At 60.1% G+C, this 47,319-nt stretch carries 48 protein-coding genes; 32 read left to right on the forward strand and 16 right to left on the reverse strand.

Annotated elements, in window-relative coordinates; all coding sequences use genetic code 11:
- Window positions 1-248: 248 nt before the first annotated feature.
- The 9 genes from ACK4OE_RS13230 to motA form a co-directional block, all read right to left on the reverse strand.
- Window positions 249-965, reverse strand: coding sequence for an RNA polymerase sigma factor FliA (locus ACK4OE_RS13230; protein WP_409885274.1), 717 nt, complete (start codon window positions 963-965; stop codon window positions 249-251).
- Between the two features lie 28 nt (window positions 966-993).
- Entirely contained in the window at window positions 994-1,791 is a 798-nt protein-coding gene (locus ACK4OE_RS13235; RefSeq protein WP_409885275.1) for a hypothetical protein, read from the reverse strand.
- Window positions 1,784-3,307 carry a flagellar biosynthesis protein FlhF gene (flhF, locus tag ACK4OE_RS13240; RefSeq protein WP_409885276.1) on the reverse strand — a complete coding sequence of 508 codons (1,524 nt, stop codon included), beginning with the start codon at window positions 3,305-3,307 and terminating at the stop codon, window positions 1,784-1,786. Before flhF ends, ACK4OE_RS13235 begins: the two co-directional genes overlap by 8 nt.
- Window positions 3,304-5,385, reverse strand: coding sequence for a flagellar biosynthesis protein FlhA (flhA, locus tag ACK4OE_RS13245; RefSeq protein WP_409885277.1), 2,082 nt, complete (start codon window positions 5,383-5,385; stop codon window positions 3,304-3,306). Before flhA ends, flhF begins: the two co-directional genes overlap by 4 nt.
- A complete protein-coding gene (locus ACK4OE_RS13250; RefSeq protein WP_409885278.1) occupies window positions 5,382-6,536 on the reverse strand; it encodes a flagellar biosynthesis protein FlhB in 1,155 nt (384 codons plus the stop codon). Before ACK4OE_RS13250 ends, flhA begins: the two co-directional genes overlap by 4 nt.
- 225 nt (window positions 6,537-6,761) lie before the next feature.
- On the reverse strand, window positions 6,762-7,382 hold the full coding sequence (locus ACK4OE_RS13255) for a protein phosphatase CheZ (protein WP_409885279.1): 621 nt from the start codon (window positions 7,380-7,382) through the stop codon (window positions 6,762-6,764).
- A gap of 4 nt (window positions 7,383-7,386) precedes the next feature.
- Window positions 7,387-7,773, reverse strand: coding sequence for a chemotaxis response regulator CheY (gene cheY, locus ACK4OE_RS13260; RefSeq protein WP_409885280.1), 387 nt, complete (start codon window positions 7,771-7,773; stop codon window positions 7,387-7,389).
- Between the two features lie 71 nt (window positions 7,774-7,844).
- The gene (gene motB / locus ACK4OE_RS13265; RefSeq protein WP_409885281.1) at window positions 7,845-8,777 is read right to left on the reverse strand and encodes a flagellar motor protein MotB; all 933 of its coding nucleotides are present in this window, start codon (window positions 8,775-8,777) and stop codon (window positions 7,845-7,847) included.
- A gap of 27 nt (window positions 8,778-8,804) precedes the next feature.
- Window positions 8,805-9,665: a flagellar motor stator protein MotA gene (gene motA / locus ACK4OE_RS13270; protein ID WP_409885282.1), complete on the reverse strand. Its 861-nt coding sequence runs from the start codon at window positions 9,663-9,665 to the stop codon at window positions 8,805-8,807.
- Between the two features lie 490 nt (window positions 9,666-10,155).
- Here motA and rfbF point away from each other — a divergent pair, with 490 nt between their 5' ends.
- Genes rfbF through ACK4OE_RS13310 form a run of 8 tightly spaced genes read left to right on the forward strand, consistent with a single transcriptional unit; the run spans window position 10,156 to window position 16,668 of the window.
- Window positions 10,156-10,926: a glucose-1-phosphate cytidylyltransferase gene (gene rfbF / locus ACK4OE_RS13275; protein ID WP_409885283.1), complete on the forward strand. Its 771-nt coding sequence runs from the start codon at window positions 10,156-10,158 to the stop codon at window positions 10,924-10,926.
- A 6-nt stretch (window positions 10,927-10,932) separates the two neighbouring features.
- Window positions 10,933-12,000, forward strand: coding sequence for a CDP-glucose 4,6-dehydratase (rfbG, locus tag ACK4OE_RS13280; RefSeq protein ID WP_409885284.1), 1,068 nt, complete (start codon window positions 10,933-10,935; stop codon window positions 11,998-12,000).
- Window positions 11,997-12,557 (forward strand): dTDP-4-dehydrorhamnose 3,5-epimerase family protein, encoded by a 561-nt coding sequence (locus tag ACK4OE_RS13285; RefSeq protein ID WP_409885285.1) that lies wholly within the window; start codon window positions 11,997-11,999, stop codon window positions 12,555-12,557. The genes rfbG and ACK4OE_RS13285 overlap by 4 nt, the downstream gene beginning before the upstream one ends.
- Window positions 12,554-13,795, forward strand: a complete 1,242-nt coding sequence (locus ACK4OE_RS13290; protein ID WP_409885286.1) for a methyltransferase domain-containing protein — start codon at window positions 12,554-12,556, stop codon at window positions 13,793-13,795. Before ACK4OE_RS13285 ends, ACK4OE_RS13290 begins: the two co-directional genes overlap by 4 nt.
- A gap of 2 nt (window positions 13,796-13,797) precedes the next feature.
- Entirely contained in the window at window positions 13,798-14,286 is a 489-nt protein-coding gene (locus tag ACK4OE_RS13295) for an acyltransferase (RefSeq protein ID WP_409885287.1), read from the forward strand.
- Complete coding sequence (locus tag ACK4OE_RS13300) at window positions 14,283-15,089, forward strand: NAD-dependent epimerase/dehydratase family protein (protein WP_409885288.1); 807 nt, start codon at window positions 14,283-14,285, stop codon at window positions 15,087-15,089. The genes ACK4OE_RS13295 and ACK4OE_RS13300 overlap by 4 nt, the downstream gene beginning before the upstream one ends.
- Window positions 15,090-15,130: 41 nt before the next feature.
- Window positions 15,131-15,877, forward strand: a complete 747-nt coding sequence (locus tag ACK4OE_RS13305; protein WP_409885289.1) for a class I SAM-dependent methyltransferase — start codon at window positions 15,131-15,133, stop codon at window positions 15,875-15,877.
- Between the two features lie 11 nt (window positions 15,878-15,888).
- The gene (locus ACK4OE_RS13310; RefSeq protein ID WP_409885290.1) at window positions 15,889-16,668 is read left to right on the forward strand and encodes a cephalosporin hydroxylase family protein; all 780 of its coding nucleotides are present in this window, start codon (window positions 15,889-15,891) and stop codon (window positions 16,666-16,668) included.
- A gap of 109 nt (window positions 16,669-16,777) precedes the next feature.
- Here ACK4OE_RS13310 and ACK4OE_RS13315 read toward each other — a convergent pair whose 3' ends face one another.
- Entirely contained in the window at window positions 16,778-18,988 is a 2,211-nt protein-coding gene (locus ACK4OE_RS13315; RefSeq protein WP_409885291.1) for an acetylglucosamine transferase, read from the reverse strand.
- A 91-nt stretch (window positions 18,989-19,079) separates the two neighbouring features.
- The gene (locus ACK4OE_RS13320) at window positions 19,080-20,591 is read right to left on the reverse strand and encodes a flagellin (protein ID WP_409885292.1); all 1,512 of its coding nucleotides are present in this window, start codon (window positions 20,589-20,591) and stop codon (window positions 19,080-19,082) included.
- A gap of 327 nt (window positions 20,592-20,918) precedes the next feature.
- Here ACK4OE_RS13320 and ACK4OE_RS13325 point away from each other — a divergent pair, with 327 nt between their 5' ends.
- The 4 genes from ACK4OE_RS13325 to ACK4OE_RS13340 all read left to right on the forward strand — a co-directional run bounded on the left by ACK4OE_RS13325 (window position 20,919) and on the right by ACK4OE_RS13340 (window position 24,878).
- A complete protein-coding gene (locus ACK4OE_RS13325) occupies window positions 20,919-22,427 on the forward strand; it encodes a flagellin (protein ID WP_409885293.1) in 1,509 nt (502 codons plus the stop codon).
- 197 nt (window positions 22,428-22,624) lie between these two features.
- A complete protein-coding gene (gene fliD, locus ACK4OE_RS13330) occupies window positions 22,625-24,058 on the forward strand; it encodes a flagellar filament capping protein FliD (RefSeq protein WP_409885294.1) in 1,434 nt (477 codons plus the stop codon).
- 64 nt (window positions 24,059-24,122) lie between these two features.
- Complete coding sequence (gene fliS, locus ACK4OE_RS13335) at window positions 24,123-24,575, forward strand: flagellar export chaperone FliS (RefSeq protein ID WP_409885295.1); 453 nt, start codon at window positions 24,123-24,125, stop codon at window positions 24,573-24,575.
- A gap of 3 nt (window positions 24,576-24,578) precedes the next feature.
- Window positions 24,579-24,878, forward strand: a complete 300-nt coding sequence (locus ACK4OE_RS13340; protein WP_409885296.1) for a flagellar protein FliT — start codon at window positions 24,579-24,581, stop codon at window positions 24,876-24,878.
- Between the two features lie 175 nt (window positions 24,879-25,053).
- Here ACK4OE_RS13340 and fliE read toward each other — a convergent pair whose 3' ends face one another.
- Window positions 25,054-25,365: a flagellar hook-basal body complex protein FliE gene (fliE, locus tag ACK4OE_RS13345; protein ID WP_409885297.1), complete on the reverse strand. Its 312-nt coding sequence runs from the start codon at window positions 25,363-25,365 to the stop codon at window positions 25,054-25,056.
- A 174-nt stretch (window positions 25,366-25,539) separates the two neighbouring features.
- Here fliE and fliF point away from each other — a divergent pair, with 174 nt between their 5' ends.
- The 13 genes from fliF to fliR all read left to right on the forward strand — a co-directional run bounded on the left by fliF (window position 25,540) and on the right by fliR (window position 36,636).
- A complete protein-coding gene (gene fliF, locus ACK4OE_RS13350) occupies window positions 25,540-27,225 on the forward strand; it encodes a flagellar basal-body MS-ring/collar protein FliF (RefSeq protein WP_409885298.1) in 1,686 nt (561 codons plus the stop codon).
- A gap of 24 nt (window positions 27,226-27,249) precedes the next feature.
- On the forward strand, window positions 27,250-28,245 hold the full coding sequence (fliG, locus tag ACK4OE_RS13355; protein WP_409885299.1) for a flagellar motor switch protein FliG: 996 nt from the start codon (window positions 27,250-27,252) through the stop codon (window positions 28,243-28,245).
- The gene (locus ACK4OE_RS13360; protein WP_409885300.1) at window positions 28,229-28,957 is read left to right on the forward strand and encodes a FliH/SctL family protein; all 729 of its coding nucleotides are present in this window, start codon (window positions 28,229-28,231) and stop codon (window positions 28,955-28,957) included. The genes fliG and ACK4OE_RS13360 overlap by 17 nt, the downstream gene beginning before the upstream one ends.
- Entirely contained in the window at window positions 28,947-30,341 is a 1,395-nt protein-coding gene (fliI, locus tag ACK4OE_RS13365; RefSeq protein WP_409885301.1) for a flagellar protein export ATPase FliI, read from the forward strand. Before ACK4OE_RS13360 ends, fliI begins: the two co-directional genes overlap by 11 nt.
- A gap of 16 nt (window positions 30,342-30,357) precedes the next feature.
- Window positions 30,358-30,822 (forward strand): flagellar export protein FliJ, encoded by a 465-nt coding sequence (gene fliJ, locus ACK4OE_RS13370; RefSeq protein ID WP_409885302.1) that lies wholly within the window; start codon window positions 30,358-30,360, stop codon window positions 30,820-30,822.
- 2 nt (window positions 30,823-30,824) lie between these two features.
- Window positions 30,825-32,117: a flagellar hook-length control protein FliK gene (locus ACK4OE_RS13375; RefSeq protein WP_409885303.1), complete on the forward strand. Its 1,293-nt coding sequence runs from the start codon at window positions 30,825-30,827 to the stop codon at window positions 32,115-32,117.
- A 204-nt stretch (window positions 32,118-32,321) separates the two neighbouring features.
- Window positions 32,322-32,909 carry a flagellar basal body-associated protein FliL gene (gene fliL, locus ACK4OE_RS13380; protein ID WP_409885304.1) on the forward strand — a complete coding sequence of 196 codons (588 nt, stop codon included), beginning with the start codon at window positions 32,322-32,324 and terminating at the stop codon, window positions 32,907-32,909.
- An 18-nt stretch (window positions 32,910-32,927) separates the two neighbouring features.
- On the forward strand, window positions 32,928-33,932 hold the full coding sequence (gene fliM / locus ACK4OE_RS13385; protein WP_409885305.1) for a flagellar motor switch protein FliM: 1,005 nt from the start codon (window positions 32,928-32,930) through the stop codon (window positions 33,930-33,932).
- A complete protein-coding gene (fliN, locus tag ACK4OE_RS13390) occupies window positions 33,922-34,359 on the forward strand; it encodes a flagellar motor switch protein FliN (protein ID WP_409885306.1) in 438 nt (145 codons plus the stop codon). The genes fliM and fliN overlap by 11 nt, the downstream gene beginning before the upstream one ends.
- A gap of 7 nt (window positions 34,360-34,366) precedes the next feature.
- Window positions 34,367-34,723: a FliO/MopB family protein gene (locus ACK4OE_RS13395; RefSeq protein ID WP_409885307.1), complete on the forward strand. Its 357-nt coding sequence runs from the start codon at window positions 34,367-34,369 to the stop codon at window positions 34,721-34,723.
- Window positions 34,724-34,811: 88 nt separating this feature from the next.
- The gene (gene fliP, locus ACK4OE_RS13400; protein ID WP_409885320.1) at window positions 34,812-35,507 is read left to right on the forward strand and encodes a flagellar type III secretion system pore protein FliP; all 696 of its coding nucleotides are present in this window, start codon (window positions 34,812-34,814) and stop codon (window positions 35,505-35,507) included.
- 10 nt (window positions 35,508-35,517) lie between these two features.
- Entirely contained in the window at window positions 35,518-35,787 is a 270-nt protein-coding gene (gene fliQ / locus ACK4OE_RS13405) for a flagellar biosynthesis protein FliQ (protein WP_409885308.1), read from the forward strand.
- Between the two features lie 78 nt (window positions 35,788-35,865).
- Complete coding sequence (gene fliR, locus ACK4OE_RS13410; protein WP_409885309.1) at window positions 35,866-36,636, forward strand: flagellar biosynthetic protein FliR; 771 nt, start codon at window positions 35,866-35,868, stop codon at window positions 36,634-36,636.
- A 14-nt stretch (window positions 36,637-36,650) separates the two neighbouring features.
- Here the strand turns inward: fliR and ACK4OE_RS13415 are convergent, their stop codons facing one another.
- Window positions 36,651-37,280, reverse strand: coding sequence for a response regulator (locus ACK4OE_RS13415; RefSeq protein WP_409885310.1), 630 nt, complete (start codon window positions 37,278-37,280; stop codon window positions 36,651-36,653).
- On the reverse strand, window positions 37,277-38,389 hold the full coding sequence (locus tag ACK4OE_RS13420; RefSeq protein ID WP_409885311.1) for a response regulator: 1,113 nt from the start codon (window positions 38,387-38,389) through the stop codon (window positions 37,277-37,279). The genes ACK4OE_RS13415 and ACK4OE_RS13420 overlap by 4 nt, the downstream gene beginning before the upstream one ends.
- Window positions 38,390-38,574: 185 nt before the next feature.
- On the opposite strand from ACK4OE_RS13420, the gene ACK4OE_RS13425 reads away from it, so the two are divergent.
- The 7 genes from ACK4OE_RS13425 (at window position 38,575) to ACK4OE_RS13455 (ending at window position 45,063) form a co-directional block, all read left to right on the forward strand.
- Window positions 38,575-39,021, forward strand: a complete 447-nt coding sequence (locus ACK4OE_RS13425) for a hypothetical protein (protein WP_409885312.1) — start codon at window positions 38,575-38,577, stop codon at window positions 39,019-39,021.
- A 49-nt stretch (window positions 39,022-39,070) separates the two neighbouring features.
- Window positions 39,071-39,433, forward strand: coding sequence for a response regulator (locus ACK4OE_RS13430; protein WP_409885313.1), 363 nt, complete (start codon window positions 39,071-39,073; stop codon window positions 39,431-39,433).
- Window positions 39,434-39,472: 39 nt separating this feature from the next.
- Entirely contained in the window at window positions 39,473-41,614 is a 2,142-nt protein-coding gene (locus ACK4OE_RS13435) for a chemotaxis protein CheW (RefSeq protein WP_409885314.1), read from the forward strand.
- A gap of 54 nt (window positions 41,615-41,668) precedes the next feature.
- Window positions 41,669-42,157 carry a chemotaxis protein CheW gene (locus ACK4OE_RS13440; protein WP_409783900.1) on the forward strand — a complete coding sequence of 163 codons (489 nt, stop codon included), beginning with the start codon at window positions 41,669-41,671 and terminating at the stop codon, window positions 42,155-42,157.
- A 107-nt stretch (window positions 42,158-42,264) separates the two neighbouring features.
- Complete coding sequence (locus tag ACK4OE_RS13445; protein ID WP_409885315.1) at window positions 42,265-43,170, forward strand: CheR family methyltransferase; 906 nt, start codon at window positions 42,265-42,267, stop codon at window positions 43,168-43,170.
- Between the two features lie 30 nt (window positions 43,171-43,200).
- Window positions 43,201-43,950, forward strand: a complete 750-nt coding sequence (gene cheD, locus ACK4OE_RS13450; protein ID WP_409885316.1) for a chemoreceptor glutamine deamidase CheD — start codon at window positions 43,201-43,203, stop codon at window positions 43,948-43,950.
- Between the two features lie 15 nt (window positions 43,951-43,965).
- The gene (locus ACK4OE_RS13455) at window positions 43,966-45,063 is read left to right on the forward strand and encodes a chemotaxis response regulator protein-glutamate methylesterase (RefSeq protein ID WP_409885317.1); all 1,098 of its coding nucleotides are present in this window, start codon (window positions 43,966-43,968) and stop codon (window positions 45,061-45,063) included.
- A 92-nt stretch (window positions 45,064-45,155) separates the two neighbouring features.
- Here the strand turns inward: ACK4OE_RS13455 and ACK4OE_RS13460 are convergent, their stop codons facing one another.
- Window positions 45,156-47,054: an ATP-binding cassette domain-containing protein gene (locus tag ACK4OE_RS13460; protein ID WP_409885318.1), complete on the reverse strand. Its 1,899-nt coding sequence runs from the start codon at window positions 47,052-47,054 to the stop codon at window positions 45,156-45,158.
- Window positions 47,055-47,100: 46 nt separating this feature from the next.
- On the reverse strand, window positions 47,101-47,319 hold a 219-nt coding region (locus ACK4OE_RS13465), incomplete at its 5' end, for a hypothetical protein (RefSeq protein ID WP_409885319.1).

Here is a 47,319-nt window from a genome sequence, read left to right on the forward strand (position 1 = left end):
GCCAGGCGCGGGTCGGGGATGACTTGCAGGTGCTGCAGCAGGGTCACAGGGGCTGGTTGGGTGATCAAACGCTGCAGTTTCGCCGCAAATAGCGGCCCTATTTAGATGCGATTGCCCTGGCTCGCGAAGTACCTTTAGCCGGTGATACGGGCACGATCCAAGTCAGGGCCACCGTGAAACTGGCTCCGCCAGGCCACCGGTGGCGTCCCCCTCAGGGGGAAGGCGCCGAAGGCGACTCAGGGGGAGTCTCAATGCGCGCGCATCTTCGCGCGCAGCCGCGCGATGGACTGGCTGTGCAGCTGGCATACCCGCGACTCGGTGACGCCCAGCACGGCCGCAATTTCCTTCAGGTTCATGTCATGTTCGTAGTACATGCCCATGATGTGCTGCTCGCGCTCGGGCAAGGTCTTGATGGCATTGACCAGCGACGTCTTGAGCCGGTGGTCGCGCAGCATTTCCAGCGGGTCGGCATCGGCGTCTGCCACATGCCGGTCCAGAAAGCCGTCGTCGTCCTCGTTGCCATGCGTCATGTCCTCCAGGTACACCAGCTGGGTGCCCCGGACTTTGCCGAGCAGGCTTTGATACTCGACCAGACTCATGCCCATCTCGTCCGCAATTTCTGATTCGAGCGGGCTGCGGCCCAGTTTCTGCTCCAGCCGGTGCACGGCGTGCTCGATGTCTTTCTGGCTCTTGCGAGAGCTGCGCGACATCCAGTCGCCCTCGCGCAGTTCGTCGAGCATGGCACCGCGAATGCGTTGGGTGGCAAAGGTTTCGAACTGCACTCCCTGGGCGACTTCGTAGCGCGACAAGGCCTCCGCCAGGCCCATCATGCCGACCTGGATCAGATCGTCCAGCTCCACATTCGGAGGGAGCTTGGCGATCATGTGGTGCGCGATCCTGCGGACCAGCGGAACATGCTGGCGAATCATCGCGTCACGATCGAGCTGGCCTTTGGCGGTGTACATAGAGAGCGTGTGATGCACTGTTAGGACGTCAATGGCTCCGGACGATATGTGCGGGAGTGCTCTTGGGGTCGTAAGGGGGCAGTGCAGTCAGCGACTCACTGATGGTGCCCGCATTCTCCAGCAGTTGCAAGGCCAGGCGCTGAAGGTCCTGGGGGTTCTGCGTTGCAATTGTGGTGGTGCGCACGGGGCCGCCCAGATGGCGTTCTGCACATCTTTGCAGCGTCTGCAGGGCCGACTGCGTCTTGCGTCGCTCCGCCGCGGTGTTGCCGTGCAGCAAGGCGGCCACCATGCAAGGCATGGCGGTGTGCATGGCGATCTGTTTGAGGCTCTTGTAGCTGGTGATGACACCGGCGGAGCCCTGTCCCATCACCACCAGGGGAATCGTCGCGGTATGCGTCAGCAACGGGCCCAGCGTGGACGCGGGTGCGTGCAGCACCATCAGCCCGTAGGTTCGGAAGTAGGGGAGAAGGCCCTGCAACGGCGGCGTGTGGGTGCTGCGTGCCTCGCGGCTGATGTGCAGCAGGCCCTTTGCGGCAGGAATCACCGCCAGCGACGACGCGGTGGCGCCCATGTTCATGCTGGCGCCTTCATTCCAGGGCGTTTGCTGCAGCAAATGCGTCAAGCCGGGGCTGTCTTCCGTCTCTTGGGCGGTGCCGTCCAGCACGACCACGGGGTAGCCCAGTCTTTGCAGGCTGGCGCAGATCTGCCACAGCGCCTCCAGCCCGGTGGCGGCGTTGCCCTGGCTGGCAACCGCCAGCACCCGCAGTTCGGATTGCGGCGTAAAGCTGTGCAGCCCAGCGCCTTGGTGAAAACCGATATCAAGCATCAACCAGTCCTCGCTCGGTCATGGTGTCGGGGGAATGCGAGAAAAAGAAGTTCAGGTCCACCGCCTTGGGGTCGAACGCCGACTTGGCAGGCGCGCGCATGGAGGTGGAGACGAGTTTGTGCGCATCGGCTCGCTCCCAGTCCTCAGGCACTCGCTGGCCGTTGGTCACGCCGCGCAGCACCATCTGGTGGCGGATCAGCGCATCAATGGCAGGGCCCAGTTTCACGGCCTCATCCACTTTGGAGAGGATGGCTTGCTGCGATCCATCGGTTTTGAACGCGGTGAGCACATCGTCCAGGGTGTCGCCGTGGCAGCCCGCGTTGAGCACCAGCAGGCGGTTGACGTTGGGCAGGTCCAGCACATCCAGCATGTCGCGCTTGCGGGGGTCGCGTGGGGCAACGCCCGTGGTGTCGATGAGTACCATCTTCTTGCCGTTGAGCAGCCCCAGCAGGTCTTGCAGCGCAGCGCGGTCATGGGCCAGATGGGCGACGATGCCCAGCATGCGCCCGTAGGTGCGCAACTGCTCATGGGCGCCAACGCGGTAGGTGTCCAGCGTGATGAGCCCCACGCTACCAGGCCCGTGGATGCGTGCGCACAGTGCGGCCAGCTTGGCTGTGGTGGTGGTCTTGCCGACGCCGGTGGATCCCACCATGGCAAAGATCCCGCCCTGTTCATAAAGGGGTGGGTCCACCAGATCGGTCTTGAGGTTGCGCTCCAGCACTTCCATCAACCAGCGCACGGATTCGGCGGCTGACAACTCTTCGGGCATGCGTTCCAGCACAGCGCGGGCCAGCGCTGGCGAGTATCCAGCGCGAATCATCTTGAGCATGAGGTTCGACTGAATCGGGTTCTGGCGCGCTTGCCCCAGCCAGGCCAGCGTGTTGAAGCGGTCCTCGATCAGTTCCTTCATCGCATGCAGTTCGGTCATCACGCTTTGCTGGTTGTTCACCTGGGCCAAATGGCTGGTCGATGCTTCCTGGCGGCGGCGAGGAGGCTCGGGCGGGATGTCCATGGGGATGGTGCGCAGCGGGTTGTGGCGAACCACGGCCGGTGCGGAGGTGATGCGCTCGCGCTCAGGCGCTTCGTCGCGGCTGCGCTCAGACAGCGTGGGCGGGTCCGACGGGCCGTTCATGGCTTCATGGCGGCGGCGCAGCATGCGCTCACGCACGTAGTCCTGGAACGACAGCGTGCTCATGGCCAGCTGCTCGGTGTCTTCTTCGACGGGATTGCGACCTAGGTGGGCAGTTGCCGTCGGCTGGTTGTTGGAGCGTGATGGGATACCCCGCGCCTGCGTTTGTGCCAGCAGCGGTGGGTTGCTGGATGCCGAAGATCCCGAAGATGCCGAGATGCCCGTGCCGCCATCCAGTGCCGACAACGTGTCTTCCGCGGTGGCCACCACCTCGACGCCATTGGCCGTGGGGCGGTTGGACAGAATCAGTGTGCCGTCGCCAAAGGCCATGCGCGCTTTGGCCAGAGCTTCCCGGGATGTGGGAGCGTGAAAGCGTTTGATGTTCATGCTGATGCACCTTTAAGGATCGGCCCAATGCGGATGGTGTGGGTCTCGGGGATTTCACTGTGCGCAAGCACCTGCAGGCGGGGCGCCACGCGGCGCACCAGGCGAGAGATGGCATTGCGGATCTGGTCGGGAACCAGCAGGCAGGCGGGCAGGCCCATCTCTTCCTGCTTGAGGGCCACTTCGGCCGCCTTTTGCGTCAGGATGTCGGCCACCCCGGGGTCCAGGGCCGGGCCCGCGGCGTTGCCCAGGGCTTGCACCAACAGGCGCTCCAGACCGGGTTCGATGGCAATGACGTTGAGCTCTCGGGTAGGGCCGTAGATCTGCTGAACGATGGCGGGCGACAGCGCAATGCGCACGCGGCGGGCCAGTTCCACCGGGTCGGTGGTGCCACCCGCGTGTTCGGCCAGTGTTTCGATGATGGTGCGGATATCGCGGATGTGCACAGACTCTTCCAGCAGCAGCTGCAGGACTTTCTGGAACGTTGCGATGGAGACCATTTTGGGGACCACTTCTTCGATGAGCTTGGGGGCCAGCTTGGCCACGTGTTCCACCAGTTGCTGGGTCTCTGTACGACTCAAAAGCTTGGCGGCTTGCACTTGCATCAAGTGTGACAAATGGGTGGCCATCACGGTTTCGGAATCAACGACCGTAAAACCTGCCATTTGTGCCGCTTCCTTCTGCCGATCGTCGATCCAGTGTGCTGGCAGGCCAAACGCAGGGTCGGTGGTGGGGGTGCCGATCAGGGGCGTGGTGATGCCACCGGGGTTGATGGCCAGGAACATGCCGGGGAAGGCCTCGCCTTCGCCCACCACCACACCACGCAGGGTGATGCGGTAGCCGCTGGGCTTGAGTTCAAGGTTGTCGCGCACATGCACAGCAGGGGGCAAGAAGCCCACCTCTTGCGCAAACTTGCGGCGCACGCCCTTGATGCGGGTGAGCAGGTCGCCCTGGCGGCTCTTGTCCACCAGGCTGATCAGGCGGTAGCCCAGCTCCAGGCCCAGCAGGTCCACAGGTTGCAGGTCGTCCCAGGTGGCTTCTCCGTCGCTCACCGGGGCAGGCGGCGCTTCAACTTCGGGTGGCACCTTCTGGCGTTCGTGCAGCACCCAGGCGCCGTAGCCCAGCAGGGCACCCATGGTCAGGAACACCAGGTGGGGCATGCCAGGGATCAGGCCCAGCAGTATCAAAATGCCGGCAGTCACGCCCAGAACGCGGGGCGACATGAACAGCTGTTCGACGATCTGGCGGCCCATGTCGTGGTCTTTGCCCACGCGCGAGATCACCATGGCGGCGGCGACCGAGATCAGCAGACCGGGGATCTGCGCCACCAGGGCATCACCAATGGCCAGAAGGATGTAGGTGTCTGCCGCCTGCTTGGCCGACAGGTCGTGCTGCAAAACCCCGATGGCAAAGCCACCGATGATGTTGATCAAGAGGATCAGGATGCCCGCGACGGCATCGCCGCGCACGAACTTGGACGCACCGTCCATGGAGCCGAAGAAGTTCGCTTCTTCCGCGACTTCTGCGCGCCGGCGTTTCGCTTCCTTCTCGTCGATCATCCCGGCGTTCAGGTCGGCGTCTACCGCCATCTGTTTGCCAGGCATGGCGTCCAGCGCGAAGCGCGCAGAAACCTCGGCGATACGCTCCGCACCCTTGGTAATCACCACAAAGTTGATCACCACCAGAATCGAGAAAACAATCAGGCCCACGGCAAAGTTGCCGCCAATCAGAAAGTGCCCAAAGGCCTCGATCACCGCCCCGGCCGCCCCCGGGCCTGTGTGGCCTTCCAGCAAGACCACCCGGGTAGATGCCACGTTCAGCGACAGCCGCATGAGCGTGGTCAACAGCAGCACGGCAGGGAACGCCGCAAAATCCAGCGGGCGCAGCATGTACGCCGCCACCATCATCACCATGAGCGCGACGGCGATGTTCAGGGTGAAAAACGCATCCAGCAGCCAGGGCGGAATGGGCAACACCATGAGTGCCAGGATGGCCACCACCAGCAACGGCGCCGACATGCCCTGCAAGGCGCCCGAATGGCTGCCCGCCCATTGCCGAAGAGACGTCATGGAGTTGTTCATACAGGGGCGCCTTGCACCGTGGTGCCGTTGAGCGGATCGAGTTCCGGAGGAACATAGGGGTCAACCAGGCTGTCGGGCATGCGGCCTTCGCCCCGCAGTGCCGCCTTCAGTCGGTACACATAGGCCAGCACCTGCGCCACGGCGGTGTACAGCGTGGCGGGGATGGCCTGGTCAAGCTCTGCGTGGGCGTAGAGTGCGCGCGCCAGCATGGGCGATTGCAGCACTGGCACGCCGTGTTCCTTGGCCAGATCGCGGATGCGCATGGCGGTCAGGTCTGTGCCGCGTGACACCACCTGCGGTGCGCTCATCGTCTTCTCGTCGTACTTCAGCGCTACGGCGTAGTGGGTAGGGTTCATCACCACAAAATCGGCCTTGGGCACGGCCGACACGCTGGCCCGGTCGGCCACTTCGCGTTGGCGCTGGCGGATACGGCCTTTGGTGTGGGGGTTACCGTCCGATTCCTTGTGCTCTTGCTTGACCTCTTCGTGCGACATCTTCAGACGCGCCTTGAAGAAGTACGCCTGCAGGGGCACGTCGATGAGCGCCGCCAGGAACACCACCAGCAACAGCAGGCTCATGCCCGACGTGAGCCAGTCACCCACCTGGCGGATCGCCAGGGGCGAGGGTTGCAGCACCAGCATGGCCACCTGCTCGATGCTGTTGCCCAGGTACTTCCAGGCCACAAACGTCAGGATGGCCGACATCAGCACCATCTTGGCCACGTTGGCCATTTGCTGCTTTGAAAAGAGATTGGTGAACCCGGAAATCGGGTTGAGCCGGTTGAACTGGGGAGTGATGGGCTTGGCGCTGAAGATCCAGCCGCCCGCTCCAATCGCGCTGATGAGGGCAGCGCCTCCGGTCAGCACGGCAAACACCGTGCTGGCGACCACGCCAATCACGACCATGTCCTGCAGCCGCGTGATCATGTGCCCGGGCGACATGACCGTGGCAGAGTTGAATGCCAGCTGCTGGCTCATCGCCAGCTGCATGCGGTTCATCAGCTCTGGCGCCAGCAGCAGCAGGCAGGCAGCGCCTACGCCCAGAATGGCCAAATGCGACAGATCCCGTGAGCGAGCGCCCTGGCCGTCTTCGCGCGTTTTTTGCAGCTTGCGCTCTGACGCGGGGAGGCTTTTTTCTTGGCTGGATTCCATGGTGGCATGACGGCTGGTGTCATGCCATTGTCGTGAGCGACCTGGAAATCTAAAGCTGGATAAGGGGGCCGCTGCCCCCTCTTATCCTTGCTGAGCGTGACAGCAACGACGCTGTGGTCGCAGCCGCCTGAAGGGGCAGAGAGTTATGATGAAATTTCAAAAATGATAGCTGCTAGCGCTTGCTGGGTAAGCGCTAGAGGCCATTTTTATATGAAATCAGCCCGATCAGAACCCAAGGCTTGCCAGAAGGTCGTCAACCTGCGACTGGTCGGTGACCACATCGGGTGTGTTTTCTGGGTCTACCACCGGGCCCTGCAGGTGGGCCGGTTTGGCATCGACTGCGGGCACTTGGGCGTTGGGCGGTGCAGTCTGAATAAGCAACTGCACCAGTTGCTCTTCAATCGTGGCTGCCAGGTTCACCACGCGGGCAATCACCTGGCCTGTCAGGTCGTGGAAGTCCTGCGCCATCATGATTTCGGTCAGATGGGTGTCGGCTTCCTTGGTCACGCGCTCGACATCGGTGAGGAAATTCATGATTTCCCCCTTCGCCACCGCTGCCACCGGGTCCTTGACCAGCGACGTCACCACGCGGCGGGTTTCAGCGGCGATGAAGTCGTGCTGTGCCTTGGCCTGTTCAACACGGTTGAGCACCTTCTCGGCGGCTTCGCCGGTGAGGCGGGCAATGTATGACAGGCGGCTTTGCGCGTCGGGTAGCTCACCCATCGAGCCGCGCAGCTTGTCGGCATAGCCCAGCTCGTTCAGCGAATCGTGAAGCTGGCGAGTCAGCTGGCCGATCTTGTGGTGAACATCGGCAGGCGGCTGGCTGGTATCCGGTGTGTCGTCCATGGTGTCATATCCCCATCTTCTTGAGGATCAAGGTCACTTTTTCTTCCAAAGTGGCCTTGGTGAAGGGTTTGACGATGTAGCCCGCAGCGCCGCCCTGGGCGGCTGCAACGATGTCTTCCTTGCGGGCCTCAGCCGTCACCATCAGAACAGGCAAGTGTTTGAGCTTGTCGTCCTTCTTGATTTCGGCCAGCAGCTGGAAGCCATTCATGTTGGGCATGTTGATGTCCGTCACCACGAAATCAAACTTGCTGTTGCGCAGCTTGTTCAACGCGGCCACGCCGTCTTCGGCCTCATCGGCATCGGCAAACCCGCTCTCTTTGAGCAGATTGCGAACAATGCGTCGCATGGTGGAGAAATCGTCAACGATCAAAAAACGAAGGGCTGTGGTCACGTGGGACCCTTTCGATGGGAATGGCTGTAAGTATTGTCATGGGTGGCAGGTTTGGTGACAAGTCGTAACCGTTACCTGCTTGGGGGGGGATTTTCCCGCTTTTCATTCAGCAGTTCTGTTGAAGTGATTTCGGGGATCCCTTTACCCATGAGACGTTCTTCGGCCTCCCGGGTCAACACCGTGATGGTGATGCGCCGGTTGGCGGGTGATCGGGGGGTGTCTGGCTCCAGCAAATCGCTGGCTGCAAGGCCCACTACACGGCCCAGTTTAGCGTCTGGCATGCCAGCAGAGACCAGTTCTCTGCGCGATGCATTGGCGCGGTCTGCCGACAGCTCCCAGTTGCTATAGCCTCGCTCGCTGTTGCCGTAGGGCACGGCATCTGTGTGGCCCGCCAGGCTGACGCGGTTTTCTACCCCACCCAGCGCTGCGCCGATCTCGCGCAATATGTCGCGCATGTAGGGTTTTACCAACGCACTGCCGCTGTCAAACATGGGGCGGTTCTGGTCATCCACGATCTGAATCTGCAATCCGTCGGGCGTGATGTCGATGCGGATCTGCGACTTGTATTCCGCCAGACGGGGGTTTTCGGTGATCAGCGCATCAATCTTGGCTTCCAGTGCCTTGATGCGGTCCAGGTCTTGTTTGGCCCGCTCTGCCCGTGCTGCCTCAATGCTCATGCGGCGCTGCTTGGCTTCTTCCGAATCGGAGCGCCGCACCTGGCCATGCACCTTGGACAGGTCATTGCCGCCCCCTGGAATGATGCTTGAACTGTTGCCAGACCCATCACCGCCGGTCATGGCCACCTTGAGGGGTGAGGAAAAGTGAGCGGCAATGCCCTGCAGCTCACCCTTGGCCGTCGAACCCAGCAGCCACATCAGCAAAAAGAACGCCATCATCGCCGTCACGAAGTCGGCGTAAGCGATCTTCCAGGCGCCGCCATGCACAGCGTGGCCGCCTTTCTTGACGCGTTTGATGATGATCGGTTGGAGTTTCTTTTCTGCCATGGCAGTCAACTTTGGCGCGGGTAGCGCTTATTTTTTGCCCTTTACGTGGCCTTCCAGCTCAGAGAAGCTGGGGCGATCACCAGAGAACAGTACCTTGCGTCCAAACTCGATCGCGGTCGCCGGGTTGTAGCCCTGCATGCTGGCCAGCAGGGTGGCCTTGATGCACTGCAACTCCTTGGCAGCATCTTCAGTTTTTTGCTCCACCAGTCCACCGATAGGCTCTACCACTCCATAGGCCAGCAAAATACCCAGAAAGGTACCCACCAGCGCTGATCCAATCATGCCGCCCAGCACAGAAGGTGGCTGCCCCACCGAGCCCATGGTGTTCACCACCCCCAACACCGCCGCAATGATCCCGAAGGCTGGCAGGGCACCTGCCAGACGGGCAATGGCCGCAATGGGCGCATGGGCCTCCTGGTGGTGTGTGTCGATCTCGCTGTCCATCAGCGCTTCAATTTCGTGGGAGTTGAGATTGCCCGATACCATCATGCGCAGGTAGTCGGTGGTGAATTCGATCACATGGTGGTCGCTGCCCACCGTTGGATATTTCTTGAAAATCTCTGACTCGTGTGGCGCCTCGACATCCTTTTCAATGGCCATCAGCCCCTCTTTACGGGCTTTCTGCAGAATGTCGTAGAGCATGGCCATCAATTCCATGTACCTGGCCTTGGTGTACTTGGATCCCTTGAACGCCATGGGGATGGCCTTCATGGTGGCTTTGAGCACCTTGGGCTGGTTGTTGACCACAAATGCCCCGAGTGCTGCGCCCAGGATGGTGACCGTCTCAAACGGCAGCGCCTTCAAGATCACCTGAATGTTTCCGCCGTGCAGGATGTACACGCCGAAGATGCAGCCGAAAACAAGGATGTAACCGATGATGACGAACATGCTTTTTTGGCGGGTTGGGCGGCTGCCGAGGTAAAAAATGAGCGGGTCGGGCAAGTCCGCGGCCAACGCGGGTTACCTAAGGTTACTGCAAATGTATCGGATTGAAGAGCATGAATTACCACAAGAGAGATGGCAATACAGGGCTTCTCCGGTCAATCAGGTCGCGACGGCACGCATTAGCAGGCGTTCTTTAGGTGTGTGGCATGAAGCGTCGATTGCACACGGGCATCACGGAATGAATCTGGGTTGTGGCAGATGGCTCCGGTTTTTCCGCACAGGCACCAGGCCATCGCGTTCGCAACAATTTGCCAAGCAAAAATTGGTTCTTGCGCTCTATAGAAAAGCAAAAAATGCGTCTCTCTTGATAGCGATTTGATGTTTTTATGCCAGTGCCACTGGCTGTCCTGGCGCGCGCAATCCTTGCATTTGGCCCGTGTTTACTCTGTGACAAGTGCTTTTGGCGGAGCAGGGGCTGCACTATGCTGCGAGCATGAAAGCCGTACTGCTCGCGGGGGGCCTGGGAACCCGCATCTCGGAAGAGTCGCACTTGCGTCCCAAGCCCATGATCGAGATCGGTGGGCGGCCCATCCTTTGGCACATCATGAAGATGTATGCCGCCCATGGCGTCAACGACTTCATCATTTGCCTGGGTTACCGGGGCTATGTGATCAAGGAGTATTTCGCCAACTACTTCCTGCACATGTCCGACGTGACCTTTGACATGGCCAACAACCGCATGGAAGTGCACCACCGCCATGCCGAGCCCTGGCGCGTAACGCTGGTGGACACCGGCGAAAGCACCATGACGGGCGGGCGCCTGCGCCGGGTGCAGGAATACCTGCCGGCGGGCGAGCCCTTTTGCTTTACCTATGGCGACGGTGTTGCCGACCTCGATATGACGGCCCAGTTCGCCTTCCACCGCGCCCACGGCCGCCAAGCCACGGTGACGGCCGTGCAGCCCCCGGGCCGCTATGGTGCCCTGGTGCGTGACGGCGACACGGTGGCCGGGTTTGAGGAAAAACCGCGTGGCGATGGCGGCTGGATCAACGGCGGTTTTTTTGTGCTGCAGCCCGAGGTGGTCGACCAGATTGAAGGCGACGCTACCAGTTGGGAGCTGGAACCCATGGCCCGACTGGCCACCAGCGGCCAGCTGCGCGCGTTTGAACACACCGGCTTTTGGCAGCCCATGGACACGCTGCGCGAGAAAAACCTGTTGGAAGACCTGTGGCAATCGGGCCACGCTCCCTGGAAATGCTGGTAACCCACGATGCGCCCTGATCCCGACTTCTGGCGCGGCAAGCGCGTGTTGCTTACCGGCCACACTGGCTTCAAGGGCGCGTGGCTGGCCCTTTGGCTGCAGCGCCTGGGGGCGCAGGTGACCGGCGTGGCACTGCCGCCCGCCACCGAGCCCAACCTGTTCACCCTGGTGCAGCTGGGGCAGGCGGGGCAGGGCATGGAGAGCCATTTTTGCGACATCCGCAGCGCCCATGCCCTGGCCATGCGCGTGCGCGCCGCCCGGCCTGAAGTGGTGCTGCACCTGGCCGCGCAGGCTCTGGTGCGGCCCGGCTACGCCGCGCCGCTCGACACCTTCGCCACCAACGTCATGGGCACGGCACACTTGCTCGATGCGCTGCGCGGCCTGGCTGGCGTGCGTGTGGCCGTGGTGGTCACCACCGACAAGGTCTACCGCAACCGCGAATGGGCTTACCCCTACCGTGAAGACGACCCGTTGGGCGGGCACGACCCTTACAGCGCCAGCAAGGCCGCCGCCGAGCTGGTGACGGCCAGCTACCGCGATTCCTTTTTGGCCGCACAGGGCGTGGCCGTGGCTACCGCCCGCGCGGGAAACGTGATTGGCGGCGGCGACTGGGCGCAAGACCGCCTGCTGCCCGACGCCGTGCGCGCTTGGGGAGCGGGCGAGACCCTGCACATCCGCCGCCCCCTGGCCACGCGCCCCTGGCAGCACGTGCTGGAGCCGCTGGCCGCCTACCTGCGCCTGGCCGAGCGCCTGTGGGAATCGCCCACCCTGGCCGGTGCCTACAACTTTGGCCCGCTGCCGCACGAAGCGGCCATCGTAAAAAATGTGATCGAATTGGCCTCTAGCGCTTATCCATCAAGCGCTACCAGCTATGAAAAAGAGAGTAATGGACCGCACGAAGCTGGCTGGCTCGCACTCGAAACCGCCCACGCCCGCCAGGTGCTGGGCGTGGCCCCGCACTGGGCGCTGAGCACCGCCGTGGCCCGTACCATGAACTGGTACCGCCAGCAACACGGCGGCGCCGACGCGCGCGCGCTGTGCCTGGCCGACATCGACGCCTGGGAGGCTCGCTCGTGAGCCGCCTGGCCCTGGCGCCACTGCCCCTGGCGGGGCTCTTTCGCGTGATGCGCCAGCCGCTGGTGGATGAGCGGGGTTTTTTTGCCCGCATGTTCTGCGCGGAGGAACTTGCTGGTGTCGGCTGGACGGCCTCCATCGCGCAGATCAACCACAGCTACACGGCGCTGAAAGGCACCGTGCGCGGCATGCACTACCAAAAGTCGCCGCACGCCGAGATGAAACTCGTGGGCTGCCTGCGCGGCGAGGTGTGGGACGTGGCCGTAGACCTGCGCCAGGGCTCCCCCACCTTTTTGCATTGGCACGCCGAGCACCTGTCGGCCGACAACGGCCATGCGCTGCTCATCCCGCCCGGTTTTGCCCACGGCTTTCAGGCGCTGAGCGACCATGCCGAGCTGCTGTATTGCCACTCGGCCGCCTACGCGCCTGCTGCCGAAGCGGGCCTGAACCCGCTGGACCAGCGCCTGGCCATTGCCTGGCCCCTGCCGGCAGGGCAGCTGTCGCCCCGCGACGCAGGCCAGCCCGGGATGACCGACGAATTCGAAGGAGTGCGCCTGTGAAGTGCCGACACTGCGGCAGCCCGCTGCAACTGCCGTTTCTGGACCTGGGCAGTGCCCCGCCGTCCAACGCCTACCTGAACGAGGCCGCGCTGCGCGCGCCCGAAACCTGGTTCCCCCTGCGCCTCTTGGTGTGCGAAACCTGCTGGCTGGTGCAGACCGAAGACCACGCCGGGCGCGAGGCGCTGTTCACCGACGACTACGCGTATTTCAGTTCGTTCTCCTCCTCCTGGCTGGCCCATGCCAAGGCCTATGTCGGGGCGATGCGTGAACGCCTGGGCCTCACCGCTGCCAGCCGCGTGGTCGAGATCGCGTCGAACGACGGCTACCTGCTGCAATACGTGCAGGCGGCTGGCATCCCTTGCTACGGCGTAGAGCCCACCGCCAGCACGGCGGCGGCGGCCCGCGCTAAAGGCATCGAGGTGGTCGAGCGATTTTTTGGCGTGGCGCTGGCCGACGAGCTGTCCGCCGCCGACCGCCAGGCCGACCTGATCGCCGCCAACAATGTGCTGGCCCATGTGCCCGACATCAACGACTTTGTGGGCGGCTTTACCCGCTTGCTCAAGCCCCACGGCGTGGCCACCTTCGAGTTTCCGCACCTGCTGCGCATGGTGCAAGGTTGCCAGTTCGACACGGCGTACCACGAGCACTATTCCTATTTGTCGCTCACGGCGGTGCAGCGCATCTTTGCGGCCAACGGCCTGGTAGTAATCGATGTGCAAGAGCTGCCCACGCACGGCGGCAGCCTGCGCGTGTTTGCCGCCCGCGCCGACGCTGTGGGCCACCCGCAGGCCAGCGCGGAAGGCGCTCTGCGCGTGCAGCAACTGCTGGCCACCGAGGCGGCTGCGGGCATGCTGGGTGCAGGTTTTTACAGCGATTTCCAGGCCCAGGCCATACGGGTCAAGCGCGAGCTGCTCACATTTTTGCTGCAGTGCCAGGCCGACGGTGTGAGCGTGGGTGCCTACGGCGCGGCCGCCAAGGGCAACACCCTGCTCAACTTTGCGGGCGTGCGGCCCGACCTGCTGCCCTACGCGGTGGACAAGAACCCCGCCAAACAGGGCCAGTACCTGCCCGGCAGCCACATCCCGGTGGTGAGCGAGGCGCACCTGCGCGCCCACAAGCCGCTGCGCATCCTCATCCTGCCCTGGAACCTGCGCAGCGAGGTGGCCGAGCAGCTGGACTACACGCGCAGCTGGGGCGCACAGATGGTGGTGGCTGTGCCGCGCCTGGAGGTGTTTTAAAAATGATCGTGATCGACCCCACCGCCCGGGTCTCGCACCTGGCCGACATCGAAGACTCGGTGCGTGGCACGCGCATCGTGGTGGGCGCGCATTCGGTGATCGACAGCTTCGTCAAGGTCAAGCCTGCGGGCGGCAGCGGCGACCTGGTGGTGGGCGAGCACGTGGTCGTCAACGCGGGCTGCGTGCTCTACACCGGCAACGGCATCCACATCGGCAACTATGTAGCGATTGCCGCCAACTGCACCTTTGCGCCGGTGAACCACGCCTACGCTGAACGCGGTCGCTTGATCCGCGAGCAAGGCTTTCTGCCCAGCAAGGGCGGCATCGTGATTGAGGACGACGTGTGGATCGGCGCCAACTGCGTGCTGCTCGATGGCTCCGTGCTGCGGCGCGGCTGCGTGGTGGGTGCGGGCTCCATCGTGCGCGGTGAGCTGCTGGCGTACACCGTGTATGCGGGCCAGCCGCTGGCGCCCGTGGGGGAGCGCCGGTGACGGGCCTGCCCCCTTCGACGTTCACCGTGCTGGGTGCCTCGGGCTACATCGGTAGCCGCTTGGTAGCCCATCTGCAGGCCCAGGGCCACACGGTGTGGGCTCCTGCGCGCGGCGATGCCGCTGTGTTCACCCGGCCGCTGGGGCATGTGATGTACTGCGTAGGGCTCACCGCCGACTTCCGCACGCGCCCGTTCGACACCGTGGACGCCCATGTGGGCCTGCTGGCCGAGGTGCTGCGGCGCGCGCAGTTCGATTCGCTGCTGTACCTGTCGTCCACCCGGGTCTACATGGGTGCCACCCGCACCGACGAAGACGCGCCCCTGGCCGTGGTGCCGGGCGACCCGTCGTACCTGTACAACCTCACCAAGCTCACCGGCGAATCCCTGTGTCAGGCCAGTGGCCGCCCCGGGGTGCGCGTGGCGCGTCTGTCCAACGTGGTCGGGCCGGGCATGGACGCTGCCTCCGGCAACCTCGTGGCAGACCTGCTGCACCAGGCCCGCCAGGGCCATATGGTGCTGCGCTCTGACCCGCAGTCCGCCAAGGACTATGTGCATGTGGCCGACGTGCTGGACTGGCTGCCGCGCATCGCGCTGCGGGGCCGAAGCACGGTCTACAACGTAGCCAGCGGCAGCCAGACCACGCATGCCCAGTGGCTTGAGTGGCTGGGGGCCCGGTACGCCAGCACTTATGAAGTGCTCGACGGTGCGCCATTGCAGCGTCTTGCGCCTATCAATGTGTCCCGTCTGCGCGCTGAGTGGGGTGTGGTCACGCGCCCTCTGTGGGACGACGGCACAGCGCTGTGATCTGTTGAGTACAAAAGAGAAAGAAAGAGAAAGGCAATCCCATGGGCAATCACCTGAGCACAGTTTTCTTCGGGGTCAAGGAGCCGAATGGTTTCGTTCAGGGCCTTCAGCAGGCCATTGACCAGATGAATGGTCAGGACGGCATCTACGCGGGCGACAACCTTTTCACGTACCACCGGAACCTGGGGTTCCTGGAGGACGAGGCCCTGATGCGGGCATTCAATGCCCACGCGAGCACAGACATTGAAAAGGCTGTTCTGTGGCGGATCTCTACCGTGCTGTGGGGAGTGCGCAATGGATTGCGGCTGGAGGGAGACTTTGTGGAGTGCGCTTGTTACAAGGGCACCACAGCTCGAATAGTGTGTGACGCGGTGGACTTTGCGAACCAGCCAAATCGCCACTACTACTTATATGACTTGTTCGATCACGACCCGTCACTGCCGCACCATGCCATGCCTGAGCACAGCAAGCAGCTCTATGCGCAAGTCAAAGAGCGGTTTTCGGGTTTTGACAATGTGACCGTGACGCAGGGCAAGGTGCCGGACGTTCTGGCCGATGTTGCTCCGCAGAAGATCGCCTTCATGCACCTGGACATGAACAATGCAGATGCGGAGGTCGGTGCGCTGGAAGTGCTTTTTGACCGCATGGTTCCCGGCGCCGTCCTGATCCTGGACGACTATGGTTGGTTGGCCTACAGGGCGCAGAAACTGGCGGAGGACCCCTGGTTCGCCAAATACGGGTACCGTGTGCTGGAGATGCCCACAGGTCAAGGTTTGTTGATTAAGTGAAAGATCTGGTCATGCACCCTTCAGAACAGTTCCGCCAAGAGCGGCAGGCGCGCTTGCAGTCGTATGCAGAAGATGGCGCTTTCAAGGCGCTGTCACGCGACTGGCTCCAGGCCTCGATGCAGCGGCAGTACGTCTATAACTTTGACTGGATGGGCCGCCCCATCATCCAGTACCCGCAGGACATGGTGGCCATGCAGGAGCTGGTGTGGCGCGTGCGGCCCGACCTGATCATTGAAACCGGCATTGCCCACGGCGGCTCGCTGGTGCTGAGCGCCTCGCTGCTGGCGCTGCTGGACATGAGCGATGCCATCGAGGCTGGCACCACACTGGACCCGCGCGCATCGCGCCGCAAGGTGCTGGGCGTGGACATCGATATTCGCACCCACAACCGCGCCGCCATCGAAGCCCATCCCATGGCCAGCCGCATTGCCATGATCCAGGGCTCGGCCATTGCGCCCGAGGTGGTGCAGCAGGTGCGCGACTTTGCCAAGGGCTACGAGCGCGTGCTGGTGTGCCTCGATTCCATGCACACGCACGACCATGTGCTGGGCGAGCTGGACGCGTATGCGCCGCTGGTCACGCCCGGCAGCTACTGTGTGGTGTTTGACACCTTTGTGGAAGACATGCCGCCCCAGTTCTTTGCCGACCGCCCCTGGGACGTGGGCAACAACCCCAAGACTGCCGTGCACCAGTGGCTGGCCAGGCATGCCGAGTTCGATGTCGACGCCGAGATGGAGCAGCGCCTGCAGGTGACGGTGGCGCCGCATGGGTTCTTGCGGCGCAAGGGGTGATTCACCAGTCTTTGGATTCGAAATATATGGTGAAAATGGCCTCTAGCGCTTATTAAATAAGCGCTAGTAGCTATGATTTTTATAGTGATTGATTCCGACTGGGCAGGCACTATCCCTGGAAGGGCTCCATCCCCATCGCTTGCGTGGCGTGCCGCAGGTAGGTGACGGCAAATTCCGTATGGCCATGCGCATGTTCCACCTCGGCCAGGCAAGCCAGTGCAACGGGGTCGTGTGGCACTGCATTGAGCACCACCTCGGCCAGTTCCGTCACCGCAATCCATTGGCGGCCGGTGATCTGGGCCCCTGACGCATCCGCCTGGGCGTGGTGAGTGGAAGTTTTGGCTCTTTCCACAAGCAGCTGCAGGCGTTCGTGGGCCTCAGACAGGCTAATGCGCTGGCCGGGCTTGATGCCAACCCCTGGCGAGGGCGCTTGGGTCCATTCTTGCGGCAGTTGGGGCAACCAATCCTGAATCGCCTGCATCTGGGCTTCAGGGTTGTCTGGGTGCTGTGCCCGGGCAAGCCACTGCAACCACATGACACGCAGGCCCTCCCCAAAATGGTGGTTAAAAACGTCCTCGCGCATCAACGCGGAGCGTTCTACCTCGTCACGCAACCCCAGCCGCAAGGCGTTCAGCGCCTGGACATCGGCAGCCAGTCCACATGCAATGCGCACATAGTCTTCGGCTGTTTCGGCCAACCATTCGGTGCGGCCCAGGTAGGTCAGCAAACCAACCCCCATCCGACTCTTGAAGCTATGGCCCACCATGGAAACGATGGGCACACCCATCCAGAGCACGTCGAAGGTGGTAGTGCCGCCGGTCAGCGGGAACGGGTCGAGCGCGATGTCGATGCGGTGATAGGTCAGGTATTGGTTGTCGCCATCCAGCGCCACCAGATCCAGCCGCTCCGGGTCCAGGCCCAAGCCTTGGCAGCGCTGGCGGTAGGCATTGGCGAAATCGGGCCGGTCAAGGTTCTTGCCTTCAATCAGCAGACGCGAACCCGGAACCGCCGCAAGCACCTGGCCCCACAGCGTCAGCACGCCGTCGGTGAGTTTGCCCAGGTTGTTGCAGGAGCCAAACGTGATGAAACCGTTTTCGATGGCAGGCGTTGCGCGCACCTGATAGCGTGGCTGATAGCGCCACAGCGGGTGGCGGCTCATGGGGCGATAGCAGGCAAACAGGGTGGGCAGGCGATAGAGCTGCTCGGTGTACTGCGCTTGGGCGTCTGGGGGGTCGGTGATTTCGTCGGTGAACTTGTAGTCCACTGCGTCCAGCCCCGTCGTCGCAGGGAACCCCAGCCACGAGACCTGTACCGGCGCCGCCTTGCGGGCCAAGGTCAGCAGCCCGTTGTAGCCCGTGTGGCCTGCCAGGTCGATCAGGATGTCAATTTTCTGAGCGCGAATGGACTGCGTCTGTTGCTCTGCACTGAGGCCGGCCAAGCGGATAAAGTGATCGGCATGGTGCCGGACTCGAGCGGTGACTTGATCGTCGCGCGGGAACAAATAGAAGGCGAATACTTCAAATTGCCGCCGATCCAGCTGCGCCAGCAATCCCTCGACAAAATACATGACAGAGTGCGCTCGGAAGTCGGGCGACAAAAATCCAATGCGCAATTTCCGCCACGGCTGGTCCTGGTGCGAGGAAAAATCAGGCCAGGACGGTTTAAGTGAAGGCTCAAACACTTTTCCGTAGTCACGTGCGGCTTGGGCGAGGCTGGCCGCATCTACATCCGGATCTGCCAGCATGAACAAAAGCCTGTTCGTGTGGTTAGACGACTCCAGTGGCGCCAGGGTGATCGCATCCACGCAATCCTGAACAGCTTCCTTGACTTGCCCCAGCTCGCGGCGATGAATGGATTTTTGGTTCAGTGAGGCTGCTTTTTCTGCGGTGTCTGACGCCAGCTCAGAAGCTCGCTGCGCCGCACGAAAGCCTTTTTCGTTGTGCGTCATCAAATAGCAGCATTGCGACAGCTTGAGCCAGCAAATCGCCATTTCAGGGCGTAAATCACAAACTTTTTCCAGAACTGGAAGCGCCTCAGAGTTGCGCGCCTGATTGAGCAACACATTGCCGTAGTTGATCAAAAGTTCTGCATCGTTCGGCCAAATCAAGGATCCGCGGCGGTACACCTCTATCGACTCGTCCGCTTGGCCTAGACAGTCCAGCGCGTAACCTAACAGGCGCGTGGCCTGAAGGTCACGGGAGTTCTTGCGCAAACTCTGCTTGCACAGGCGCGCCAGCAAATGCCAGTCTTTGGCTTCCAGTGCGGCCTGAAGCCGACCGTCTGCAGGCGCTTTGTTTTTGCCGTGGTTTCTGCCTCGCACTGTGCATCCCTTGTCAGTTATCGGGTGGGCAGTTTGTCACGGGTATCCGACGGCTATGGCCTGAGGAGCTCCCGTGGTGGGATTAAGTTGCCTACTGGAGCAGCTTGAGCACACCCTGTGGGATCTGGTTCGCCTGGGCCACCATAGCCGTGCCTGCCTGCTGCAAGATTTGGGCGCGCGACAGGTTGGCTGTTTCAGCAGCAAAGTCAGCGTCCAGGATCCGGCTGCGCGACGCAGACAGGTTTTCCGACGTGATGTTCAACGCGGAAATAGCTGTTTCAAACCGGGCTTGCAATGCGCCCAGCTTGGCGCGTTCGCCATTGATGAACGACAGCGCGGAGTCCACCGTCTTCAAAGCTTCGGTAGCCTTCTTGAATGTTGTTACATCCAAATTGGCGACTTCCTGAAGATCGGATGCGCTGTCAGCAGGGAGCGTGGTGTTGAAAGCGTTAGTCGTGGTGGCGGTCGTCGAGAATGATTTCTCGGAATCGAGCACCACATACCCGCTGACAGTGGAGCTGTCGGCGCCGGCTGCCGCTGCAAGAGCATCTGGCGCGCCGATGACTGCGCCATTCGCTTGAAGCTTTTGAATATTGACGGCGCCAGCATTTGCGCCAGATGCGGCGCTCTTATACAAACCAATATCTTGGCCTGTTCCATTGGTCAGAACAATACCTGTGCTGCCCGCGTTCAACGAAGCAGTGACACCAGTTTTGGCAGATTGCTCATTGATTGCCGAAATCGCGTTCGACAAACCGTCCGATGTCGCAAGTGCAGTGATATTGAATGAAATGGACTGCCCGAGCGCGGGGGCCACAGGGGTGTTTTCTGACCGCAGCTCAAAGGTGTAAGAGCCAACCGAAGTAAATGACAGGTCCACTTCAGTGCGAGCGGAGGCCGTCACACCTGTGTTGGCTGTCTGCAGGTTAATTTTGTCTGCCATGGCCTTGGCTGTGTCATTGGCCACAAGGGTAATGTTCTGCGATCCCAGTGCGCCATTCACGGCCAAAGTACCGCCAGTTACGCCGTTGGTGCCCCAAGCTGTGGCACTAGCGCCGCTGCCCGCTCCGTTTGCCGAGGTATTTTGGTTGTTGCCATACACGCTGGTACGCAGATTGGCCGTGGCGGCCACGATGGTCTGGTTGGCATTGGCTCCCACTTGGAACTGTTGGGTGCCAAAAGTACCGTTCAGCAGCTTGGCTCCGTTGAATTCGGTGGTTTGGGATATCCGGTCCAGTTCTGCTACCAATTGACCCACTTCCTGGTTCAGCGCCTGGCGATCGCTGGGGCTGTTCGACGCATTCGCCGACTGGACCGCCAGTTCACGCACGCGCTGCAGGATGTCGCCCGCCGCCTTCATTGCCCCTTCGGTAACCTGCGCCAAAGAGATGCCATCATTCGCATTGCGTGCAGCTTGGTTCAGACCTCGGATCTGGCTGGTGAAGCGCTCCGAGATGGCCAGGCCGGCCGCGTCGTCCTTGGCGCTGTTGATGCGCAGTCCCGACGACAGGCGTTGGATGGATGTGTTGAGCGAAGTCTGGCTCATGCCCAGGTTGCGCTGGGCCGTCAGGGAGGCGACGTTGGTGTTGATAGTGGCTGCCATGGATATGCTCCTTGAGGCTCTGGGTGGACATTTGTGCCTGATGGGGTGACTACCGTCCGGCAGGCAATACAAGAACGATGAGGAATTGTGGGCATTGGCTGCCCCAGCCGTTGGCGGGATAAAGAGCGGAAAAACCTGCCAACTTGTGCGTTTGCCCCTAAAGTTTTCCTGGGGGGGGTCGAAACTACTTTCAACGGAAGGCAGATGCCATCCGCCGTTCAACAGAAAGCCGGAGGGGCTCTGTGAACCGTATAGCCAGGTGCCTTGCCTGGCACCGGGTTGGCGGCAACGCCATATTCAGTTAGTTCTATATCAGGAGCATTTGCTATGGCTGCTACCATCAATACCAACGTCGCCTCGTTGACCGCCCAGCGCAATTTGGGCATGAGCCAGTCCTCGCTGAACACGTCCATCCAGCGTCTTTCGTCTGGCCTGCGCATCAACAGCGCCAAGGACGACGCGGCCGGTTTGGCTATTTCCGAGCGCTTCACCTCGCAGATCAAGGGCCTTAACCAGGCTGTGCGCAATGCCAACGACGGCATCTCTCTTGCGCAAACCGCTGAAGGCGCGCTCAAGGCTTCGGGAGACATCCTGCAGCGTGTGCGTGAACTGGCCGTGCAGTCCGCCAATGCGTCCAACAGCTCCAGTGACCGCCAAGCGCTGCAGCAAGAAGTTTCGCAACTGGTGTCCGAGCTGGACCGCATTTCGCAAACCACCGAATTCAACGGCGCCAAGCTGCTGAACGGAACTTTTGGTACCCAACAGTTCCAGGTGGGCGCCAATGCCAATCAGACTATCGTGGCCGCCACGGCCAATTTGCGGACGAGCCAGTACGGCAACAACCAAAATACGTCGTCGAGCGGTGCAGGTGTCTCTGCGGCGGCAGCCACTTGGGGTGCCAACGGTGTGACGGCTGGAACGTTGGCAGTTAGCGGTGCACTGGGTTCCCAGAACATCTCTATCGCCGCCAACGATACGTCGAAAGCCATGGCTGACAAAGTCAACTTGCAAACGACTTCTACGGGAGTGACCGCAACTGCCCGCACGGAAGTAAAGCTGAGCTTTCAGAGTGCTGGCGCCTACACTTTCGAGCTGCGCAGTGACAACACACCGACTTCACCTGCTCTCGGTCAAGCGATTTCGTTCAACGTGACCGCCACAGGCACGTCAGACGGTTTGTCTAACGCGGTGGCGGCCATTAATGAGCAGTCCTCGAAAACGGGTGTAACTGCTGCACTTGCTTCTGACAACTCGGGCATCATTCTGACAAATGCAACGGGTAACGACATCACCTTGGCAAAAAGTGGTACCGGTGCCGCCAGCGCGGGCGATATCACTGTTCAGAAGCTCCAGGCAGATGGTACAGCGGCTGGTGGTTCGGACACCCTGGCAGCTGCATCAGCCGCGGATGCGTCTACGGTCAGCGGTTATGTAGTTCTGGATTCCGAGAAGTCGTTTGCTATTTCCGCCACCACCACCAACGCCTTCAATACAGCTACTGCCAACGGTGCCTCTGACTTGCAAGAGGTGTCAAACCTGGATGTGACGACTTTCAAGAAAGCGACTGAAGCCCTTAAAACTGTAGATTCCGCGCTGTCGTTCATCAACGGTGAACGCGCAAAGCTCGGTGCTTTGCAGTCACGCTTCGAAACGTCGATTAGCAACCTGCAAGTGACGTCTGAAAATCTGTCTGCATCGCGCTCGCGGATTCTTGACGCCGACTTCGCGGCAGAAACAGCCAACCTGTCTCGTTCGCAGATCCTGCAGCAGGCTGGTACCGCAATGGTGGCCCAGGCCAACCAGTTGCCGCAGGGTGTGTTGGCCCTGCTGCGTTAAGCGGCGGGTATGGCAGTCGGGGCTTTGCAGCGTCCTGACCTACCCAAGGCGGCGGCAGTTTTCTGTCGCCGCCATTTGGCTTTCTGGAAGGCGGGTGCCAGGACCGCTGGATAAGACGGGTTTCCTGGCGTGTTTACGGACGTTCATTGTCGCCATTCGGCGCCATAATTTCCGTTGGACCAGTTCAGGAGGTTTGTATGGCAACCATTTCATCCCCAGGTGTCGGCACGAACGGGCTTGATGTCAAGAGCATCATTTCACAGTTGGTCGCGCTGGAAAAAAAGCCCCTGGATACGCTGAAGCTGCAAGCGGCCACGGTCACCACCAAGATATCGGCCTTTGGTCAGATCAAATCGCTCGTTTCCGCATTTTCCGATGCGGCAAGCAAACTCGCCAGCTTGACGGGCTGGAACGGAGTTTCGACCACTTCTTCTGACGCCAAGTTTGTTTCGGCAACCGCCATCGGCGGTACTTTGCCCACCACCTTCAGTGTAGAAGTGCAAAGCTTGGCCAAGGCGCAGGCAACGGCGTCAGCGGCACTACTGCCAGTTGGTGGTGCATTAGGCGCAGGTACGCTACGCCTGGAACTGGGTAAATGGAGTGTGGCGCCGTCGTCGTTTACACCCGGAAGCGGGCAGCCGGTTGACATCGCAATTACGGCCAGTGACAAGTTGACTGATGTCGCAAGCAAGATTAACGGGGCCAATGCGGGCGTGACTGCATCGATTCTGTCAGACGCGTCTGGCGAGCGGTTGCTGTTGCGTAGCAAATCCACGGGCGAAGAGTTTGGTTTTCGCCTCAGTGTGATGGAGGGTGGGGACACGGATATCGCTAGTCCTGGCAACACGGATGCCTCTGGGCTGTCCCGTCTGGTGGCGGGGAATACCGTCACGCAGGTAGCTGCTGATGCAAAAGCAACCGTCAACGGTATTGCCGTTTCGTCCGCCACCAACACTTTCGCCACCACTATTTCGGGCGTGACGTTCAAGGCTGAGCAGGTCACCACGGCGCCTATCGACATTACAGTGTCCAAAGATGACACGGCGGTCAAGGCCAATATTGATGCATTTGTAAAGGCTTACAACGATATCAACCAGCTTTTGCAGGAGGCCACCAAATTCGATCCGAAGACGAACTCTGCCGGGTTGTTTCAAGGGGACTCGACAACCGTTGCCCTTCAAAACTCTTTGCGTAATGCGATTCAGTCGGTAACTACCTCAGGAGGTCCCTTTAAACGTTTGGCGGATTTGGGCATCACGCAGCAACGGGGCGGTGACCTCGCTGTGGACAGCGCCAAGCTGAGCAAGGCGCTTGCCGAAAATCCAGACGATGTGAAGAACCTCTTTCGTAGCACCGGCGGCGGCGCTGCGGATGGGGTTGCGGTAAAGATCAAGGCGCTCACCACCGATCTTCTCTCGACTGACGGGTTCTTCAAGTCCAAGGATGACTCCCTGCAGCTGAGCCTCAAGCGCAATAGTCAGGACCAGACGCGGACGAACGAGAAGGTTGATGCCTTTGAAAAGCGGATAACCCGGCGGTACAACGCTCTTGACACTCAGTTGAGCAGCTTGAATGGCCTGAATGCCTATATCTCGCAGCAGGTGGCCGCCTGGAACAAATCGACGGGTTGATAAGGGCTTCAGTTTTTCTGGCGCTAGCCGATAACTTGAATAACACATCGGAAGGATTGTCAGCATGTTCAGCGCCTACAGCCCCCGTGCAGCCAACGCTTATCAGCGTATCAATGTAGAAACCAGCATGCACACGATCGACCAGCATCAGCTGGTCGCGCTGTTGTATGAAGGTGCCATTAGCTCAATTGCCACAGCCCGCGGCGCGATGGCGCGCGGCGATGTGCTGGGTAAGGTCAACAATATTTCCAAGGCCATCCGCATCATTGAAGAGGGGCTGAGCACCGCTCTCGACAAGGTGGACGGTGGCGAGATTGCGCAAAACCTTGGCTCGTTGTACGACTACTGCATACACCGCCTCATCCTGGCCAATGCCCGCAATGACGACGCCATGATGCTAGAAGTCATGCGTTTGATTGAGCCGGTGGCACAAGGGTGGAACGAAATCAAAAAACAACCAGCTGCAGGTGTGGTCAACGCGCCTGCCTCAGGCCAGCCTGTGCTGATGGAGGCCTGAACCATGTCTCATATGCTGATTGACTACTACAAAGCCATTGAAGACAGCAGCGCCAAGATGCTGGAGGCTGCCAAGATCAAGGACTGGGACGGCGTGGTCCGCTACGAAGGCGCGTGTGCAGTTCTGATTGAGCAGCTGCGCTTTAAGTCGCAAGAGCATGAGCTGCTGCCCGAGCACAAGCGCGAGAAGACGCGCATCATGCAGCGCATTTTGCGCAACGACGCGCAGATCCGCTGCCTGGCAGAGCCTTGGCTAGCGCAGTTTGAACACCTGTTTGAAGGTCAGCCGCAGATGATGCATTGACCGAACCCGACACGCGCTACGAGCACCCAAACAAAAGCCCCGCAATGCGGGGCTTTTTTTGCTATCGTTAGGTGAGCTGCTTGCGCTCTATTAAATTGGGTTTCAGATGTTTTTGTGTCTGGAGTGCTTGAAAATAAAGCGGTGTAAGCTATTAAATTAATAGCGCGTGCAGCAACTACACCTGCATGTTCATGATGTCTGTGTAGGCCTGCACCATGCGGTTGCGCACATGCAGCGTGGCCTGGAAGCCGACCTGGGCTTTTTGCATGGCGACCATGGTTTCTTCCAGGCTGACCGATGGGTTCTCCAGCTGAACCTCTTTTTGCAAGTCGGAAGAGCGGTTTTGTGCAGCGCTCACCGATTGCAAGGCGCCCTTGAGCGCGCCCGAAAACCCGACCTCGTTGCCTTCGTTTTGCGGCGGTGCAACACGGCGTGCCAGGCCAGCGCCCTGGAGGGGGGCGGTTGAGCTTGATATGCGTAGGTCCATGGCGGTATCCGTAGGGAATGGCGGTATGCTGCGTATCCTAGCCACCACGCTGGGATTCATCGCTCTGAATTGATAGCCAAACGCGCGGCTTATCCAGCGAACATTTTGGACGCGTGACCGAATAATCGACCCACGCTTTGGTCTGTCGCCGGGCCCGCCTAAATGGAAAGCACGATGTCTGCAGTTGCTGAAATCCCTCTCGCCACCCCTCCTGCCAGTCCCAACTGGTTGCAGCGGCTGTCCACCCTTGACCGGGGACAGCGCATGCGTCTGGGCGTGGGTGTGGCATTGTTGGTGGCGGCGGCCATTGCGGCTGTCGTTCTGGGGCGCCAACCGGACTACCGGGTGCTGTTTGCCAATCTGAGCGATAAGGACGGCGGGGCCATCGTGGCCCAGCTGTCGCAAATGAATGTGCCTTACAGGCACGCCGATGGCGGCGGCGCCATTCTGATTCCTTCTGACCGTGTGCATGATGTGCGCCTGCGTTTGGCAACCCAGGGTTTGCCGCGCGGGTCTGTCGCCGGTTTCGAGCTGATGGAGTCGAGCAAGTTCGGCATGACGCAGTTCCAGGAGCGGCTGAACTTTCAGCGCGGTCTGGAGGGCGAGCTGACCCGTTCCATCCAGGCGTTGTCTTCGGTGCAGGGCGCGCGCGTGCATTTGGCGCTGCCCAATCAAAACGGGTTCTTCCGCGAGCAGCAAAAACCCTCAGCGTCGGTGCTGGTTAGCCTGCACCCTGGCCGAATCTTGGACCGCGCCCAGTTGGCGGGCATCGTGCACCTTGTGGCCTCCAGCGTGCCAGAGCTTGCCCCCTCGGCTGTCAGTGTGCTCGACGACACGGGCAAGCTGTTGTCGCAGTCTCCTGATAATTCGGCAGGTGCCGAGGCCAATGCGCAGCAGTTGCTGTACGTGCAGCAGATCGAGCAGCAGTACACGCGGCGCATTATGGAAATCCTGGAGCCCGTGGTGGGCCGGGACAATGTCAAGGCGCAGGTGACTGCGGAAGTCGACTTTACGCAGACCGAATCAACGTCGGAACAGTTCCGCCCCAACCAGACACCGGACTCCAGCGCCATCCGCAGCCAGCAGGTGCTGGAGAGCAAGGGCAGCGCTAACAAGACTGCTACGGGCGTGCCTGGGGCGGTTGCCAACCAGCCCCCGGTGCCGGCCGCTGCACCGATCAATGGCGCCAATCCCGCACCCAATGCGGGCGGCCAGCAGGGAACAGAAGAGCAAAACAGCAAGCGTGAGTCCACCACCAACTACGAGGTGGACAAGACCATCAAGGTCACGCGGGGCAGTACCGGCGCGGTCAAACGCCTGAGCGCAGCGGTGGTGGTGAACTACCAGTCGGCCGAGGAAAAAGGCAAGCTGGTGCCCAAGGCCCTGACGCCAGAGCAGCTGGAACAAATGACGGCGTTGGTGCGCGAAACCATCGGGTTTAATCGCGAGCGTGGCGACTCGGTCAACCTCATGAATACGCCGTTCCAGGTGACGGCTGCTTCGTCCAAGGATGTCCCGCTGTGGAAGCAACCTGAAGCCATTGAACTGGCCAAGACCTTTGCGTGGCCCGTGGGTGCGGTGCTGTTTGCTGCCCTGGTGCTGCTGGGGCTGGTGCGCCCGGCCTTGAAGGGCCCCAAGATTGTGAAGGTCGAAGCGGCGCCAGTTGCAGGCGGTCAGCTCGATGCTCTGGAAGCCGAAACGCTGGACCGCCCCGCGCTGCCCGCACCTGGCAAAAAGGACGAAGTGTTGCCCGCCACGCCGGAGCAACTGCGCCTGGAGGACGCCCGCGTGCTGGCAAAGGAAAACCCGGTCGCAGTGGCCAATATTCTGAAGACCTGGCTGAACGGCGAGCCCGTCTGACCCACGATTTCAGGGACGATACCTATGGACGACCAAGGACTCAACGACGCAGCCATCATGCTGATGTCCCTCGGAGAAGAAGAGGCAGCCGAAGTATTCAAGCATTTCTCGCCCAAGGAAGTGCAAAAGCTGGGCGAAACCATTGCACGCATGCGCTCGGTCTCGCGCGAGAAGGTCGACCAGGTCATCAACAAGTTTTCCAACGCCGCCGCGGCGCAGAGCCTGCTGGTGTCTGACACGGGCAACTATGTGCGGGCCGTGTTGCGCCGTGCGTTGGGCGAGGACAAAGCGGGTTTGCTGATTGACCGCATTTTGCAGGGTGGGGACGTTTCGGGCATTGAAAGCCTCAAGTGGATGGATCCGTTGTCTGTGGCTGAACTGCTGCGCAATGAACACCCGCAAATTGTGGCGGCCATCCTGGTGCACTTGGACAGCGACCAGGCGTCCGGCATCCTGATGCATCTCTCTGACCGGCAGCGCAGCGAAATTTTGCTGCGCGTAGCCACGCTAGAGGGCATTCAGCCGACAGCGCTGAAAGACCTGAACGAAGTGCTGTTCAAGGTGCTGGCAGGCGGTGACAAGATTCGCAAGAGTTCACTCGGGGGCGTCAAGGCTGCAGCAGAAATCATCAACTTGCTGGGTGGCAACATGGATGCCGTCGTGCTGGAGTCCATCCGCGGATACGACCCCGATCTGGCGCAGAAAATCATGGACAAGATGTTCGTGTTCGAAGACGTGCTTAAGCTCGACGACAAAGCCATTCAGGCGGTGCTCAAAGAAGTCGCGTCTGAAACGCTCATCGTGGCGCTCAAGGGCGCGGTGCCGGACCTGCGCGAGAAGTTTCTGTCGAACATGTCTTCGCGGGCCGCAGAGGCGCTGCGCGAAGACCTCGAATCCCGTGGCCCCATGCGGTTGTCCGAGGTCGAGGCCCAGCAAAAGGAAATCCTCAAGACGGTGCGTCGCTTGTCCGACGAAGGCCAAATTGTGATTGGAGGCGGTGGTGATGACGCATTCGTCTAGCCAGCGCTCGTACTCGCGGTTCATCCCCAGTGAGGAGGTTGGCGATTTCACGCAATGGAAGTTTGGTGCGGTGGATGGGTCCGACCTGGTCGAGCCGGAGCCCGAACCAGAGCCTGCGCCAGAACTCCCGGTCGAGATCGACGAAGCCGCGCAGCTGGCGCTAGTGCAGCAGGCCTGCGATGACGCCTATGCTGAAGGTTTTGCCCAGGGTCAGGCAGAAACGGGGCTGGAGTGGCAGCGCAGGATGGATGAGTACATCGCCCAGCAGGGCCGCGAAGCGGCGTTGCGCATGCAGGAGGTGTTTCAGAACCTCGATGCGACGCTGATCGACATGCAGCAGCACATGGCCCAGCAAGTGCTTGATTTGGCATGTGACATTGCAAGGCAAGTGGTGCGACAGGACCTGTCGGTCAATCCGAACGCCCTGTTGCCTGTGGTGCGCGAAGCCGTCGGCATGTTGGTCAATGAAGGGAAGCCAGCCACCGTGCGGCTCAATCCTGCAGACATGGAAGCCCTGGCGCAGCCCCTGCGCGAAGAGATGGATGCTCCGGGTATTCAGTGGGTGGCCGACGCCGCAGTTCCATCGGGCGGATGCCTGGTTGAGTCGGCCGGCACTGTGGTGGACGGCAGCCTGGACAAACGCTGGCAACGCGCCATCGCTGCGCTGGGGTTGCAGTCACCCTGGTCTGAGGAGAGCGGTGATGGCTCCTGAGACCCCTTCTGCCTGGACACGATTCATGGACGACGCGCGGGGTCGTGTGGCCGAAGGCGCCCCGCTTGAAACTCGAGGTACGCTCACGCGGCTGACGGGGTTGGTACTGGAGGCCGTGGGTATCCGCGTGCCGGTGGGGTCGCAGTGTCTGGTGCAGATGCCGGGTCATGCACCGGTGCTGTCTGAAGTCGTCGGTTTTTCTGCAGATCGTGCTTTTTTGATGCCTGCGGGGGATATTCATGGGCTGTCGAGCGGTGCCAGCGTGGTGCCCGCAGCGCCCTATATTCCGATGCCTCGCTTGGGAGAAGCTTCCCGCCCAGTGCACCGCGCCGGTGTGCTGCGTCTGCCCATGGGCGACGGCTTGCTGGGCCGGGTGGTCGACGCGCAGGGCCTGCCGCTGGATCATGGCGGGCCAGTACTGGACGTGGTGTCTGAACCCATGGACCGGCGCCAGATCAACGCTATGGACAGAGACCCGGTTCGAGAGCCGCTGGACACAGGTGTGCGGGCCATCAATGCGTTGCTCACCGTCGGGCGGGGTCAGCGTCTGGGGCTGTTTGCAGGATCTGGCGTTGGCAAGAGTGTGCTGCTTGGCATGATGGCCCGCTATACCCGCGCTGATGTGATTGTGGTCGGGCTCATTGGTGAGCGGGGCCGCGAGGTCAAAGAATTTGTAGAAGACATTCTGGGCGCTGACGGCCGCGCACGCTCTGTGGTGGTCGCTGCGCCTGCCGATGCGCCGCCCCTGCTGCGCATGCAGGGCGCCGCTTATGCCACGGCTGTGGCGGAGCATTTTCGGGACAAGGGCAAGCATGTGTTGCTGCTCATGGACTCGCTGACGCGCTACGCAATGGCGCAACGAGAAATTGCATTGGCAATTGGCGAGCCGCCCGCGACCAAAGGTTATCCCCCTTCGTGTTTTGCCAAGCTGCCGCAACTGGTGGAGCGCAGCGGAAACGGTCTGCACGGGGTGGGGTCCATCACGGCTTTTTATACCGTGCTGTCGGAGGGTGACGATCAGCAGGATCCGATTGCCGATGCGGCGCGCGCCATTCTGGATGGCCACATTGTTTTGTCCCGGGCGTTGGCTGAAACAGGCCACTTCCCGGCCATTGATATCGAACAGTCTGCATCTCGCGTGATGCACAACGTGGTGTCCCGCGGGCATTTTGACCTGGCCCGTCGGTTCCGGGCGGTGTACTCGCGGTATCAGAAGAGTCGAGATCTTGTGCAGGTGGGCGCCTACATGAGCGGGTCCGACCCCGCCTTGGACGAATCCATTCGGTTGCAGCCGCAGATGGCGAACTTTCTGCAGCAGGACATGTTCGAGGCCGCCTCCATGGATCAAAGCCTGACGGCCATGGCTGCTGTCGTGGACCGCTGAACCAGAACGAAGCGCAATGTCCAACCTAAATGCTCTCATGGTTGCTGTCGAAGTGGCTTCTCGCAAGCGAGACGAAGCGCGCAAAGTCTTGCAGGACACGCAGGCAGCACAAAAGGCCGCGCATGACCAGTTGGATCAACTGGAGGGATATGCCCGTGAAACGGAAGCGCGCTGGGGAAACAAGGCTGACACGGCCATGCAACCTGAGGTGATGTACCACCACTACCAGTTCATGGACCGACTGGGCCAAGCGGCCCATATGCAGACGGGTGTAGCGGGTGACCAGGCCCAACGGGTGGACAGGGCACGGCGGGCACTGATTGAGGCCGAATTGCGGTTGGCCAGCCTTCGAAAAGTGATGGAAAAGCGGCGCCACGACTTTGAGCAGCAGCAGTCACGCAGAGATCAGAAGCAAACAGATGAGCGGGCTGCAATGCAGTACAGCAATGCAATTCACGGCGCCCACAGCCAGGAGTATTGACAATGGAACAAGCCAGAATTTCGTCGTCCCAGGGGACCCAAGGTCCGCACACGACGCGTAACCGACAAGGTAGCGATGCTGCGGGTGCTACCGCATCCCCTGGGAGCTTTCTCTCGCTGCTCTCTGCACAGGACGATGCCATTGCGCAAGGGGACATGCTGGGCGATGCCGCGAATTCAGCGGCCAACATTGGTGGCATGGCGTTGGATACCACTGCCGGTTCGGCGGATGCATCGGTAGTCGCCGCGTGGCAAGGGCTTGTGACCCCAGATGCCGCGGTCGTGCCGCGGACCGCTGCGCAGGGAGGAGTTGCCTCCGCTGCTGGGTGGGGTGGTGCTTTGGTGGGCGGAGATGGTTTGCGACAGGGGTTGGTGGCAGAGACAGCGCTGCTTGACGGCGCGGCTGATCTGAAGGAGGCGGGTCTTCAAGGGCCTGTGGCAGGTTACGGTCGTATTTTGTCGCGCATGCAAAGCGCGTTGTCTCAGCGGGCCGTCAATGTGGGGAACGGGGTACCGGCGGATGCCGCGACGGGTCGCTCATCGCTTGGAGTGGCCTCCCAGCAGGCTGCAATGACGCCTCCAGGTTTGGTAAATGGTTTTCAAAGCGGAAATGAACACGCAGCAGCGATCGCCACGCAGTCCCCCAGCATTCATGTCGAGCGAAACGGTGGGTTGGCTTCTGCCGTTTTTGCGTCCGAATCTCTGTCCGCTGGTGGCGGGGGGCTAGCCGCTGTGTCCGTATCGGCGCGCGGCGGTGACACACAGACTGGTGGACGTCCCGGAGACGGGCAGTCTGGCGGGGCGTCTTGGTCGGATGGGGCGATAGGTTCCGCTCCGCTGGAAGCCGGTGGCGTAGACGGAGCATCCCTGTTTGCAGACCCGACCCAGATGGGCGCTGAGGAGTACGTGACAGACCAGGTGGCGTACTGGGTCAATCAAAAGACCCAGAATGCGGAACTGACCCTGGATCGGGATGGCCAGCCGGTGGAGGTGTCGGTGTCTTTGTCTGGAAACGAAGCGCAAGTCACCTTCCGCAGCGACCAGTCGGAGACCCGCGATTTGTTGGACCGGAGCATGGCGCAACTGAGTGATTTGCTGCGCAGCGAAGGCTTGGTGCTTTCTGGTATGTCGGTCGGTACATCCGCACGTGACGGGGCGGGCGCTAACAATGCCGGTCAGTCGCGCAATCGCGAAGGTGCTCGTCAGGCGCAAGTGATTTCATCTGTGCCTGCTGGCAATGCCGCAGCGCCTAAAGTTGGCGGCGCGACCGACCGTACGGTGGATCTTTATGTGTAACCGAGCCTGACAATGTGCCGCTTTCGGACTGTCACTCTGACTTGCAAGTCTGTGGCAGGTACCGAAAGCACATGGAATGCCATGGTTTTGGGGTTTTATTCTGGCTATTATTGGCTGGCACCCGGCCCAATAATGGGTCATACGGCGGTCCCTGCATTTCAGTAGCAAGCGCAGAGCCCGTTCTCTACCCAAGGAATTCGCACCGTGTCAGCCAATACCCCCGCAGCGGCCCCGGCCAAAAGCAAGAAGATGCTGGTGATCATTATCGGCGTCGTGGTTTTGCTGCTCGTGGTTGGCGGGGGCGCGGCCGCATGGTTTATGACCCGACCGCAAGGTGACGCAGAAGAGGGTGCCGGTGCCGCGCGAAAAGAAGCGCCCAAGGTGGCGCCCACCTTCCTCGCCATGGAAAACATGGTCGTCAATTTGGCGGACCCTGGTGGTGACCGGTTTGCCCAGATCGGTATCACGCTGGAGTTGGAGGATGCAAAGACGTCTGATCAGGTGAAGCTGTATCTGCCCACGATTCGCAGTGGGATTCTGTTGCTGGTATCGCAGCGAACCTCTAGTGAACTGCTGCAGCGGGAAGGCAAAGAGAAACTGGCTGCGGATATTTTGCGGGAGGTCTCGCGTCCGCTCGGTTACTCGGTTCCCTCGGAGCGTGAGCGGGAGCGGGAGCGCGCCCGCGCTGCTGCGGCCGAGGATGACGCTGACGAAGAAGACCGGCCTGCCCGCAAGCGCACGGAGCGAAACCCTGTGTACCGTGTGCTCTTTTCCAGTTTCATCATCCAGTGACCCGGGCAAGGACCAGCCATGAGTGACTCATTTCTCTCGCAGGAAGAGGTCGATGCCCTTCTGGAAGGTGTCACCGGCGAAAGCCAGAAATCGGTTGAAGAGGTCGCCGATGCCGGGTCCGTACGCAACTACGACATCTCCAGCCAGGAGCGCATTGTTCGTGGCCGTATGCCGACGATGGAAATCGTCAATGAACGATTTGCGCGCAATTTTCGGATCGGGCTCTTCAATTTCATACGGCGCAGCCCCGAGATATCGGTGGGAACAGTCTCCGTTCAGCGTTACAGCGCCTTCTTGCGTGAACTGGCAGTACCTACCAACTTCAACATCGTGGCCATCCGCCCGCTGCGCGGCAGCGGCCTGATCGTGTGTGAGCCATCGCTGGTGTTTGGCATCATTGACACTCTGTACGGCGGCGTGGGAAAGTTTCAGACGCGTATCGAAGGAAGGGATTTTTCGCCCACGGAACAACGGGTGATCAACCGGTTGGTGGACGTGATTTGCGCTGAGTACAAGAAGGCCTGGCAAGGCATTTATCCGCTAGAGCTTGAATACCAGCGCTCGGAGATGCAGCCGCAGTTCGCCAATATTGCGACGCCAAGCGAAATTGTGGTGTCGACGGCGTTTCAGCTGGAAATTGGCGATCTTTCGGGCGCTATTCATATTTGCATGCCCTACGCCACGCTGGAGCCCATCCGCGACGTGCTTTATTCGTCCACCCAGGGCGACTCCATTGAAGTGGATCGCCGCTGGGTGCGTGTGTTAACCCGTGAGATTCAGGCTGCTGAAGTGACGTTGGTTGCTGAGCTTGCCCGGGCTGATGCAACGGTGGAGCAGCTGCTGGCCATGAAGCCTGGCGACTTCATCGAGCTAGACCGCGAGCCCCGCATTCGCGCCTCCATCGGAGGAGTCCCCATTTTTGAGTGCCAGTACGGAACCCACAATTCAAAGTACGCCATTCGCATCGAAGAATGTCTGCGCAATGCAGATATGAGCTGGCTTGGAGAGAAAGATGTCAACTGAAGAAGACAACAAAGATGCCGGCGCGGAAGATCCGTTTGCGGGTTGGGCCGAGGCGCTGGAAGAGCAGAAAAGCACAGATGCGAAACCCGCGGACGGAGAGCAAGGTGGCCCCTTGTCGGGCGACCCCGTGCGGCCGTTCTCGGGCGGCGGGGACGGCACCGTCAATGACATCAACATGGTGCTGGACATTCCGGTCCAGCTGTCTGTGGAGCTGGGGCGCACCAAGGTGCCCATCAAGTACATCCTCCAGTTGGCGCAGGGCTCGGTCGTTGAACTGGACGCGCTGGCTGGCGAGCCCATGGACGTGCTTGTGAACGGTTATCTTATTGCCCAGGGCGAGGTGGTGGTGGTGAATGACAAGTTCGGTATCCGGCTTACTGATGTGGTAACACCGTCCGAGCGCCTGCGCCGGGTCAGCCGTGGATAGCGGGAGCATGACGCAGACATTACTGGTCGTGGTGCTCTTTGTGGGTGCCATGGCGCTGCTGCCTTGGCTGGTTCGTCGCGTTCAGCAGCGCCAAGCTGCTGGTGGCATGGCCGGTGGTAGTGTGTCTCGCGTACTTTCAGCCGTGGCCGTGGGACCTCAGCAACGGGTGGTGACGGTGGAGGTGGGGCCAGAACATGCGCGGATGTGGCTGGTTCTGGGAGTCACCGCACAAAACGTGAGTTGTTTGCATGTGCTTCCTGCGTCCACGCACACGTCTGCTGCTGCAGCGCCTTCCGCAAACCTTTCATTTGCGCAAGAGGTCGCGGCAGCGGTTAGTGATCCTGGGAAACCGCCTCATGGCTGAAATGGCTTTGGGTCGATCTTCCGGCGTATCTCGTGGGAGTAGCGCGACGATATCCAGATTACTTTTGTTGATCGCGTTGGTGGCGCCGATGCCTGCATTTTCTCAGGCAGCAGGTTCGCTGCCGTTGGTGGTCGGCAGCGGTCCTTCAGGCACCAGCTATTCCGTTCCGATCCAGACGCTGCTTTTCTTCACGGCGCTGTCTTTTTTACCCGCCGTGCTGCTGATGATGACGGGCTTTACCCGCATTGTGATTGTGCTTTCGCTCCTGCGGCAGGCACTTGGAACGCAGTCGGCTCCCCCCAATCAGGTCATCATCGGTTTGTCGCTTTTCCTGACTTTTTTTGTAATGGGGCCGACGTTGGATCGGGTGTATCAGGATGCTTACCTGCCTTACACCACCAATGTCATCACGTTTGAGGAAGCGCTGGACAAGGCCGAGGCGCCCATGCGCAGTTTCATGCTCAAGCAGACACGGCAGTCGGATTTCGCGCTGTTTTCCCGGCTCGCCCGACTGGACCCCCAGGTGACGGCTGAAACCGCACCGCTGCGCGTCATCGTGCCCGCATTTGTGACCAGTGAGCTGAAGTCTGCCTTCCAGATAGGGTTCATGATCTTTATTCCGTTTCTGGTGATTGACATGGTGGTGTCAAGCATCTTGATGTCCCTGGGCATGATGATGCTGTCACCGGTCTTGGTAGCGCTGCCTTTCAAGCTGATGCTTTTCGTGTTGGCGGATGGCTGGAATTTGCTGATCGGTTCACTCGCCGCCAGCTTCGTGCCCTGAAGGAGTTCTCATGACGTCGCAAGTGGTGCTGACGATTGGGCGCGATGCCCTGACGTTGCTGTTGATGATTGCTATGCCTGTGCTGGGTGTGGTGATGGCGGTGGGCTTGGCTGTCAGCATTTTTCAGGCAGTGACGCAGATCCATGAAGCCACCCTGGCATTTGTACCCAAGCTGATTGCAGCCATGGTGGTTTTTGCGATTGCGGGTCCCTGGATGCTCAGTACCCTCGTGGACTTTATCCGCCGCACCATTGAGTCAATCCCCTCAATGATTGGTTAGCGCTGTGCCTCGGGGTATCACTCGTGCCACTGTTACTGTCGCGTGGGATACGCCTGCGGCAGGCTGCGTGAGTTCGGTGTGATCACCTTTTCAGAAGCTCAGCTGGTGGCATGGCTGTCACCCATCCTCTGGCCGTTCCTGCGCGTGCTTGCCGTGTTCTCTGTCGCTCCGGTGTTCTCCATGCGCGTCGTTCCCATGCGAGTAAAGATCGGCCTCGCATTTCTGGTCGCGGTGTGCGCTCAAGGGGTGCTGGTGGATCAGCCGGTCATTAGCGTGAATGGACGCGAGGCCCTGGGTGCTGTGGCGCAGCAGGTGATCGTCGGGTTGGCCATTGGTTTCTCAGTGCGGCTGGTATTTGCTGCTGTGGAGCTCGCGGGAGAATTGGTCGGCTTGCAGATGGGGCTTAATTTCGCGTCCTTCTTCGACCCGTCATCCAATGCCCAGATTAGTGCCGTGGCGCGCTTTTTTGGGCACATGGCCATGTTGCTTTTTGTGGTCATCAATGGCCATCTGATGATATTGATGGCTGTTGTCAAAAGTTTTGACCGGTTTCCGGTGAACGGCAACTTTCTGCAAGCCCTGGGGCAAATGCGGGTCTATGAGTTGGGTACGTCGCTGTTTTCCAGCGCCCTCTGGATTGCATTGCCGATGATTGCACTGCTGCTTTTTGTCAATCTGACCATGGGCATCATTTCTCGTGTCGCGCCGCAGATGAACATTTACGCCGTGGGTTTTCCTGTCACGCTGACTGTAGGCATGCTGGGAATTGCAGCCACACTGCCCATGCTGGAGCAGCCTGTCTTGGCGCTGATGCAGCAAGCGGTTGATCTATTCGCAGCGCAGCGGTAGCGATACGCAAGTCTTCAAACCAGCTGATTGCGGATCGCGTACACGGTCAGCTCAGCGTTGTTCGATAGTTTGAGTTTCTCCAGCACCCTGGACCGGTAGACGCTGACAGTTTTGGGGCTGAGCATCAACTCCTCGGCAATGTCCGAGAGCCTCCGACCGGACGCTATCTTGACCAGAGTTTGCAATTCGCGTTCCGACAAGGCTGCGTGTGGCGCCTCGGGTGTGGGCTGAGCCAGGCTCTCCGCCAGCATTTGCGCCACTTCTGGCGTGAGGTACTTTCGGCCTTGCATCACGGTGCGAACGGCAGCAATCAGCTCAACGGGATCTCCCGCCTTATTGGCATAACCTTGCGCACCTGCTTTGAGGCAACGCAGGGCATACTGGTCCTCAGGGTACATGGAGACAATCAACACCTTGATAGAGGAATGCGTCTCGCGCAAGCTGGTCAGCACCTCGGTGCCGCTACGGCCGGGCATATTCAGGTCGAGTAGCAGGATGTCGCATGTAGCTGTTCTCAGAACCTCACGCAGTTCAGCGTACCCGCCGGCCTCGCCCGTCACCTTGATGTCAGGCGCTTCAGCAAGGGTGTCGCGGATGCCCCGCCTGAGAACGGCGTGGTCGTCACACAAGACCACATGAATCACTGCGCATCTCCTGGGGGGGTTGATCGTAGGTCTGATGTTAGCGGTACAGACAGGATCACGGAGGTTCCTTGGCCTGGCCGACTGCTGATGTCCAGCCATCCTCCCACGGTTCGCGCGCGCTCCTGCAGGCCCTTCAATCCAAATGCCTTGGGTTTGTCCCGCGTGTGAAGCTCCATTCCTTGGCCGTTATCGGCAACTTCGAGCGTCAAAACGCCTTCTTGGTCAGAAAGTTCAATGATTACCTTACTAGGATGAGCGTGCTTGGAGATGTTGGTCAGCGCTTCTTGCGCGGTCCTGTATGCCACCAGTTGGATGTCCGCTGCGGTCTGAATGATGTCGCTGCTGGCGCGAACCTGCGTTGCCACGCCCGTACGGCGTTCAAATCCTGCTGCCAGCCATTGGACTGCTGCCACTAGACCTTGCTCCAGAATTGGAGGGCGTAGATTCATCATGATGCGCTGGCTGGCGCCGATGGCGTGTTGGAGCATATCTGCGGCAGCAATTGCATGTTCTTGCATCGCCGCATCGGTGCAGTGGCGTCCGATCCATGCCACATCGAATCGCACGGCTGTTAGCGCCCCCCCAATGTCGTCGTGAATCTCCCGCGCAATGGACGCGCGTTCCTGCTCTATGGATGTTTGAAGGTGCTCCGCAAGTTCTGCCAGCCGGTGTTGCGACGCAGCCAGTTCCGCCACCGCTTTTTCGCGTGCACACCGGGCGTCGTGGACTTCCAGCGCGCGGGAGATCACGTGCGGCAGCCGCGACATGTCGTCCTTGAGCAGATAGTCGGCCATGCCCAGGCGCATCGCATCGACGGCGGCCGCCTCTCCGATAGCTCCAGACAGCAATACAAATGGGGGGTGTTGCGGCTTTTGCGCCACATGTCCCCATGCATCCAGGGCGGTAAATCCCGGCAGCCGGTAATCTGCGAGGATGACGTCAAACGGCTGGGTGTCGGTTAAACGCTGGAAGTCTTCGAGTGAGTCCACTCTGAGCACTTGGCAGGCCAGGCCTGCTCGCCTGAGGACTCGTGTTGCCAGCTCATGATCGGCCAGTGAATCTTCAAGATGAAGGATGTTCAGGGTCTGGTCTGAGGCTATGGTGACCATAGGAGCGCTATCATAGGATACAAATTGGAACAAACAAGGGTGTTTGTCCGGTTGGGGTGGTTTCGGTGTCAGGGTCCAATGGACCCGGGAGCCCTGGTTTGTGCGGGGGCTCGGGGCCTTCCGCGCAGGTATCGTAGTCCTGTGTTTTTGCGTGCTTTGCTGCTGTGTGCTGCGATGGAGAAACGATGCAATCTACGCTAACAACGTCTGGAGGACCTGCTGTCCAGGTTCCCGTCATGGTGGCGGCAGAACTACAGGATTCATTGTTGGTGGTAATGCATGACCTTCATCGTTTGGAGGGACTGTTGAACCACGCAACGGATAACCTGCTTGAACGGTTCGGTGAGGCCAACGCTGTCTTGACGGATGCCGTGGTGGCGGACACCCCTGAGCTGGTTGCAGCGCGGGCTGCGTTGCGCAGTGCTGTGACTGAGCTTCAGTTCCAGGATATGGCCTCGCAGCTTATATGGCATACGACGAAGGTCTTGCAGGGCTGCGCTTTCCGGCTGGCATCGGAAGCAATGGGTCATGAAGAAGGTGAAGAGGCAGCGCCTTTTGCCGAAATGGCGCCAGACAGGCCCAATCCTGTTACGCAGAGCGAGATGGACGCAGGTTCTGTGGACCTGTTTTGACGTTCACATCACTGGTTAACCTATATATTCAAGTCAGTTGGAGCCTTAAATGCAATCGATCCTTGCCGTAGATGATTCACCGTCCATGCGAAAAATGGTGGCGTTCACCCTCACGGGTGCTGGCTACCACGTCGTGGAGGCGGTGGATGGGCAGGATGCCCTCGAAAAAGCTGAAAGCCATGACATTGATCTCGTGCTTGCTGACCAAAACATGCCTCGCCTCGACGGCATTGGTCTGACCCGCAAGCTGCGCGAGCACCCCAAATTCAAGACCATTCCCATCTTGATCCTTACCACCGAGTCGAGCGATCAGATGAAGCAGGCCGGACGCACCGCCGGGGCGACGGGTTGGCTGGTCAAGCCTTTCGATCCCAATCGCCTGATTGAAGTTATCCAGAAAGTGATCCGCTGAGTCGCTTGACCCGGATCATCACCTACATAGGAGCCCACCATGGCGGAAAGCTACCAAGAAGGATCGGGTGCAGGCGCGGACTTCGACCTGAGCCAGTTCTATCAGATATTTTTTGAGGAAGCGGGCGAAAACCTCGACCAGATGGAGCAAATGCTCCTTGACCTCGATCTGACCAACGCTGACGACGAAGAACTCAACGGCATCTTCCGCTGCGCTCACTCTATCAAGGGTGGCTCTGCTACTTTCGGATTCTCAGATGTGGCGGAGTTGACCCACCAGATGGAGTCCCTGTTAGACCGCCTGAGGCGTCATGAGTTGCAACCCATCCCCCAGATGGTGGACGTGTTGCTGGAATCTGCCGACGCATCCCGCAGCCTCCTTGCGCGCCACCAAGCGGGGGGGCAGGGTGATGCAGTCTCCACCACCTCGCTGGTCCGCCGAATTAGTGAATTGGCAGCGGGACAGGTGCCCAGCGATACCCCTGCAGTAAGTGCTCCGCCTCCGCCGCCGCCCGCGCCAGCTCCGGCCGTGGCTCCAGCGCCGAAGGTCGTCAAGCCATTGGTGGCAGGGCAGGTGCGTCAGCTAGAAATCCAGATCGGCCCTCTGGAGCGCCTGGAGCAGGCCGATACGATCAAGGAGTTGTTCCGCGACATTCCTGGACTGGGCGCGATTCGGGACATCACAAGCACTCAGCCCAACACCCGCCTCTTCTCGGTAGAGACGACGTCCACCAACGACGATTTGTTGGATCTGTTTGCATTCCACGTGTCCAAGGAGCATGTGCTCATTCGTGACGCCGTAATCGCAGGCAAGGACGAAGACGCCCAGTCCGAGGACGAGTTGGCGTTGGGTGTGGATGCGTCCGGATCAGAGGCACCCTATGGGTTCTTCAGTGGCGCTCCCGGCGCGCCGCTCGCTGACGTAGTTCAAGGTGCTTTGGACGCCCCGACGAGTGCCCCCAAAGCTGTCGCAGTCAAGGCCGTGGCTGAACCGAAAGCCGCTATTCAGGCGCAGATGGAGTCCACCACCATCCGTGTGGATGTCAAGAAGGTCGACCAGTTGATCAATTTGGTGGGTGAGTTGGTGATCACTCAGGCCATGCTGGCTCAAAACAGCCGCGGTCTGGACTCGGGCGCTTACCAACAATTGTTGGCAGGGCTTGTAGATCTGGATCGAAACACCCGCGATCTTCAAGAGTCGGTCATGTCGATTCGGATGATCCCCATGTCGATCGTCTTCAGTCGGTTTCCGCGGATGCTGCGCGATCTCGCCAACAAGCTGGGTAAAAAAGTGGAGTTGGTGACGTTGGGTGAAGCGACAGAGCTGGATAAGGGATTGGTCGAGAAGATCACTGACCCCCTGACACATTTAGTGCGAAACAGCTGTGACCATGGCATTGAGATGCCAGCGGACCGCTTGGCCAAAGGTAAATCCGAGCACGGAACCATCACGCTGTCGGCATCGCACCAAGGCGGCTCAATCGTTATTGAAGTACGAGACGATGGTCGCGGTTTGTCGCGTGAAAAGATCCTGAGCAAAGCTCAGGAACGCGGGATTGAAGTGTCCGAGCAGATGAGCGACGCTGAGGTGTGGCAGCTGATCTTTGCCCCAGGTTTCTCCACGGCCGATGAAGTCACTGATGTGTCTGGTCGGGGCGTTGGAATGGATGTGGTCAAGCGCAATATCGCGGCGCTCAATGGCTCTGTGGAAATTGACTCCGCCGAAGGCTACGGCATGAAAGTGTCCGTGCGTCTGCCGCTGACGCTGGCCATCATGGACGGCATGTCCGTGGGCGTTGGGGAAGAGGTTTATATCCTCCCCCTGTCGTCGGTGGTGGAGTCGTTTCAGGTTAATTCGGACGATGTGAGCACCGTGGCGCAAGGCTCTCAGCTAGTGAAGGTTCGGGACGAATACATGCCCGTCATTGCACTGGAGAAGATATTTCAGGTGCCCCGTTTCGACCTCAACAAGTCCAGCAACATCATGGTGGTGGTTGAAGCCGACGGCAGCCGCGTTGCGCTGCTCGTCGACGAGCTGCTTGGCCAGCATCAGGTGGTGGTCAAAAACCTTGAATCGAACTATCGCAAGGTTCCCAATGTGTCCGGGGCAACCATCTTGGGTGATGGCACGGTTGCGCTGATTTTGGATACGGGCGGCCTGGTGCGCAGGGCGCGCCACTAGATTCAAGCGCTTGCGCCCTTTGTGCGCAGCGTTGTCACGAAAGGAGAATGCACCATGAGTGTGATGGGTAAAACTGCAGACGCTGCGCCTTCGGGAGCGCGTGAGTACCTGACGTTTCGTCTTGACCAGGAAGAGTACGGCATCGATATCCTGAAGGTGCAGGAAATCCGTGGCTATGAACCGCCCACGCGGATCGCCAATGCGCCTGACTTCATCAAAGGAGTGGTCAATCTGCGCGGAACAATCGTTCCCATCGTAGATATGCGCATCAAGTTCAACTGTGCGCAGGCGGACTACAACAGCTTCACGGTAGTCATCATTCTCAACCTCCGCAATCGCGTGGTCGGAATTGTGGTCGACTCGGTGAGCGATGTGATGGAACTCACCTCCGAGAGCATTCGCTCTGCGCCCGATATCGAAAGCGCCATTGATAACAGCTGTATCTTGGGCTTGGGCTCAGTAGGTGAGCGCATGCTGATTTTGCTGGATATCGAGAAGCTCATGTCCAGCGTGGACATGGGGCTGGTCACCGCCAACGAGTAATACGAATCCGCAAAAGACCAGCGAGTGGTGGCCCAGGCACATGCCAGGTCGCAAGCGCAGCTTGCAGGCCTCTTGGAGCGAACAGGATTTCCCTTCGGACGATCAATATGGCCCAACCCACCAGTCTTTCCTCTTCGGCACGGCAGCAAGCTCCCAGGATAGATCCTGCATATGCTGCCGCTACTGCACCCTCGGGGCCCCTGGCACAGGGGCGGGAATTCGTATGGACCAATGCGGACTTTGCCAGGGTCCAAGCACTGATTTACCAGCGGGCAGGCATTAGCCTCCACGATGGAAAGCATGCAATGGTGTACAGCCGACTTTCGAGGCGGCTGCGGGATACGGGGCATAACAGCTTTCATGACTATCTGGGCTGGCTGGAAACGCACGATGGCCCCGAGTGGCAGGAGTTTGTGAATGCTCTCACCACCAATCTGACAGCGTTCTTTCGCGAGCAGCACCATTTCGAGATATTTGCTTCACATCTGCGAGCCAAACCTTCGGCCAACTGGCGTGTCTGGTGCAATGCAGCGTCTACGGGCGAAGAGCCCTATTCCATAGTCATGACTGCCTTTGAGGCATTGGGAGCCAATGCCTCGTTCAAATTGACTGCCAGTGACATCGATTCCCGCGTGTTGGCGACTGCTGCGCAGGGCGTCTACCGGCTGGACAGCCTGAAGGGCCTGAGCCCCGAGCGGCTTCAGAAATTCTTTCTGCGTGGCAAAGGCGGGAATGCTGGCATGGTGCGCGCCAAGCCTGAGTTGCGCCGCGTTATCGACTTCATGAGCGTCAACCTTATCAGGGACGACTGGCCGTTCAAAGAGCCCTTTGACGTTGTGTTCTGCCGCAACGTGATGATCTATTTTGATGCGCCCACCCAGCGGCGCGTGCTTGAGCGGATTCACCGGGTCTTGAAGCCGGGAGGTATGTTGTTCGTCGGCCATGCTGAGAACTTCAGCGAATCCCGCGACCTGTTCACCTTGCGTGGCAAAACGGTGTACGAGCGCCGTTGACCTGTCCATGTTGTCTAGCCATACGCACCCATGACCAACATTCAAACAGGCGTTTCATCCGCCACGGCCAATGCCGCTTCAGGCGGCTCTGAGCGGCGCCGTGCCCCCCGCATTGCGCCACTGAGCTCGGACATCTATTCGGCAGGCGCTGCCCCGGCGCGAGAGTCCTCGTTGCAAGAGCTGAAAGCCCGGGCCCGCAAGCCTGGGGAGGCGTCGTTCTTTTACTTTGACCACCACTTTCATCACAACTCTGTAAAGGTTCTCCCCGGCGAATATTTTGTGGCCGACGAGAACATGGTCATCATGACCGTGCTGGGCTCTTGCATAGCCGCTTGCCTTTGGGACAGCCGGGCGCACATCGGCGGCATGAATCATTTCATGCTGCCGGATGGTGACCTGGCAGACGCGTCAGGGCGCTACGGCTCGTACGCCATGGAGTTGTTGATCAACGAAATGCTGAAGCTCGGTGCCCGCCGCGAAACCATGCAGGCCAAGATTTTTGGTGGGGCGCAGGTGATGCACAACTTCACGACCATGAATGTGGGCGAGCGAAACACCAATTTCGTGTTGAATTATCTGCACACCGAGCGAATTCCCATCGTCTCCGAGGACGTGCTGGACATCTATCCACGCAAGGTGGTTTTCTTCCCGGTCACCGGTAAGGCCATGGTCAAGCGGCTTGCGCATGCACACCCCGAAACACTGGTGGCGCAAGAAGTCCGCGGCAATGCTGCGACCGTCGCCAAGACGACCTCCGGTGGTTCTGTGGATCTGTTTTGAGGAAGGTTTGAGTTAATGAGCAGGAAAATCCGGGTGATCGTGGTGGACGATTCGGCGTTGGTCCGCAGTCTGCTGTCCGAGATCATCAACCGGCAGCGGGACATGGAGTGCATTGGTACTGCCAATGATCCTTTGATAGCGCGGGAAATGATCCGTGAGCTCAACCCTGATGTGATTACGCTGGACGTCGAGATGCCCCGCATGGACGGCATCGATTTTCTGGGGCGCCTGATGCGCCTTCGTCCGATGCCGGTGGTCATGATTTCCACGTTGACCGAGCGCGGGGCAGAAGTCACGATGAAAGCGCTCGAACTAGGGGCCGTCGATTTCGTAGCCAAACCAAGGGTCGGGTTGGCCAGTGGCCTTAATGATTTGGCCACCCAGATCGTCGACAAGATTCGAGTGGCGGCCGTAGCCCAAGTTCGACGGGCACCAAGCCGTGACACTCCCTCGTCCGCGGGTTCTGGAGGCGGTGCACCCGCCGCGCAGGTTTCTGCACTGCTCGGGCGCCTTTCTACCGAAAAAATGATCTGCATCGGCGCGTCCACAGGGGGGACCGAGGCCATCAAGGAGGTGTTGGTTCAGATGCCGGCAGACTCGCCCGGCATTGTGATTACCCAGCACATGCCACCAGGCTTTACCACCAGCTTTGCTGCGCGCCTGAACGGCTTGTGCCAGATCACGGTGAAAGAGGCGGTGAACGGAGAGCGCATCTTGCCAGGGCACGCCTACATTGCGCCCGGCGGGACCCAGTTTCATGTGGCGCGCAGTGGCGCCAACTATGTGGCTGTGGTGGACGATGGGCCACCTGTGAACCGGCACAAGCCTTCGGTTGAGGTGCTTTTCAAATCGGCGGCTGCAGTGGTGGGGCGCAACGCCTTTGGGATCATGCTCACCGGCATGGGAAACGACGGCGCCGCCGCCATGCGCGAGATGAAGGACGCTGGTAGCTATAACTATGTGCAGGACGAGGCCACTTGCATCGTCTTTGGCATGCCGCGTGAAGCCATTGCCCACGGCGCTGCGGATGAAGTGTTGCCGCTGGGGCAAATAGCACCCGCTCTCATCACCCGCTTACGGGGCGCTACCGACCGTTTGCATCACCGCATCTGACAAGCCCGGTGCGGCTAAAGACGGAGAAGCAATGGCACAGAGGCATCTGCCTCCGTTGCCGTCGCCAGTCTGCGTTGATGCGGCGCTTCCAGTCAGGTCGACAATTGGGTCCAACGCTCTAGAGCCGTCATCAACTCCTCGTCGATGACGCTTGCCCGGGTTGTCATGGTGGCGGCGCGTAGGGGGTCGCTGCCGTACAACGATCCGTCTGCCAACGCTTGCTGTAAATCTTGCTGCTCCGCCTCCAGGGCAGCGATTTGTGCCGGTAGTTGGTCCAGCTCGCGCTGCTCTTTGTAGCTCAATTTCTTTTTTGATAGCTGCTCAGGCTTACTGGATAAGCGCTGGACTGTATTTTTATCAGAATTTTCGGCTTCAGCCTTCAATGATGCAGCGGTGGACGCTTTGAGCGCCCGGCTCCGCTTGGACTGTAGTAGCCAATCCTGTACTCCGCCTTCGTACTCTCGCCACAGGCCATTGCCTTCGAAAGCAATGGTGCTGGTTACCACGTTGTCCAGAAACGTTCGGTCGTGGCTGACCAGAAAAACGGTGCCTTCGTAGTTCTCCAGCAATTCTTCGAGCAGATCCAGAGTATCGATGTCCAGGTCATTCGTGGGCTCGTCGAGCACCAGAACGTTGGCGGGACGAGCGAACAGTCGCGCCAAGAGCAGGCGGTTGCGCTCACCACCTGACAACGACCGCACGGGCGAGTGTGCGCGCGCCGGTGAAAAGAGGAAGTCGCTCAGATAGCTCTTGACATGTTTGCGCTGGTTGCCGATCTCGATCCATTCGCTGCCAGGGCTGATGAAGTCTTCCAGCGTTGCGTCCAGGTTGACCGCATGCCGCATCTGGTCAAAGTAGGCGACTTGCAGATTCGCGCCTTGGCGGATGGTGCCACTGTCAGGTTGCAGCTCCCCAAGAATCATTTTGAGCAGTGTCGTCTTGCCTGCACCGTTCGGGCCAATGAGGCCCACCTTGTCGCCACGCAAAATGGTGCCAGTGAAGTTGTGAACGATCGTCTTGTCGCCAAACGACTTGCCCACGCCCTCCATCTCAGCAACGATCTTGCCTTGGTAGCCGTTGGACCCGCCGGTTGCAACGTCCATCCGGACGCTGCCTACTACATCACGACGCGCCTCTCTGCGCGCGCGCAGATGCTCTAGTCGGCTGATACGGCTCTGGCTGCGGGTTCGCCGCGCTTCTACCCCGCGGCGTATCCATACTTCTTCTTGTGCAAGCAACTTGTCGGCCTTGGCGGAGATGACAGCTTCTTGGGCCAGTTGTTCCTCTTTTTGTAGAAGGTACTGCGCGAAATTTCCGGGATAAGACCTCAAGTGTCCGCGGTCTAGCTCCACGATGCGTGTGGCGACGCGGTCCAAGAAGGATCGGTCGTGCGTGATGGTGACTACACTGCCTGGAAAGTCGAGCAACAGGTCTTCCAACCATTCGATGGAGTCGAGGTCCAAGTGGTTGGTTGGCTCGTCCAGCAGCAACACGTCTGGGCGTGCAACGAGTGCTTGGGCCAAAGCGACACGTTTTTTGGTGCCACCCGACAATGTGCCGACCACCGCGTCGGGGTCGAGATGCAGGCGTTGAAGGGTTTCCTCCACACGTTGCTCCCAATTCCATGCGTCATAGGCCTCGATTTCGGACTGCAGGGCGTCTAGGTCCAAGCCATCCTCACCCGACAGATACTGATCGCGGATTGCAATAACCCGTTGTAATCCCTCAGACGCAGCCTTAAAGATGGTTGCAGTGGGGTCAAGCGTGGGTTCCTGTGCAACAAAGGCAATGCGAACTCCTTGCTGAACTTGCAGTGAGCCATCGTCAGGTTTTGCGAAGCCCCCAAGGATCTTGAGCAGTGAAGACTTGCCTGCTCCATTCCGACCAATCAGACCCACGCGTTCTGCGGTCTCCAGAGAAAAGCCGGCGTGATCCAGCAGTGCGACGTGCCCAAAAGCGAGTTGGGCGTCCAGTAAGGTGATAAGTGCCATAGGGGATGGATTATCGGGGTGGGGGCTCGTTTGAGTCGGGCGGCTCTTAGTGGTGCCACATAGGCGCGGCAATAGAATCGGCTTGTCCGCGGAATGAGCACGAGAGGCTTGGCGAAATTTCTTTACTATCTTCTGCAGAGCATCCAAAAACGGTGCTATAGTCGAGGGCTTCGCTACTAACGCGGTGCTGCAGAGATGTAGGGCGTAGTTGGTAGTTCTGCTGGTGGTTCAGGTATTGATCTGGGTTGTTGGTGGTGAAGAAAAA

The sequence above is a fragment of the Acidovorax sp. genome (genome assembly GCF_046314175.1).
Classification (GTDB): domain Bacteria; phylum Pseudomonadota; class Gammaproteobacteria; order Burkholderiales; family Burkholderiaceae_C; genus Acidovorax.

What these genes read in the sequence shown, in the direction of transcription:
- ACK4OE_RS13230 (WP_409885274.1), bottom strand. Translation starts at nt 965, where the DNA reads ATGTACACCGCCAAAGGCCAGCTCGATCGTGACGCGATGATTCGCCAG.
- ACK4OE_RS13235 (WP_409885275.1), bottom strand. Translation starts at nt 1,791, where the DNA reads ATGCTTGATATCGGTTTTCACCAAGGCGCTGGGCTGCACAGCTTTACG.
- flhF (WP_409885276.1), bottom strand. Translation starts at nt 3,307, where the DNA reads ATGAACATCAAACGCTTTCACGCTCCCACATCCCGGGAAGCTCTGGCC.
- flhA (WP_409885277.1), bottom strand. Translation starts at nt 5,385, where the DNA reads ATGAACAACTCCATGACGTCTCTTCGGCAATGGGCGGGCAGCCATTCG.
- ACK4OE_RS13250 (WP_409885278.1), bottom strand. Translation starts at nt 6,536, where the DNA reads ATGGAATCCAGCCAAGAAAAAAGCCTCCCCGCGTCAGAGCGCAAGCTG.
- ACK4OE_RS13255 (WP_409885279.1), bottom strand. Translation starts at nt 7,382, where the DNA reads ATGGACGACACACCGGATACCAGCCAGCCGCCTGCCGATGTTCACCAC.
- motB (WP_409885281.1), bottom strand. Translation starts at nt 8,777, where the DNA reads ATGGCAGAAAAGAAACTCCAACCGATCATCATCAAACGCGTCAAGAAA.
- motA (WP_409885282.1), bottom strand. Translation starts at nt 9,665, where the DNA reads ATGTTCGTCATCATCGGTTACATCCTTGTTTTCGGCTGCATCTTCGGC.
- rfbF (WP_409885283.1), top strand. Translation starts at nt 10,156, where the DNA reads ATGAAAGCCGTACTGCTCGCGGGGGGCCTGGGAACCCGCATCTCGGAA.
- rfbG (WP_409885284.1), top strand. Translation starts at nt 10,933, where the DNA reads ATGCGCCCTGATCCCGACTTCTGGCGCGGCAAGCGCGTGTTGCTTACC.
- ACK4OE_RS13295 (WP_409885287.1), top strand. Translation starts at nt 13,798, where the DNA reads ATGATCGTGATCGACCCCACCGCCCGGGTCTCGCACCTGGCCGACATC.
- ACK4OE_RS13305 (WP_409885289.1), top strand. Translation starts at nt 15,131, where the DNA reads ATGGGCAATCACCTGAGCACAGTTTTCTTCGGGGTCAAGGAGCCGAAT.
- ACK4OE_RS13310 (WP_409885290.1), top strand. Translation starts at nt 15,889, where the DNA reads ATGCACCCTTCAGAACAGTTCCGCCAAGAGCGGCAGGCGCGCTTGCAG.
- ACK4OE_RS13320 (WP_409885292.1), bottom strand. Translation starts at nt 20,591, where the DNA reads ATGGCAGCCACTATCAACACCAACGTCGCCTCCCTGACGGCCCAGCGC.
- ACK4OE_RS13325 (WP_409885293.1), top strand. Translation starts at nt 20,919, where the DNA reads ATGGCTGCTACCATCAATACCAACGTCGCCTCGTTGACCGCCCAGCGC.
- fliD (WP_409885294.1), top strand. Translation starts at nt 22,625, where the DNA reads ATGGCAACCATTTCATCCCCAGGTGTCGGCACGAACGGGCTTGATGTC.
- fliS (WP_409885295.1), top strand. Translation starts at nt 24,123, where the DNA reads ATGTTCAGCGCCTACAGCCCCCGTGCAGCCAACGCTTATCAGCGTATC.
- ACK4OE_RS13340 (WP_409885296.1), top strand. Translation starts at nt 24,579, where the DNA reads ATGTCTCATATGCTGATTGACTACTACAAAGCCATTGAAGACAGCAGC.
- fliE (WP_409885297.1), bottom strand. Translation starts at nt 25,365, where the DNA reads ATGGACCTACGCATATCAAGCTCAACCGCCCCCCTCCAGGGCGCTGGC.
- fliF (WP_409885298.1), top strand. Translation starts at nt 25,540, where the DNA reads ATGTCTGCAGTTGCTGAAATCCCTCTCGCCACCCCTCCTGCCAGTCCC.
- fliG (WP_409885299.1), top strand. Translation starts at nt 27,250, where the DNA reads ATGGACGACCAAGGACTCAACGACGCAGCCATCATGCTGATGTCCCTC.
- ACK4OE_RS13360 (WP_409885300.1), top strand. Translation starts at nt 28,229, where the DNA reads ATGACGCATTCGTCTAGCCAGCGCTCGTACTCGCGGTTCATCCCCAGT.
- fliI (WP_409885301.1), top strand. Translation starts at nt 28,947, where the DNA reads ATGGCTCCTGAGACCCCTTCTGCCTGGACACGATTCATGGACGACGCG.
- fliJ (WP_409885302.1), top strand. Translation starts at nt 30,358, where the DNA reads ATGTCCAACCTAAATGCTCTCATGGTTGCTGTCGAAGTGGCTTCTCGC.
- ACK4OE_RS13375 (WP_409885303.1), top strand. Translation starts at nt 30,825, where the DNA reads ATGGAACAAGCCAGAATTTCGTCGTCCCAGGGGACCCAAGGTCCGCAC.
- fliM (WP_409885305.1), top strand. Translation starts at nt 32,928, where the DNA reads ATGAGTGACTCATTTCTCTCGCAGGAAGAGGTCGATGCCCTTCTGGAA.
- fliN (WP_409885306.1), top strand. Translation starts at nt 33,922, where the DNA reads ATGTCAACTGAAGAAGACAACAAAGATGCCGGCGCGGAAGATCCGTTT.
- ACK4OE_RS13395 (WP_409885307.1), top strand. Translation starts at nt 34,367, where the DNA reads ATGACGCAGACATTACTGGTCGTGGTGCTCTTTGTGGGTGCCATGGCG.
- fliP (WP_409885320.1), top strand. Translation starts at nt 34,812, where the DNA reads ATGCCTGCATTTTCTCAGGCAGCAGGTTCGCTGCCGTTGGTGGTCGGC.
- fliQ (WP_409885308.1), top strand. Translation starts at nt 35,518, where the DNA reads ATGACGTCGCAAGTGGTGCTGACGATTGGGCGCGATGCCCTGACGTTG.
- ACK4OE_RS13420 (WP_409885311.1), bottom strand. Translation starts at nt 38,389, where the DNA reads ATGGTCACCATAGCCTCAGACCAGACCCTGAACATCCTTCATCTTGAA.
- ACK4OE_RS13425 (WP_409885312.1), top strand. Translation starts at nt 38,575, where the DNA reads ATGCAATCTACGCTAACAACGTCTGGAGGACCTGCTGTCCAGGTTCCC.
- ACK4OE_RS13430 (WP_409885313.1), top strand. Translation starts at nt 39,071, where the DNA reads ATGCAATCGATCCTTGCCGTAGATGATTCACCGTCCATGCGAAAAATG.
- ACK4OE_RS13435 (WP_409885314.1), top strand. Translation starts at nt 39,473, where the DNA reads ATGGCGGAAAGCTACCAAGAAGGATCGGGTGCAGGCGCGGACTTCGAC.
- ACK4OE_RS13440 (WP_409783900.1), top strand. Translation starts at nt 41,669, where the DNA reads ATGAGTGTGATGGGTAAAACTGCAGACGCTGCGCCTTCGGGAGCGCGT.
- ACK4OE_RS13445 (WP_409885315.1), top strand. Translation starts at nt 42,265, where the DNA reads ATGGCCCAACCCACCAGTCTTTCCTCTTCGGCACGGCAGCAAGCTCCC.
- cheD (WP_409885316.1), top strand. Translation starts at nt 43,201, where the DNA reads ATGACCAACATTCAAACAGGCGTTTCATCCGCCACGGCCAATGCCGCT.
- ACK4OE_RS13455 (WP_409885317.1), top strand. Translation starts at nt 43,966, where the DNA reads ATGAGCAGGAAAATCCGGGTGATCGTGGTGGACGATTCGGCGTTGGTC.
- ACK4OE_RS13460 (WP_409885318.1), bottom strand. Translation starts at nt 47,054, where the DNA reads ATGGCACTTATCACCTTACTGGACGCCCAACTCGCTTTTGGGCACGTC.